The following is a 55,260-nucleotide window of genomic DNA, read 5'->3' as shown; positions in this document are numbered from 1 at the left end:
TTTGCCTTCAGCTTCCGCAACTTCTACGTTAGAAATGTAACCTTCTTGTTGAAGTAAGTTAGCAATTGCAACTTTCAACTTAGAATTAGGCATAGAAACAGTTTGTTTCTTCGCCATTTGTGCGTTACGAACACGTGTTAGCATGTCGGCAACGGTATCTTGCATACTCATTTATAGTGCTCCTTACCAGCTTGCCTTAACAACGCCAGGTACATCACCTTGCATTACTGTTTCACGTAATTTGTTACGGCTTAAGCCGAACTTACGGAAATAGCCATGCGGACGACCAGTTAAACCACAACGGTTACGTAGACGTACTGGAGATGCATTACGTGGTAATGCTTGCAATTTCATCATCGCTTCGAAACGTTCTTCGTCTGATGCATTTACGTTTGCAATAACAGCTTTTAATTCAGCACGTTTTGCAGCGTATTTAGCAACAGTAGCTTCGCGTTTCAATTCGCGATTAATCATACCTTTCTTAGCCATATCGACCTCTTATTTGAACGGGAAGCCGAATGCACGCATAAGCGCACGGCCTTCGTCATCGGTGCGAGCAGTCGTAGTAATGGTAATATCCATACCACGAATACGATCAATCTTGTCAAAATCGATTTCAGGGAACATGATCTGTTCCTTAAGACCCATTGAGTAGTTACCACGACCGTCGAATGATTTCGCAGAGAAACCACGGAAGTCACGGATACGAGGGATCGCAATCGAGATCAAACGGTCTAAGAATTCGTACATACGTTCGCCGCGTAAAGTAACTTTACAACCGATCGGCCAACCATCACGGATTTTAAAACCAGCGATTGATTTACGAGCTAACGTAAGTACTGGTTTTTGACCAGCGATAGCTTGCATATCTGAAAGAGCACCATCAAGGAGTTTTTTGTCAGCAGCAGCTGCGCCAACACCCATGTTGATCGTGATTTTAGTGATGCGAGGAATTTCCATCACATTTTTAACGCCTAAAGTCTCTAATAACTGAGCTTTAAGTTCGTCATTGTAACGTGTTTTAAGTCTGGCCATGGCCTATATCAACCTATTACTTCGCTACCGCCACTGATTCACCATTTGATTTGAATACGCGAGTTTTCACGCCATCAATCACTTGGTAACCAACACGGTCAGCCTTTTGGGTTGTAGCATTAAAAACTGCCACGTTTGAAATATGAAGCGAAGCTTCCTGAGTTACAACGCTACCTTCAGCGCCTGTAGCACGGTTCGGCTTTTGGTGCTTCTTCACCAAGTTAAGGCCTTCAACCTTAACACGGTCATTAGAAACAGACAGAACAGTACCCTGTTTGCCTTTTTCTTTACCTGCGATCACAATTACTTGATCGCCTTTTTTAATCTTAGCCATGATCGCCTCTTATAGAACTTCAGGAGCCAATGAAATAATTTTCATGAACTGTTCAGTACGAAGTTCACGAGTCACTGGTCCGAAAATACGAGTTGCAATCGGCGCTTTGTTGGTGTTCAAAATAACAGCAGCGTTATCGTCGAAACGAATCACTGAACCGTCTGCACGACGGATACCGAATTTTGTACGAACCACAACTGCATTCATCACGTCACCTTTTTTAACACGTGCGCGTGGAATTGCTTCTTTTACAGTAACTTTAATAATGTCGCCAACAGAAGCATAACGACGATGCGAGCCACCAAGTACTTTAATACATTGTACGCGGCGTGCACCACTGTTGTCTGCTACGTCGAGCATAGTTTCGGTCTGAATCATTGCCCTACTCCAAAACCGAGCAACACCGGTCGAAATTTCGAAAGGCTCAAAGAGTACTCGAAATTGACCGATGATGCAACAAGAACGTTAATTACTCAGCAGCTGCTTCAACAACTTCAACTAGAGTCCAAGACTTAGTTTTAGAAATTGGGCGGCTTTCTTTAATGGTTACAACATCACCAGCTTTCGCTGTGTTGTTCTCATCATGAGCATGTAATTTTGTTGAACGGCGGATTAATTTGCCATACAACGGGTGTTGAACTTGGCGTTCAATAAGAACAACGATAGATTTATCCATCTTGTCGCTTACAACTTTGCCAGTTAACGTGCGGACTGTTTTATCACTCATTGTCCGTTCCCCTGTTTTTCGGTAAGGAGGGTCTTAATACGAGCAATCGTCTGACGAGTAAGTGCAACTTCATGCGATTTACCCAATTGACCAGTTGCTTTCGCCATACGAAGACGGAATTGGTTAAGCTGTTGCTCATCAAGCAAAGCTGTCAACTCTTCTACCGACTTTTCACGTAGATCTTTAGTTTTCATTACATTACCGTCCGAGTCACGATAGCGGTTTTAAACGGAAGCTTAGCTGCTGCAAGCGTAAACGCTTCGCGAGCCAATTCTTCGTTAACACCATCAATTTCGTACAAGACTTTACCTGGTTTGATTTGGCAAACCCAATATTCCACAGAACCTTTACCTTTACCCATACGCACTTCAAGCGGCTTAGAAGTAATCGGTTTGTCCGGGAATACACGGATAAAGATCTTACCACCACGCTTAATACGACGGCTAATTGTACGACGCGCTGCTTCAATTTGACGCGCAGTCATTTGACCACGTTCAACTGATTTAAGTGCAATAGTACCGAAAGATACTGTGCTACCGCGGTGTGCTAGACCAGTGTTACGGCCTTTCTGCACTTTACGGAATTTAGTACGCTTAGGTTGCAACATGGATTATTCTCCTTTTTCAGCAGAACGATCATTGCGACGACCACGACGCTCTTGACCTTCACCACGACCACGACCGCGTTTAGCTGGACGTTCTTCTGCTGGAGCTGGGTTCATGACTTGTTTCATGCCGCCCAAGATCTCACCACGGAAGATCCAAACTTTAACACCAATCGTACCGTAAGTAGTCTCAGCACGCATAGTCGCATAGTCGATATCTGCACGAAGCGTATGTAGAGGTACACGACCTTCACGATACCACTCAGTACGAGCAATCTCAGCACCACCTAAACGGCCTGAAACTTCTACTTTGATACCTTTAGCACCAGCACGCATTGTGTTTTGTACCGCACGCTTCATAGCACGACGGAACATTACACGTTTTTCCAATTGAGAAGCGATTGCTTCAGCAACTAGACGCGCGTCTAAGTCTGGACGATCAATTTCATTGATACTTACTTGCGCAGGAACACCCATGATAGATGTTAATTCGCGTTGTAATTTCTCAATATCTTCGCCTTTTTTACCGATTACGATACCAGGACGAGCAGTGCTAATAGTTACTTTAGCAGCGCCTGTAGGACGTTCGATAAGAATGTTGCTGATCATCGCGTTTTTAAGTTTTTTGATTAAAAACTCACGAACTTGAAGATCTTTAAGCAAGTATTCAGCGTATTGTTTCGGATTCGCATACCAGTTAGCGTTATGACGTTTCACAACACCTAGGCGGATACCGATTGGATGAACCTTCTGACCCATATCAAACCCCTACCTTAACGGTGATGTGACAAGTACGCTTAGTAATACGATCTGCACGGCCTTTAGCACGTGGCATAATACGTTTCAGGCTCATGCCTTCATCAACGTAGATCGTAGAAACTTTAAGGTCGTCTACATCTAAACTGTTATTGTGTTCAGCGTTTGCAATCGCAGATTCCAACGCTTTCTTAACTAGAACTGCAGCTTTTTTGTTGCTGAAGTTAAGGATGTTAAGCGCGTGCGCAACAGATTTGCCGCGGATAAGATCTGCAACCAAACGAGCTTTTTGTGCCGAGATAGCGGCACCGCGTAATTTAGCAGTTACTTCCATCATAGCACCCATTAACGTTTAGATTTCTTGTCAACACCGTGACCGCGATAGGTACGAGTTGGTGCAAATTCACCAAGCTTGTGACCAACCATGTGTTCAGAAACGATCACAGGAACGTGGTTACGGCCATTGTGTACAGAAATTGTTAAACCAACAAAATCCGGTAGGATCATCGAACGACGCGACCAAGTTTTGATCGGCTTACGGTTATTAGCCGCGATAGCCGCTTCAACCTTAGCGAACAAGTGCGCATCGACGAATGGGCCTTTTTTCAGAGAACGAGGCATTGTCAGATTCCTTTACTTGTTACTTAACGCGACGGTCGCGAATGATCATCTTAGTCGTACGCTTATTGGTACGTGTCTTGTACCCTTTAGCTTTTTGACCCCATGGGCTTACAGGTTGAATACCTTTGTTACGCCCTTCACCACCACCGTGCGGATGGTCAACCGGGTTCATTGCCATACCACGAACGGTAGGACGAACACCACGCCAGCGCGATGCACCAGCTTTACCAAGCGAACGAAGGTTGCTTTCCGAGTTAGATACTTCACCTAACACAGCGCGACATTCAACGTGAATTTTACGCATCTCGCCTGAACGTAGACGAACGATAGCGTAAGAACCGTCACGACCCAACAGCTGAACTGAAGTACCAGCTGAACGAGCAATCTGCGCGCCTTTACCGATTTTAAGTTCGATGTTGTGAAGAGTAGAACCGATTGGCATGTTGCGAAGCGGCAAGCAGTTACCTGGACGAATTGGAGCATCGTTACCAGACTGTACTTTATCGCCAGCGCGAAGGCCTTTAGGAGCGATGATATAACGACGTTCACCATCAGCATACAATACAAGTGCAATGTGTGCAGTACGGTTAGGATCGTATTCGATACGCTCTACAGTTGCAGGAATACCATCTTTGTTACGTTTAAAGTCAACTAGACGGTAGTGCTGCTTATGACCGCCACCAACGTGACGAGTCGTGATGTGACCGTTGTTGTTACGGCCGCCAGTACGTTTTTTAGCTTCAACCAACGGAGAGTACGGTGCGCCTTTGTGAAGGTGATCATGAACCACTTTCTCTACAAAGCGACGTCCTGGAGACGTTGGCTTACATTTTTGAATAGGCATAATTCTCGTCCTTATTCCGCTGTGCTTTCAGCGGTATCGCCCAAGTCAGCCATTTCAACATCTTGGCCAGCTTTCAGGGTGACGTATGCTTTTTTAACATCAGAACGACGTCCTAATGTTTTACCAAAGCGTTTAGACTTACCTTTAGTGATAGTCGTGTTAACTTTAACAACTTCTACACCAAAGAGTTGTTCCACTGCTTTTTTGATTTCAAGCTTGTTTGCATTGATAGCAACTTTAAACACTTGAACACCAGCAGTTTCACCTAAAACTTGTGCTTTTTCTGAGAATACAGGTCCTTGCAGGACTTGATAGATACGTTCGTTGTTCATCCGAGTTCTACCTCAATTTTCTTAGCAGCAGCTACAGACATAACAACTTTGTCGAACGCAATCAAGCTAACAGGATCGATTGCAGCAGCATCAACCACATCTACGTGTGGAATATTGCGTGCAGCAAGATACAAGTTCTCATCAACAGCATCGGTAACGATCAATGCACGAGTTGCATTCAAGTTGTTAAGCTTTGCAAGCAATTCTTTAGTTTTTGGAGCTGCAACAGCAAACTCATCAACTAAAATTAGGCGATCTTGACGAACAAGTTCAGCCATGATGCATTGCATAGCACCGCGGTACATTTTACGGTTTACTTTTTGAGACCAGTCTTGTGGACGAGCAGCAAAAGTTTTACCACCGCCAACCCAGATTGGGCTACGAATAGAACCAGCACGAGCACGGCCAGTACCTTTTTGACGGAATGGCTTGCGGCCACCGCCAGAAACGTCTGCACGTGATTTCTGAGCTTTTGAACCTTGACGGCCACCAGCTAAATAAGCTGTAACCACTTGGTGAACAAGAGCTTCATTAAATTCACGACCGAACGCAACTTCTGATAATTCAACAGCAGAGCCGGAAACAGTATTTAAATTCACGTTATTTCCCCTCAGGCCTTGATCGTAGGACGAACGATTACGTCGCCACCAGTAGCACCAGGAACCGCGCCTTTAACAACAAGAACTGAACGTTCTGTGTCGATAGCAACGATCTCAAGACCCTGTGTAGTTACGCGTTCAGCACCTAAATGGCCAGCCATTTTTTTGCCTTTGAATACGCGACCAGGAGTCTGGTTTTGACCAGTAGAACCTAAAACACGGTGAGAAAGCGAGTTACCGTGAGTTGCATCTTGCGTACGGAAGTTCCAACGCTTAACACCACCTTGGAAACCTTTACCTTTAGATTGACCAGTTACGTCAACAACTTGACCAACCTGGAACAATTCAACGGTAAGCGTACCACCAACTTCACGACCTTCAAGATCAGCTTCTGTAGCGCGGAATTCTTGAACTAGACGACCAGCTGCAACACCTGCTTTCGCAAAGTGGCCTTTCTGAGCGTTAGTTACGCGAGATTCGCGACGTTCACCAGTAGTGATTTGAATCGCTTGATAACCATCAGTTTCAAGCGTTTTGATTTGAGTGATGCGGTTAGGATCAACCTCAATCACTGTAACAGGCACAGAAACACCAGCATCTGTAAAGATACGTGTCATACCGCACTTGCGACCGACTAAACCAATAGCCATGTGCATAAACCTCTAAAAAAGCGGCCTAATTAACTTAGAGTGTTAATTAACCCGAAAGCCTTAACCCAATGCGATCTGAACATCAACACCAGCTGCAAGATCTAACTTCATCAATGCATCTACAGTTTTGTCTGTAGGTTGAACGATGTCGATCAAACGCTTGTAAGTACGAATTTCGTACTGGTCACGCGCGTCTTTGTTTACGTGTGGAGATGTTAAAACGTTAAAACGTTCAATGCGTGTTGGCATTGGAATTGGACCACACACTTGTGCGCCAGTACGTTTTGCGGTTTCTACGATTTCTTGAGCAGATTGATCAATCAGGCGATGATCAAAAGACTTAAGACGGATACGAATTCTCTGGTTAGACATACCAGTAAACTCCAAGCCAAATATATAAAGAATCACTCCTGACGCATCTCACCCCACTTTAATACGGGTAAGTGTCAAGAGCAGTGAAATATCACTAAGGTCGTGATCGATGCCACGACTGTAACGATAGTTAACTACTTTATTCGCAGTTAACCCCCTTCCTATCGAAGGGTCGCTTATTATAGCCATTGTTTAATGCATAAGCAAATCCCTTTTATGGTTTTATCCAAGTTTTCAATTTACCCCCTAAAACAAGAGTTTATTTTCTGAATGCGGGGCAGTTTTCGCCAAGACATATTCTATAGCTCGATTTAATATCTGATTTCCTTCAACAAACTTATTTTTATGGCTCTTTTTTAATTCAGAGAGATCCTGAACATATTTTCCTGAAAATTGTGCAAGCTGCTCCTCATCTTCCAAAAATAAAGACAGGGTTTCTGGGGTACTCTCTGGATGAAACTGAAAACCGAGCACATTTTTGCCCAACTGGTACATCTGATTACGACAGGCTTGGTTTTCTGCCAGATGCACTGCCCCTTTGGGTATTTCAAAGCTTTCACTATGCCATTGCAGAATATTGAACTGTTCGGGCAAGCTAAAACATTCTTGCGGTAGATTGGCTACCTTGTGTACCGTGGCCCAGCCCAATTCCTGCTCAGGATTACGACTGACGCCCGCCCCCAATGCATTGGCAATCAATTGTCCACCCAGGCATAAACCGATTGCCGGTTTGCCATGTGACAGATAACGACGCAACCAGCGTTTCTCTATCTTTAACCAAGGGAAATTCGCCTCATCATTGACACTCATGGTTCCGCCCATGATGATCAGTAAATCGACGTCCTCAACCCTTGGCAAAGCCTCAATCTCTAAAGGACGATCCAACGGTAAAGCAAAAAACTCAGTCGCACTAATGTACGCCTGATACTGCTTTAAAAACTCATGACAACTACCATAGCCTTCACCAGCAATATGCTGAAAATAATGCACTTTTAAATGCGACTTCATGCTCCTCAACCTATTTTTTAGCTAGATAGTTTTAGGTTTTGCAAAAATGAAGCCAACTTTTTTCAAGGACCAATTTTTTTAACAATTCACAACCGAACTGGCAGTAAGTCACAGATTCTCTTAAGCTAAGGTAATATTTGATTACATTTAAGGGCATTCACGTGAAAAAAAACGCTCAAACCACCCTGATTCATGCACCACGAAAAGCCCCTCAATCCATTTCTACGGTTCAACCTCCCCTGTTTCGTGCATCGACCATTATTTTTGAGAATACTGATGCGCTATTTAATCGCCACTGGACCGATGCTTATGACTATAGCTACGGCACCCATGGCACACCCACGACATTTACCTTAGGCGATAACATCGCGCAAATTGAAGGCGGTGAATACTGCCTACTTGCGCCGAGCGGTTTATCCGCCATTAACCTGGTGAATTCTTGTTTCTTGAGCCAAGGTGATGAAGTCTGGGTTGCCGATAACATCTATGGCCCAAACATGGAACATCTGCGCAATCTGGAAACGCGTTATGGCATTGCGGTCAAAGTGTATAACCCGCTTGAGGTCGAAACCTTTACACCAAGTGAAAAAGCAAAACTGCTTTGGCTGGAAGCAGCCGGTTCAGTCACACTGGAGTTTCCAGATCTGGTCGGTTTAATCAAAAAAGCCCAGGCACATCATATTTTGACGGCGCTGGATAATACCTGGGGCGCAGGTCTGGCTTTTAATGCTTTTGATTTTGGCGAAGAGCATTTAAGTGTCGATATCACGGTTCATGCCCTGACCAAATATCCAAGCGGTGGTGGCGACATCTTGATGGGCTCAGTTGTTACACGAGATAAAACCCTGCATCACAAACTGTTCCGTACCCATGCCATTCAGGGCATTAGTGTTTCTGGTGATGATGTGGCGCAGGTACAACGCAGTCTGGCTTCGATGCAACTGCGTTATCAGCATCAGTCCGAAAGCGCACTGACTTTAATGAAGTGGCTCAAACAGCAAACTGAGCTTGTTCAAGTTTTACATCCAGCCGATCCAGATTGCGCTGGACATCAATACTGGAAAGATATTTGTAAGACAGGTCAAAGTGCCGGCCTGGTTAGCGTGATTTTTGATCATTCTTATAAGCTGCAAGATATTCGCAATTTCTGTGACAGCTTAAACCTGTTTAAGCTCGGCTTTAGCTGGGGTGGTCCTGTCAGCCTGGTCATGCTCTATAACTTAAAAGACATGCGTGTACTGGAACATTCACATTTAAAACATGGCTTTCTGGTTCGTTTCTGTATCGGACTGGAACATCCGCAAGATTTGATTCAAGATATCCAGTACGCCCTAGAACACATGAAAAAGCCTAAAAATGAATGATAAACAATAGGAAAAGTTAGGTGAACACTATTTGGTATTACTAAAAAACCACAAATACCATGCAAGACATTGTCTTATGCTCACAGCTTACCAGTCGGCATGGTCTGCTTGTCGGTTTAACTGAAACTAAAAAAACAGTCACTCTTATTTATGAACAGAGTGTCGATCGGAATAGTGCTTTTGAAATGCTGCAAAACCCAAGTGGCCGAACCTCAAAAAAATGCCAAACAAGCAGAATTTGCAAAACAGCAAGCCAAGGAACAGTGACCTCTAACCGGTGAGCAACAAAAGGAATTAGAACACGCGACTTAGGCAACCTAAAAAGTTCATAAAAGATACTGATCGATTTATCAAACTGCGCACGCAGGCTCGGAGATGATACCGGGGAGAATTGTCCGCGAGTTTCATGACTGCTTTTTCAGTGAAAATAGCACGATTTATTCCTATCAAGATTTTTAAAATTATGGGATATTCAGATATCCCATAATTTTTTTATGGTTTTATTAAAAGATGTATTTACAAGGCATGCTTTAAGATGTATTTTAAATACATCTTATAAATAAACAGCCATGAGAGATCAAACATGACTCCGCAGCAAATTGACCTTGTAAAAGCAACAGTGCCTGTACTCCGCGAAAATGGTGTGGCACTCACGGGCTATTTTTATAACCGCATGTTAGGCAACAACCCTGCCCTTAAAGAAACGTTTAATATGGGTCACCAACGCAGTGGTGCACAGGCGCAAGCTCTTGCCGGCGCTGTATTGGCCTATGCCGAAAATATTGAAGACCCATCTGTACTTTTACCTGTGGTTGAGCTGATCGCGCATAAACACGTGAGCTTAAACATTCAAGCGCCAGACTATAATATTGTGGGTGAAAACCTGCTGCATTCTATTAGTGAAGTATTAAGCATCCCGATGGAAGATCCATTAATTGATGCTTGGGCTACAGCTTATGGTCAATTGGCTGACTTGTTCATCAGCACTGAAAAAACGATCTATGAGCAGCATCAGCAAACCAAAGGTAGCTGGTTAGGCTGGCGCAATTTCAAAATTGCCCGAAAAGTAGTAGAAAGTGACGAGATTACTTCAATCTATCTACAACCGGTAGATGGTGGCGATTTACCGAAATATGAAGCGGGTCAATATATTTCAGTTCGTGTATTCGTAGAAGAACTCGGCTTAAAACAGCCGCGTCAATATACGCTTTCAACCAGCCCTCAAGCAGACTATTTGCGTATTTCAGTTAAACGTGAACCGGGCAATGGCGCAGATCAAGTTGCAGGTTGGGTGTCTAACACTCTACATGGTTTGCCGGAAGGTTCAGAAATTGAAGTATCTGCACCAACAGGTAACTTCTACCTGATCGATCCAGCTAAACGTAATGTGTTTATCAGTGGTGGTGTTGGCCTGACGCCAATGATCGCGATGCTGAACCAGCTGGTGACTCTGGATATGCCACAACCTGTGACCTTTATCCATGCTTGCCGTAGCAAACAGGTTCATGCGATGCACCAGCATATTCATGACCTGAAAGCAAAATATCCGCGCTTAAGCACCCTTACTGCTTATGAATTTCCACATCAAGCTGACAAACTGGGTGAGGATTATGATGTAGCAGGTCGTCTGGATCTGAGTACAGTTGATGCAGCGCTGTTACCAGTCAATGCCGATTACTACCTTTGCGGCCCAATGCCATTTATGGCAGAACAGCAAAAAGCACTCGTTGCCCGCGGTATTCCTGCTGAAAATATTCATAGTGAAGCATTTGGTACAGGTGGGGTTCACCACTAAGCCCTCGCTTCAAGCTGAATAGGTGGGGCTAGTCTGGTTATGCTAGACTAGCCCTTATCTATTTAATTCTTAAAGATATTAGTGCGATCATGCAATTAAACAAATTTACCGACTATGCTTTGCGTATTTTAATGTACATCTCCCAGCCGCGAGATACGCCGTATACGATTGCGGAAATTGCGCGAGATTTGTATGTGTCACAAAATCATTTAATGAAGATTGTGCATTTCATGTCGAAACAAGACTGGATTATTGCCACACGCGGTAAAGGCGGCGGCATCCGCTTAAATCCTACTACACTAAATCTAAAACTCGGTGAGATCGTGCTTAGCTTGCAGGGTGAAAATCATGTGATTGTCGAATGTAATACCCCACCCTGCGTACTGCGTAGCAATTGTGGTTTAAAAGGTATTCTCGACCATGCGCTGGAACAGTTTTACCAAAGCCTGAACCAATATACCCTGGCCGATGTGCTCACCCCATCTAACCAATCTCATTTTAGTACTGTTTCTCCAATCGGTTTAATTAACCTGATGGATTAAGTTGCAATAGCATTGCAAAGCAAAGTTCGCTTGCCTGTGCGACTTCCTTTATAATGTTTCTTTGTAGATCATTTATTGAAGTTGAGTTATGCACCACAGCAGAGGAAAATCCAAAAACAGTAAGACAGCCCATGCACCCAAGCAAAAGATCAGCTACGAGAAAAAAGTTGATTCTGCTATTACTGAATATTCTGTGCGCTCACTCAACTGGCTACGCAAAGCCGAATTTTTAATGAGTGCACCAAAACTCAGTCTTTGTGTAGAAGATACAGGCTATGAAATTGCTTTTGCCGGTCGCTCCAATGCCGGTAAATCCAGTGCGATTAATGCCCTGACCAACCAGAAACAGTTGGCACGTGCATCAAAAAGACCCGGCCGCACCCAGATGATTAACTTTTTTAGCTTGGGTAATCCAGATCAGCGTCTGGTCGATTTACCAGGCTATGGCTATGCTGCCGTACCAGAGGCGATGAAAATTGTTTGGCAAAAAGAACTGGAAAATTATCTGATTCATCGCAAAAGCTTACAGGGCTTGGTGCTGTTGATGGATATTCGTCATCCGCTACAACACTTTGATGTGATGATGCTGGAATGGGCTTATTCACGTCATTTGTTTGTGCATGTTCTTTTGACCAAATCAGATAAGCTGAATCGTGGCCCTGCCTCTAAAGCGCTTCAAGAAGTCAAAGCCGCATTAAAAAAAATGAAACTGGACTTCTCGATTCAATTGTTCTCCTCTATGAACAAAGAGGGACTTGAAGAACTGGCCAGCGTCATGGGCGGCCGTCTGAATTTCACTTTAGATCAATCAACTCAATTTGATTTGGACAGTATTCCGGAAGTATCGGCTCATGATCTAAATCAATTCGATGAACCAGTTGAACTCGACTCTGGGTCTGATGCAACTGCTATTGGTGAGGTTTCACCGCATGACTTAAATGAAGCTGAAGAACCGCTTGAATTACTTGAGCAGGATCAGTCAGAACTTAAAGCAGCAGATGAGCTGAACCAGAATAAACGCTCAGCTGAATAATCAAATGACAAAATATTTGATTGATTGATTTAAATTAAAAACCTCCGTTATGTCGCATAACGGAGGTTTTTTTCTAGGCTGATTTTCGCTATGCCAAGCTGGCCAAGTGATAGCAGCGCCGGATTGATCAGATTTACCTGTTTTTACATGAAGACTGCATTGTTTACTTAGTGATTAAATCCTGATTCATATTAGAATAAATCTTGATCAGCCTTAGATCAGGCACCCATTATGAAACCATCTATCTCTGTGATTACGCTGGCTGTTCAGGACATAGAACAGTCATTGCAATTTTATTGTGAGGGTTTAGGCTTTAAAAGCGACGGAATTATGGGGCAGGAATTTGAATATGGTGCGGTGGCGTTTATTCAACTGCAATCCGGTCTTAAGCTTGCCTTATGGCCGCAGCGCAGCCTTCAGCAAGATACCGGTCTTGAATTGAGTCCGATCTGCCCAACCCAAATGGCGCTGGGACATAATGTCTATAGTCCATTAGAGGTTGACCAGATCATGGTACTGGCTGAACGTGCGGGCGCTAAAATTATCAAAGCTGCACACACCACCTTTTATGGCGGATATGCTGGTTATTTTCAGGATCCCAATGGTCATCTCTGGGAAATTGTCTGGAATCCGGACTTAGATAAAGATTAAACCGGCGCTTCAGGTTCACGGGTATGCCGGTCTACCACCACACTGATCATCATATCGCCCTGCACATTCACCACGGTACGTACCGTATCCAGTAAACGGTCGATCGGCAATAAAATCGCAATCGCCTCGGCAGGCAATCCCACAGATTGCAACACCATAATCATGGTGACCATGCCAGCGCTTGGAATCCCAGGTGCGCCTAAGGATGCAATCATTGCCGTGGCACAGACCACCAGCTGTTGCCCTAAACTCAGATCCAGCCCCATTAAATTGGCAATAAACAAGGCGGCGGCTGCCTCATAAAGAGCTGTGCCATCCATATTCAGCTGTGTTCCCAGTGGAATCACAAAACCTGCCGTATGCGGACGTACGCCCAGATTTTCCTGCGCACATTTCATTGACAGTGGCATGGTGGCCGAACTGGAACTGGTGGCAAATGCGGTAATTAAAGCAGCGCGTGTGCCTTTAAAGAACGTGATCGGATCCATCTTGCCAAAAATCCACAGCAATAAAGGCAATACCACGATGCCATGGAAAATGGTGGTTCCAGTGACCACGGCCGCAAATTCAGCCAGACGACTGAGTACCGAAATATCCTCAGTCGCGATCAGCTTGGCCAATAAAGCAAAAATACCGAAAGGTGCCAGTTTCATCACCCAGCCAATCATCAACATCATGATTTCAAAAAACTGGTGACTCAACTTGCGCACGGTACGGAATTTATCTCCGCCTGCGACCAGTGCCACACCGACAAACAAGGCAAAGACCACCACCGCCAGGACATTGCCATCTGAAAATGCCTTAAACGGATTGATCAGGGTATTTTGGATAAAATTGGTAAAGAAAGAAGATGGCGTTAAGGTGTCCGGAGTCTGATGCTGCGCCATGGCATCCTGGAACATCAGTACATCGACACCCTTGCCGACATCAAACAGATGTGCACAGGCCAGACCTAAAATGAGTGCCAAAGTCGTTGTGGTCACACAGCACATCAGGGTGATTTTCCAGGTGCGATTCAGTTGTCCGCCTGCCTGCAGATTGGATACCCCGACCACAATCGACGTAAAAATTAGCGGAACCAACAGCATTTTTAATAAGCCGATAAAAACACTGCTGACGATGCCGATGCCGTATAAACTGACATCAAAAAATGAGGTCTGCGGAAATATCGTGAGTAAAAATCCAAACAGCACCCCCAATACGGCGGCAATTAAAATTTGCGTATTTAAGCTCATCTTTTCATGCATTTTAATATAGATCTTAAGCGGCACTATGCCATGCCGATTCTACAGAATCGAGTAATATTTTATAAACGCGTGCCTAGAACAAGATCTCAAATAATGATTGTTCTGCGAATTAAAAACAAAAAAACCGAATCTGGGATTCGGCTTTTTGAGCAAAAAATATAAAAATTATTGGGTTTCGATTTCACGTAAGCGGATCAGCCCTTCCTGCGTGGTACTACAGACCAGTTCGCCATTCTGCCACATCCGTCCAAAATTCAGACCGCGTGAGCTGGCGCTCTGGGTGGCATCCATGTCATATAGCATCCATTCATCGGCACGAAATGGCTTATGGAAGTACATGGCATGGTCAATACTGGCACATTGCAGGCTTGGCGAAATATAACTCAGACCATGTGGACGCAGTGCCGTGGTCATCAAGGTAAAGTCTGAATAGAAAGCGGCAATCGCCTGATGCAAAGAAATCTGATCCACTTCTACAGCAATTCGGTCATGGGTGCGGATATAGTGCGCATAAGACGGCGCTTCCGGCTGAGGCTGAAAGGGGTTTTGCGGATTGATCGGGCGGATCTCGACATGACGATCACGGGTGAAGGACGCACGGACATTTTCCGGAATAAACTCAATCATTTGTTTGATCAGTTCTGCTTCATTTTTCAGGCTTTCTGCTGGCGGATATTCCGGCTCTGAAATCTGGTAATTGAGACCTTCTTCCTGATGCGCAAAAGACACCATACACATAAAAATAGTGCGACCATGCTGAATCGCACGTACTTGACGGCTGACAAAGCTCTTGCCGTCACGGATACGATCCACTTCATAAATAATCGGTGCGTTGACATCTCCGCCAAACAGAAAATAGGCATGTAACGAGTGTGCCGGACGGTCTGTGGTATAAGACGCAGCGCGGAGTGCCTGCCCTAAAACCTGCCCACCAAACACGCGCTTGCCCACCAGATTACGGCTGATTCCCCGAAAAATGTTTTCTTCTAACTTTTCCAAGCTGAGCAGCTCGACCAGTTCCTGTGTTAAGGCATTCATAAGCAACCTACGTAATATTGGAGATATCCCAAAATGGAAAAACAGATCTAAATAATTAATCTGGAATATTCTGCCACAAAATCAGACCGAAACTCTAAAGATTGCATGACTGTTCTGTCATACTGATGTCATAAGTGACTAGGAAAAGCATCTGCTTTCACGCTAAAATTAGCGCACTTCTGTTGAAGTTGTTAAAAAAAGATATATGGTTTCGCTTTGGAAACCCGCAAAAATAAATCCCCTCAGAAGTCCTGTGGTTTTGGTCAGTAAAATTAGGAGCAGCTATGTCCAAGAATGGCTTTGGTCAAATGTATCGCAAGCTTTCAAGTAAGCTACTTGATCTTGTGGTTACCCCTCATGTTCTTGGGGAAGTACCAAGTGAAGTGACAGCACCTGAACCTGATCAGACTGCAACAGAATCGCGAAAGCTGGTCTGCTACGTTTTACAGAACCATTCGCGTAGTAATGCGCTGGTCGTCGATGCAGAAACCCGCCGTTTAAAGTTGCCAGCTGCGCTCGATCCAATGCAACTGGGCAATAGTAAGGAAAAAGCTTCGCTGCTGTTTTTACAGCATCATGATGAAAATAACCTGCTCAGCTCACCGCCGCATGCGTTTCCGCCGCGCCTGTTACGCCTGATTGAAATCCTGGAACAACATCCTGAACTAGATGTGGAATTGGTACCAGTCACGGTGCTTTGGGGACGTGAACCTGAAAAAGAAGATTCCTGGTTCAAACTGCTATTTACCGATACCTGGTCTACGCCAAGCCGGGTCAAGCAACTGGTCAATATCGGTCTGCATGGCCGTCAGTCTTATTTAGAGTTTCACGAACCCCAGTCTTTACGTGCCATGATTGAGCATGCCAAAAAAACGCATCCAAATTCAGCACCAGCGACTTATATTGTTAGCACTTTAAATGATTATCTGGATGGGCAGCGCGAAGTGATTCTCGGGCCGGATCTGTCCGATCGCCGTAATGTCATGCACGGTTTAATCAAATCGCCAGATGTACAGGCTGCGATTCGCAATGACAGTATTCGCAGTAAAATCTCGATGCTGGAATCTGAACGTCGTGCCATTGGTTATCTGAACGAAATCGTTTCCGATTATTCTCATTCGACTGTACGTTTTGCCGATAAAGCTCTGACCCGCTTATGGACGCAACTCTATGACGGCGTAGAAGTACATAATTTCAGTACCGTGCGTGAACTGGCCAAAGATTATGAGATTGTCTATACCCCATGTCACCGCAGTCACATCGACTATTTGTTATTGTCTTATGTGATCTATCGTCGTGGCTTGATGGTGCCGTATATCGCTGCGGGCGATAACCTGAACATGCCTTTTGTGGGTCAGATTTTACGTGGTGGCGGTGCCTTCTTTATCCGCCGTACTTTCCGTGGCAATGCGCTCTATACCACAGTCTTTAAAGAATATTTATATAGCGTTCTATCACGCAATACCCCACTGGAATACTTTATCGAAGGTGGTCGTTCACGTACTGGTCGTTTGCTACCACCTAAAACTGGGATGCTGGCGATGACCGTGCATGGTCATTTACGCGGCAAAGCCAAACCAATTGTCTTTGTACCGACCTATATCGGTTATGAACGCCTGATGGAAGGCGGCACTTATGTCGGTGAGATGAGCGGCAAGCCGAAAGAAGCCGAATCTATTTTTGGTATTGTCAAAACCCTGCGCAAAATTGAACGCATTTTCGGTAAAGTGCATCTGAATTTTGGTGAGCCGGTATTTCTGGATGACATCCTGAAACAGCATGGCGCAGAAAATATTAAAATTGAAAAGAACGATGATCCAATTCCACAAGCAGTTTCTGATGCAGTAAACAGCTCTGCGCAAGCGATTCTGGAAAATATCAACCGTGCAGTGGTGATCAATCCGGTATCGCTATTATCGTTGATCCTGTTGGCGACACCGAAACATACGCTGGATGAAGAAATCTGTATCAAGCAGCTGGATACTTATCGTACCCTGCTGGCGGCATTACCTTATGATGAACGGATGGAAGTTACACCGCTTTCAGGCAAAGAAATTATTGCCTATGCAATGAAGCTGAAACTGATCAAGCGGGTAAAACATGTGCTGGGCGATATCATTGCCATTGAAGATAATCAGGCAGTTTTGCTGACTTATTTCCGTAACAATATCGTGCATTCCTTTGTGCTTCCGTCATTGATTGCAGCACTGGCTGAACACAATGGAACGATTCGCCGTGATGATGTCGTCAACATCAGCAGCACCCTGTACCCATTCCTAAAAGCAGAGCTTTTTTTAAAATGGCGTGAAGATGAGATTCAGGATCAAGTCAATGCGCATATTGATAACTTGATTTCTGCCAAACTGATCACGCAAGATGGTGAAAATCTGCTTGCTCCGGCACCCAATACTGAAGTCCATCATCAGCTCGAAGTTCTGGCTGCACCAGTGACTCAAAGTCTGGAACGTTATTACATGACTTTGGCACTGATTACCCAACGTGGTTCAGGCAACATTTCGACCCGTCAGGTTGAAGAATTGAGCTATCTGGTTGGTCAGCGTTTATCAGTTCTATACGAATTCAACTCGCCAGAATTCTTCGACAAAGCCCTGTTCCAGAGCTTTATTAAAGTCTTAACCCAAAAAGGTTATCTGTGTACCAATGACGACAATGCCATTGTTTTTGATGAGCAGCTGACCAACGTAGCGCAATATGCAGATCTGGTACTGGATGAAGTGAAATTACAGATGCTGCATCACATCACCGCCTTTACCGATGAAGAACTCAAAGAAGCACTTGATGCAGTTGCGGCTGAACAAGCCAAGAAACGTGCCAAGCGCAAAAAGAAGTAAAGCTTTTATTCTCTCTCCTTTCAGGAGATGGGAAGCACTGCTTCATAAGGGGGATGAGGGGGAATTTAATCCTCCCCTAACCCCTCCTTTTCCAAAGGAGGGGAATTTTCTTTAATTTAAAAAAGGATGAAGATAGCTCTTCTGTAAGGGAGAAGTTCCAAATTTATTCAAATTTATTCATCAACCCCAAATAATCCTCAAAACAATCTGTATGCTTTAATTCAAATCCTGTTTTTTGCATCCGAGTTGCATAGAGCTTTTTACCGGTGACCTGCTTGTTCTCAACTTCGAGTAAAGGCAGCCCCATCTGCTGCTGAAACCATTGCAAGACTTTATGTAAAAGCTGTGGCTGGTTATTGCTCACAATATAAGAAGACTCAGGATGTTCCACGTGAATCATCTGTGACAAGAAACGTGATAAATCTTCGATATGAATCCGGTTTGACCAGTGCAGATTTGGATAGCTGGTCATAGATACTGCCATTTTTTGTAAGCGCTCTACCGATGTTCCATAAATTCCACTTGGGCGAATAATTGTACATTGCTCAGGATAAGCCGCTAAATAGGCCTGCTCCATCTGATACAGGATTTCTCCTTGTGCATCATTGGGCTGTAGAGGCGTTTCATCATTGACGTTTTCTCCAGCATTTTGCCCATAGACCCGTGTCGATGACACCACCACAATCCGTTGCACTGGATGCTGTTTCAAGGCAGTCACAATCGGCTGCACAGAATCCAGATAGGTCTGTTGATAACCATCGACAGCACTTTGTTTTGGACTAAGCAATACATAGACCCAATCAATCGGTGTGACTGTCGTTAAATTCAGTTTATGCAAATCTTGAATCAGATGAGTTGCAAAGGAATCTGTTTTGGGACTTGAGCTAATTGTGCTAATTTGATGACCTTGCTCAAATAGTTGTTTAGCAACACGCCGGGATGTTTTACCATAACCGATAAATAGAATATGCATTGAGCACCGAATCACGAATCTGGTTGAGGGGACATGGCTGCAGTCCATCAGTTACAAGGCGTTGGCAATGCCGCCGCTGCATTACTTGAAAAATTAAATATCTTCAATACTGATGATTTGCTTTTTCATCTACCACGTGACTATGAAGACCGTAGCACGATCATTCCCATGAATCAATTGAGCGTGGGGCGTAGCTATTTGCTCGAAGGTATCGTCAAAGGCGTGGATTTCCCGCCGGGTAAACGCAAGTCCATGGCTGTATTACTGGATGATGACTGCGGTAAAGTCACTTTGCGTTTTTATCATATTTATAAAGGCATCACCGATCGCTGCAAGCTCGGTCACCGTTTAAGAATTTTTGGTGAAGTCCGGGTCGGTGCGCGCGGTCTGGAAATGTATCATCCCGAGCTGCAAGTCATTACTGAAGATACCCCGCTACCGCAAACCCAACTTACCGCGATTTATCCTGCCACTGAAGGTCTGACCCAGCCAAAAATACGCGATTATATTCAACAGGCTTTGGCTCAGTATAGCGATCATCTGCCTGAACTGCTGCCAGCAAAATTTAGCAATGGTTATGCGTTAAAACAAGCACTGGAATATATCCATCATCCGCCAGTCAATGCCAATATGTTACAACTGGCACAAGGCTCGCATCCCGCACAGCAACGCCTGATCTTTGAAGAACTAGTGGCGCATCAGATCAGTTTATTGACCCGGCGTGCCTTTATTCAGCAGGTTGAAGCTCCTTCATTTGCACCGAGTAAAACCTATGCCAAACAGCTTCTGGCCAGTCTGGCTTTTGAAATGACCGGTGCACAAAAACGTGTATCCAAAGAAATCGCACAAGATTTAAAAGCCAATAAACCGATGTTACGTCTGGTACAAGGCGATGTCGGTGCCGGCAAAACATTGGTGGCCGGTGTCGCAGCCTGTCATGCCCTGGAAGAAAGCTGGCAAGTGGCGTTGATGGCACCTACCGAAATTCTGGCCGAGCAGCATTATCTCAACTTTAAACGCTGGTTTGAGCCACTAGGTCTTAATATCGCTTGGCTGTCCGGCAAGCAAAAAGGCAAAGCCCGCGCCGCAGCGGAACAGGTCATTCGGGACGGGAGCGCCCATCTGGTGATTGGCACCCACGCCCTGTTTCAGGAGAATGTCGAGTTTGCCAAACTCGGTCTGGTGATTATTGATGAGCAACACCGCTTTGGAGTCGATCAACGTCTTGCACTCAGAAATAAAGGCCTGGATGGCATGTCCCCGCATCAGCTGGTGATGACCGCAACCCCGATTCCCCGCACCTTGGCCATGTCGGCTTATGGTGATCTGGATACCTCGGTGATTGACGAGCTGCCACCGGGTCGTACCCCGATTCAAACGGTGACCATTCCACTGGATCGGCGTGAACAAGTTCTGCAACGTATTGCGACGAATTGCGCTGAAGGCAAACAGGCCTATTGGGTCTGTACCTTGGTGGAGCAATCCGAAACTTTAGATGCTCAGGCCGCGGAAGCCACTTTTGCCGAAATTCGGGAACGCTTTCCTGCGCTGAATATCGGTCTGGTACATGGCAAAATGAAAGCCGATGAAAAACAGGCGGTGATGCAGCAATTCAAAAACAATGAATTACAGCTACTCATTGCCACTACCGTAATTGAGGTCGGGGTCGATGTACCCAACGCTTCCATTATGGTGATTGAAAATGCCGAACGTTTAGGCCTGTCACAGCTACATCAGCTACGTGGTCGGGTTGGCCGTGGTGCCAAAGCCAGTTTCTGCGCCCTGCTATACAAGCATCCGCTGTCGCAAAACGGTCAGGAACGCTTAAGAATCATGCGTGAAACCAATGATGGTTTTATGATTGCCGAGAAAGATCTGGAATTGCGTGGGCCAGGTGAATTACTGGGGACTAAACAAACCGGCGATATGAATTTCCGCGTGGCCAAACTTGAACGCGATGATCACCTGCTCAATCAGGCACATTATGTGGCGCAGCAAATTTTAAAAGATTATCCAGATCAGGCTGAGGCGTTATTACAACGCTGGCTACCGGAAGCACCGCGTTATGCCTATGTTTAAATTACTGGCACAGGGAATCTCCAAGCTGAATACGCTTCAGCCCTGCCAGTTGTGTCAGACTGATTATCAGAGCATTTATTCAGTCTGTCAGGATTGCTGGCAGCAGTTGCCGTGGATACATCAAACCATTCAGCGTCAAGAAATGCAGTTTCAGATTGCCTGCGATTATGCCTACCCAATGGATCGGTTGATTCAGCTGTTTAAATATGAACAGAAGCTGCATTTGCAAAATTTACTGGCCGGTACGCTGTTGAGTTTAGAATTACCCAAAGTCAGTGCAATAGTCCCGATGCCGATCTCGACTGAACGCCTGGCCGAACGCGGTTATAATCAATCTCTGGTACTGGCCAAGCATGTGGCGAAAAAATTGAATGTTCCCATCTGGCAACCTGTTAGCCGGCTGAAACAGCATTCACAAAAAGGCTTAAGCCGTCTGGAAAGAATCGAAGATATCCAGTCGCAGTTTCAGATCAGTACACCGTCTAATATTCGTTACCGACGCGTGCTAATCATTGATGATGTAGTGACGACTGGCAGTTCGATTCTAGCGCTCACTCGAAAACTTGAAGAGCTAGGCTGTCAGAAAATTTATGCAGCCTGTCTGGCAGGTGCACAAATCTAAAATTTAAGCTTGGGCGAGTAAATGTGACTTCACCCAAGGAATCACAATTTCAGTGGTCAAGGGTGCCAGTAGCACCTCGTTTTCATCCAGATCAACCCATTTCATTTCAGCGATTTCTGCTTCAATTTTAGGTGCTTGATCGAGACTTACCCAATAGACATAACTCACCAGTTGATGATCAGGTTCATTGGCAGTCTGGGTTTCAAAACGGCCAATGAATTGCTGAATCTGGGCTTGCGTGCCAATTTCTTCCTGAATTTCACGCAACATGGTGGCTTCTGGGGTTTCATTTGGCTCCAGCTTGCCACCGACCTGCATAAAGCAGCATGTTCCTTGCTTGCGAACCACCAGCAGTTGCTGCGCTTCATTTAAAATAATGGCTGCAGCCACCGTAATCACTTTCATTTATTTTCTACAATTGCGTATTCTGGATAACTTATTTTACAAGGTCAGTCTGATCAACCATACCCCATTTGGCTTCAGGCGGCTGATAACTTTCGAATTGGCGCAAAATATCGTCCAGATCATCACTGATAATCAAAGCCTCAGTGAAACGTGATTTAGTAAAACCCTTCTCCGTGGTCATACGGATGAATTTAATCAGGTCATCATAAAAACCATCGGTATTGAGAAAAGCACAAGGCTTCTGATGAATCCCCAATTGTGCCCAAGTCCATTGTTCAGAAATCTCTTCCAGTGTTCCTGCACCACCGGGAATGGCAATAAATCCCTGAGCCAGTTCCGACATCCGGGTTTTACGCTCATGCATATTATCCACCACATACAGCTCGGTAATATGTGGATGTGCCAGCTCACGATTGACCAGCTGTCTTGGAATTACGCCAATCACCTTACCGCCCGCCGCCAAGGCACTATCAGCCACAATACCCATTAAGCCAGAACGACCTCCTCCATAAACCAGCGTTTGCTGTCGTGTCGCCAGAGTCTGACCGACTTTTTCGGCAACCTGCGTATAAAGAGGATCCGAGCCAAGCGCTGAACCACAAAAAATTGCGATAGAATTCATCATTTCATCCTCTAATTGACGCCATATTGTACGAAATCGCGGCAAGCACGCTTTTTACCAAAATAACTGCTTAATATCAGTGTTTTTATTCAATTCCTTGTCTAAAATACACCCATTCCAATTCACATACTGCGCCCGGGAGAAAAGACAGCATGCTTGAAGCCTTTTACGCCACAGAGCGCGGTAGCTTAGAAGATATCACGATTAATGGTGATTTCGACCTGCATCCAGATTTAGTCTGGCTTGATCTGATTGCGCCTTCACAGGAAGAGCAGCAATGGATTTTAGATGCCTACGAGCAAAATTTACCGACCTTAAAATCGCTGGAAGATATTTCCTCGAGTGCCCGATTTTACCGTGATGATGACGGTATTTTGCATATCAGCACCTATTTTTTAACCAAGAATAAAAACTATCAGGTCGAAAACGAACACGAAGATGAATCCAGTATGTTGGCAACAGTACAAACCGTTGCATTCATTCTGCACAAGGATCGTCTGTTTACTTTGCGTGGTGAAAAACTGGTGGCTTTTCGCGCCTTTCGTGCCCGCGCGCGCCGCAATGATTATGAAATCGATTATAAAGATCCGACCTGGATTTTATTGGGCTTACTCGAAGCCAAGCTGGATGAGCTGGCCGATATTCTGGAAGATGTGCATAAAGATTTAGAGAAATATTCAACTGAAGTGTTGAATAACCGCCATCGTGAACAGATTCTGGATCTGGATGACATGATTACCCGCTTGGCGCAACTTGAAGATATGTTGGGTAAAGCGCAACTGTGTTTAATCGATTTACGCCGCGTCCTGACCTTCCTGTCGCGTCCACGCGCCTTGGGCAGTCATATTTATGATGCGGATATTCGAGAACTGAGTGAAGATGTGCGCTCGCTGGTCGAGCATGATGCTTTCTTGTTCCAGAAAGTACGTTTCCTGCTCGATACCACGTCCGGATTCATTAACACTGAGCAGAACGATACCATTCGTCGATTCTCGATTCTGCCGAGTATGCTTGCGCCACCAATGCTGATTGCCAGTATTTACGGTATGAACACCGAAGTGCTGCCCTTTGCACAAGGCACCATGAGTTTCATCATGGTCAGTATTATTTTAATTGGCTTCCTGATTGGCCCATTAATTTACTTTAGATGGAAGAAGTGGATCTAGAATCCCTCCTAACCTCTCTTTTGAAAAGGGAGAGATGTTTCCTGTCAGGGAGAGGTTTTTTATTAGATATCCCTTTCTAAGTCTCACTTGCTCTTTAGATTTAAAGTGAAGCGCAAGAAATGCCTGTATTTAATTCATATTTATTTAATCCCTCTTCAACTTCTCTTTAAAAAGTGAAGAAAATGGTTAGGGAGGATTTTTACACCCCTCTCTCTAACTCTCTCCCTGAGGCAGAGAGGACGTGCAATCCATATTTAGATCTATTTGATTTGAATGATTTCTTAAAATTTGATCACAATAAAAAAGCACCTTTCGGTGCTTTTCTTTTACTGAACGATGTTTAAATCATCCTGCAAATGGCTGGCCTGAATGATATTCATCATTTTAGCAGGAACAGCTTTAAACTGTAGCCCTTGAGCCTGATGAGTCTGGCGCAGCCAGCGCACCAAAACTGCCAAAGCCAAAGTACTGCCACTTTCAAGCTCAGCCAGATTAACCACAAGTGGAAACTTGCTTTGTGACTGGATCACACGCAGACCATTTAAGTAATAGTCCTGTGCATTGTCATAGTCAATCTTGCCTGAAACCTGTAGTTCCTGATCATTGAATGTAATCACGGCTCACCTGTTTGATTATTTCTTGTCGATTGCAGCTTCTGCATCCGGTTTAAAGTTGGCAATTGCTTTATCAATATTACCGCCATTACGTTTTACCGTCGCAGCAAACTGGTTACGGAACTGCAAACCTAGGTCAATACCCGATACGTTGATGTTGCGGATTTTCCATTGTGAACCCTTGTCCACCAGCTGGAATGCTACTGGAATTTTCTCGCCCTTGTTATTAAAGTCGATGGTCACGACAGGGTTTTTGCTGTTGCTGGCCTTGTAAGGACGCACGCTATAAGTCTGATTACTGAACTTGGCAAAGGCAGAACCATAGTTTTCAATTAAGGTTTCACGGAAATTCTTTTCAAACTGCGCACGCTGTGCCGCCGTACTATATTGGTTCGTGGCATATGTGCCCATCACAATACGTGTGAAAGATTGAGAATCAATATACGGATCCAGATTCTGGCGCACAATGCTTTTGACCAAAGCTGGATTTGATTGCAGTTTTGCATTGTCAGCTTTGAGGCGCTCAATTAAACCATCTGCTACTTTTTTAATAAAAGCAGGTGGTGCTTCAGACGGTGCAGCAAACACTGTACCAGCAACCATTGTTGAAAGAATGCTTACTGCAAGCGTTTGTTTTACTAAAGTCTTCACTGAATTCTCCTCAATCTATTATTCAACAAATGCAGGTTCTGCATCTGTTGTTTCTGAAACTGTCGTCTGTTCCGATGTAGTTTCTTGACTATCTGACGATTTGCCAGCACCACCGGTAATAAATTTCGTCACCAAATCTTCAATTTCCATAGTGCCTTGGGTATTGGCAATCTGATCGCCGCGTTGCAAATAGCTCAGACCACCACCTGGAATAATTTTCAGGTACTTTTCACCCAATAAGCCATTGGTCGCTACCATAATATAAGCATCTTCATCAATATTGGTGATGGATTTCATGTTAGCTAACAGTTGTTTTTCCATGTCTTTTTGTTGCGCAGGTGTCGCTGCTTCATAGTCCGAGCTGTAGCGTAACTCGTCCAGAGCTTCCTCTTGAACTTGCTTTAATTGTTCAGCATTAAACGAGGTCAATGAGCCATCTAGGGTCATATGTACGGTTGCCAGACGCGTTACAGGATCCAGGGTAATCTCATCGACCTGTCCCACTTTCACCCCGCTTAAAGCGACTTTGGCACGTGGCTTGATGCCATTCACATTTTCAAAAGTTGCCGTCATTTTATAGCTGTCGGAAATATTGCTGCCGACCAGACCACTGACACGCATCGCTAAAAAGAATAAGGCAATACCAAATAAAATAACAAAAATACCAACGGCCAGCTCACTAGTACGTGATTTCATTAAACACCTCCGAACATGACCGCAGTCAACACAAAATCAAAGCCTAAAACGCACAGTGAAGAATAGACGACTGTACGCGTTGTAGAAGTTGCAATACCTTCCGATGTTGGTACACAGGCATAGCCTTGATATACCGCAATCCAGGTACACATTAATGCGAATACAAAACTTTTAATAATAGTGCCATTCAAGACATCTTTATAGAATTGCACGCTGCTTTCCATGCCGCTCCAATAAGCGCCTTCATCAGCCCCCAAAAAGTCTACACCGACCATTTTGCCGCCCATAATTCCGACTGCGGCAAAGATCACCGAAAGCATAGGCAAGCTGAAAATCCCCGCCCAGAGACGTGGCGAAATCACCCGTTTTAAGGGATCCACCCCGATCATTTCCATACTGGACAATTGTTCAGTGGCTTTCATCAGACCAATTTCTGCGGTCAAAGCCGAACCGGCACGTCCTGCAAACAGCAAAGCCGCGACTACAGGTGCTAATTCACGCAGCAAGGTCAACGCCACCGCTGTACCAAGCATGGATTCACTGCCAAAGGTCGACAGAATACTGAACATCTGCAAGCCAAGCACGGCACCAATAAACAGACCAGAAACCACAATAATCAGCAGGGACAATACCCCGACCCGATACATCTGATAAACAAATAGTCTTAGCCCAAGCCAGGTCGGCATGGAAAATAAGATCTGCAACAGCATCAGGGTTGCGACCCCAATCCCCTGTACACGTTCAATAACGCGTCTACCTAATGCGGCAATTGCATTCATGAACGTACCTCATCACTTAAATAAGCCCGGTGACTAAACTGATAATCGACTGGACCTTCCACCGAACCCGTCAGGAATTGCTGCACAAAAGTTGAAGGATGCACTTTTAGCTCTGCCGGTGTGCCCTCGCCCTGGATCTTGCCTTCTGCCACGATATAAATGTAATCAGCAATGGATAAGGTTTCTGTCACATCATGCGAGACAATAATCGTGGTCAGATCCAGTGCTTCACGCAGAGAGCGGATTAAACGAGTCAACACCCCCATCACAATCGGATCTTGTCCGGCAAAGGGTTCATCGTACATGATCAGTTCAGGGTCCAGCGCAATCGCCCGGGCTAAAGCCACACGTCGGTTCATACCACCAGACAGTTCCGATGGCATCATTTGCTCTGCACCGCGCAAGCCGACGGATTCCAGTTTCAATGCCACGATTTCCTTAATTAGATGTTCTGGCAGTTTGGTATGGGCCCGAATTGGAAACGCGACATTTTCATACACGCTCATATCGGTAAACAAAGCACCACTCTGAAATAGCATACCCATCCGTGCACGTGCTGAAAAAAGTTCGGAACGTGACATCGAGGCAATATCTTTGCCATCCAATAAGACCTGCCCATGCTCAGGCGTCAGCTGCCCACCGATCAATCTTAATAAGGTAGTTTTACCAGTTCCGGATGGCCCCATAATGGCGGTAATCTGCCCACGACGAATATTTAAACTCACGTCGTCATAAATCACGCGCTCGCCTCGTTTGAAGCTCAAATTCTTGACTTCAATCAAAGACTGAGTATCTCGCGCTGTTTGATTTTTCATAGCTGAGTTTATTCCTACATTTTTTCAGCATGCATACTATAAAGGAACGAAGTTCAAAATGTTAGCAGTTGAAAAAGGTGGGTGAATATCATAAAAAGATGACAATAATTGATTATTTCGTGTTTTTTATAATAAAAATATGTACTTAGGCTTAAAATGACTAGATTGATTAATTAAAAATACTGTATAAATAATAGATAATATTACATAAAATCAAAGTCAATGCGATATATGGCATATGCACCTCTATCAATTGAGATCGAGCAGCTAAACTTTTCATATTAATAATTATCATAACCCTGACAAAATATGAATTAGTAGACATTTTACGTTAAAAAGCAAAAAACTCAATGCATAAAAAAACCGGTATTTCTACCGGTTTTTTTATCTTCATCTAGCGACTCTATTAGTCGTTAAATTTACGACGTGGACGATCTTCACCACCGAACGAACGTTCACCACGTGGTTTGTCATCAAAGTTGCGACGTACTGGACGATCACCGAAATCACGTTTTGGACGGTCATCACCGAATGAACGCGCTGGACGATCACCGAAACCACCTTCACGACGTGGAGCAGGACGATCACCAAAATCACGTTTTGGACGATCACCATAACCGCCTTCACGAGCTGGCTTGTAATCTACACGGTTGCCACGGTTGTCATCATTAGAGCGAGGACGGTCACCAAAACCACCTTCACGACGCGGAGCTGCACGATCACCGAAGTCACGCTTTGGACGGTCATCAAACGAACGTTGTGGACGGTCGCCAAAACCACCTTCACGACGCGGAGCTGGACGATCACCGAAGTCACGCTTTGGACGGTCATCAAACGAACGTTGTGGACGGTCGCCAAAACCACCTTCACGACGTGGCGCTGGACGATCACCGAAGTCACGACGTGGACGATCTTCGCCAAATGCCGGACGTTCGCCACGTGGTTTGTCATCGAAGCTACGACGTGGACGATCATCACCGCCTTCACGACGTTTGAAGTTGCTTTCGCCTTCAAAACGACGACCACCGCCAAAACCACCACGACCGCCATCACGACGACCGCCGCCATCACGACCACGACCACGGCCAGCGCCATCACGGCTACCACGTGCAGGAGGTGGAGATGGCTCAAGACCTTCGATTTCAGATACGTTTAGACGCGCATCAAGGAAGTCTTCCAAAGCACGGATCTTGCCACGCTCACGGTAAGTTGCAAGTGTAATGGCTTTACCAGTACGACCGGCACGACCTGTACGACCAATACGGTGTACATAGTCTTCGTTCTTCATTGGAAGACCGAAGTTAATTACGTGTGAAATGGTTGGTACGTCAAGACCACGAGCAGCAACGTCAGTTGCAACTAAGATCTTCGCACGACCTTCACGGATGCTGCGTAAACGGCGGTTACGTACAGTTTGTGGCATAGCACCGTGTAGCGCTACAACTGATAGGCCTGCTTCAGCAAGTTCTTCAGCCAGCATATCTGTGTCTTCTTGAGTTGACGCAAATACAACTGCTTGATCAACGTCTTCTTCGTTCAACCAGTGAGTAAGAAGTTTTTTCTTGTGCTCGAAACCGTCAGTCCAATGCAAAGTCTGAGTAATATCAGTATTTGTAGAGTGACCAGTTTCAATCGAAATACGCAGTGGATCATTCATCATGCGTTCTGCAAGTGTAATGATACGTGGTGCAAACGTCGCAGAGAACATTAGAGTTTGTTTACGGTTTGCAGCCAACTCACCAATTGCTTCTAAGTCTTCAGAGAAACCGAGGTCAAGCATACGGTCAGCTTCATCGACGATTAACGCATCAACTTTATCAAGTTTGATTTGACGGCGATTCACCAAGTCAAGTAGACGGCCTGGAGTTGCAACAACAACTTGCGCGCCTTTTAACTGTTGAATTTGCTTACCGAAAGGCATACCGCCCATGATTGCAGCAATACGAACACCTTTCATGTGACGTACAAATGCAATTGCGTCTTGACATACCTGTTGTGCCAATTCACGAGTCGGTGAAATCACCAGAATATTCGGTTGAGTAACCGCTTTCATACGGTCTTTAAATGGTACTAATGTATCTTGGCTTGCCAACGCATTTAAGGTAGGAAGCAAGAAAGCAGCAGTTTTACCAGAACCTGTTTGGCTTGACACAAGAAGGTCTTTACCTTCAAGTGCAGCTGGAATCGCTTGTTCTTGTACAGGAGTTGGAGTAGTAAAGCCTAAAGCATCGAGAGCCTGGGTTAGAGATTCGTCGAGGGAAAAATCAGCAAAAGTTTTGCTCATAGAGAGTATTCACCCTGAAGTGGGTGCTCCATTTAATAAATAACAATTATGGACATCGGCAAAAAGCGGCACAGCAAATAATGCTGAAAATATTAGGATTCAGCAGCGATCCGAGTAACGACGATGTGGATATAACGCACGCATGATTACGGCCGCAAACCTGAAGGAATCGCTTAAGCGATTGGGGCGCGAAGGATATGTCCTCTCTATGGACAGCACGCGCATACAATGATTAGAAGATAGTGTTCAGGTAAAGAACAGAAATTAAGTGCGTGGCGAAATTATAGCAGAATAATCAACAATGTCATTAAGTTTTAAAACTAATTTGCTCTGTTTATAATTTATATATTAATTTCATACACTTAAATATGAATAAAAAAATGTAACAACCGGTATAAAAAGGCAGTTTTCGCCAATTCACTTGATATTTCCAATATTCATATCATGTGAGAAATATACTCTACCTCCCTTCTTAACTATTTTACTGCTCTAAAAAAGGCATCCCGAAGGATGCCTTTTCTGAAAATTAGATATATTTCATCTAAACCCGATTATTTTGCTGCTTCACCCCAAGCAGGAACAACTGCTTGCATTAAAGGTTTAAGCATTTTCATTGAACAAGCCAAAACTTGACCATTTTCCATAGAGTCGCTACCACCACGTGCATCAACTACAGTACCGCCTGCTTCTTTCACGATCAATTCGCCCGCTGCGATATCCCAAGGTTTTAAACCAAGTTCGAAGTAAGCATCAAAACGGCCTGCAGCAACATAGGCTAAATCCAATGCCGCAGAACCTGAACGACGATATTGCGCGCCAGCTTCAGTCACGTTTAACAAACTTTGAAAATGGTTCTTGGCATAAGATACAACTTCGCCATTACGTTTAGCACGGTAAGCGTGACCAACAGCCATAAAGGTATTTTCCAGGCTGTCTTTGACATTCACACGAATACGACGCTGGTTCATCATGGCACCACGACCACGACTGGCAGAGAATAGCTCATCTTTCACCGGGTCATAAATCACCCCGTGTTGAGTAATGCCTTTGTGCTGAACTGCGATAGAGATACAGAAATGCGGGAAACCGTTAATGAAGTTTAAAGTACCATCCAGTGGATCGATCACCCAACACCAATCGGCATCGTGACCATTACCTTCCTGATAGCCAAACTCTTCACCAAGGAAACTGTGATTTTTATAGCTTTTACGTAGGGTATCGATGGTCAACTGCTCCAAATAACGATCTACACGCGTTACTGGACCATCAATTCCTTTTTCTTCGACTTGTAGATCGAGTTTATGACGATTCTGATGCGCTTTTAAAAGCTCTTGACCAACTAACTGAGCCGCACGCGCAGCCATCACCACCATAGGTTCCATTGAACACCCACTACAAATTTAAAGAAACTGATAAAGAATAATGCATAAAAGCCCCGATATCTTAGCAAATATCAGGGCTTTTTTGGAGAAAATGTGTCTAAAATTTTTAAGAACTTATGACAAAACGCTTTGCCTCAAGGCTGACCAGGCTTGATTCATTGATTTTTCAATACCTTGCGCATCCAATCCGGCCTGATGCAACATTTGTGCATGCGTGGCCTGAGCCATGAACGTGTCGTCTAAACCAAGATTCAGCAGCGGTTTCACAATCTGTGCTTCTGCCAGATATTCATTGACAGCACTACCCGCACCGCCCATCACGGCATGTTCTTCTACTGTCACAAACAGACTGGTGCTTGATGCCAGATCATCCAGCATTTGCGTATCAAGAGGTTTGATAAAACGCATGTTCACAACACGCACACCAATCTCATGTTTCACTGCAAAGGCTTCAGCGGCGTCGACTGCGGCCTGTACCCGGCTACCAAAAGCCAGAATAGAAATATATTCGTCACACTGCACATTAAAGCTGGCGACAATTTCCGCCTGACCGATTGGAATTTCAAGCATCTTTTGCTGGATATCCACCCCTAAGCCATTGCCACGTGGATAACGCACAGCTGCCGGCCCAGGATATAAATACGCAGTATGCAGCATTTGACGACATTCATTTTCGTCTTTTGGTGCCATGATCACGATATTCGGGATCGTCCGCATATAGGCATAGTCATAGGCACCGGCATGGGTCGGGCCATCTTCACCGACCAGACCAGCACGATCAATACCGAAGGTCACATCCAGATTTTGTAAGGCCACATCGTGTACCAGCTGGTCATAACCACGTTGCAGGAAGGTCGAATAAATTGCCACGACCGGCTTTAAGCCTTCACAGGCCATGCCCGCAGCCAGCGTCACGGCATGCTGCTCTGCAATCGCGACATCGAAAAAACGTTCCGGATATTCTTTGGCAAACTGCACCATACCTGAGCCTTCGCACATGGCCGGTGTAATCGCGAGCAAGCGCGAGTCCTGTGCTGCTTCATCGCAGAGCCACTGTCCAAATACATCCGAATATTTCGGTGCAGTCTTGGCAGCGGTAATGGCATTAAGCTTGCTAATCGCGTGATATTTGATTTGATCCGATTCGGCCGGCGCAAAGCCCTTGCCCTTTTTAGTATAGATATGAATCAGACGTGGGCCTGTACGCTTTTTCAGCGCTTTAAATACATGCACCAGTTGTTTGACATCATGACCGTCATAAGGGCCGAAATAGTCAAAGCCGATGGCTTTAAACAGGTTATCTGCGGCATCAGTCGCGGCACAGTGCAAGCGTGAGTTATACAGCCACTCCGGATGCGGCTGTACGTAAGCTTCACCTTCCTCGGTAATATTAACGAATTCACCGCGCTCCCAGATCGCCGCCAGATGCTTGGCAAAACCGCCAGTACTGCAAGAAATCGACATGTCATTGTCGTTCAGCACCACCATCAGATCGGCATTGTGCGCAACGGCATCGTTCAAGGCTTCAAAGGCCATACCCGCCGTCATGGCGCCATCGCCAATAATCGATACCACTTCACATGGCTTGTTCTGGTAGCGACGTGCCAAGGCCATGCCCAGACCAGCAGAAATTGCCGTCGAAGAATGCCCTACCCCAAAGGTATCAAATTCAGATTCTTCACGTGCTGGAAAGGCTGCCAGACCATCTTTGGCTCGGATAGTAGTGAGCTGTTCACGACGGCCGGTCAATGCCTTATGCGGATAGGCCTGATGCCCCACATCCCAGATCAGACGGTCATGTGGAGTATTGAAGCAATAGTGCAGAGCCACCGTAAGTTCAATAACACCGAGGTTGGCACCAAAATGTCCACCACTTTGCCCGGCAGCATACAAAATGAATTGACGTAACTCATCTGCCACTTGCGCTAGCTGGCTTTGCTCGAGTAAACGTAGTTGCTCAGGATGATTGATCGTATCCAGCAACGGTGTTACAGGGCGTTGAGTAGGGATTTCTGTATACAGCATATTATGGCAAAGCCTTCTAAAGCCTGGCAAATCTAAAGCTAGGTCAATGGGGAGTACCCGATCATATAGCTGAATTGTAGCAGCTTCAATTCAGCTACGCTTCTAGCGATGCAATATTAAACAATGATCTCATCGGGGTGAAAAAATCGCAGGCTACGATTATCCTGAATAATCTTACTATTTATCAACTATTATCGTCTGCTTTCTACAAAAAAGAAAATCTAATACAGAATTTCGACTTTGCAATTCTACCAATGTTCAATCATTACGCTATACTTTAGCCACTTTCAGGATTTAACGGGTTCAGCTGTGCCAATCGAATTTGTCGCAACGTCAAGATTACCTACCGCTCACGGTGAATTTAAAATTACTGTATTTCAAGACCCTAAGACTGGCGAAGAACATGTCGCGCTGTCTAAAGGACTTGAAGAAGTTTCTGACGAGCCAGTCGTGGTTCGTGTACATTCTGAATGTTTAACCGGTGATGCCTTTGCTTCACTGAAATGTGACTGTGGCCCGCAATTGCAGGCGACTTTAAAGCTGATCAATGAGTTAGGTCGCGGGGCGATTCTGTATTTGCGTCAGGAAGGACGCGGTATTGGCCTGACCAACAAGATTCGTGCCTATGCCCTGCAAGATCAGGGACATGATACGGTCGATGCCAATTTAATGCTTAATCTGCCGGCTGATGCACGTCAATATGACATGTGCAGCATTATGCTGGATCATTTGCAGGTCAAAGCGGTACGTCTGGTGACCAACAATCCTTTAAAAATTGAAGCTTTAAAAGCCCAAGGGATTAATGTGGTCGATCGGGTGCCCCTCACCGTCGGCTTAAATCCGTTTAATGAGCAATATCTCAAAACCAAACATGAGCGTATGGCACATCTTTATCAGAAGGATGATTTTTAAATCCTCCCCTTAATAAATCCCTCCAAACCTCCCTTTCTTGCGCTTCGACTTAAAGCAATGCTTAAGTCTTGCTCAGGGAGGCTTTTCCTTCTTTCAAAAAGAGGAGAAAACTCCCTCCTTTCTTAAAGGAGGGCTGGGGTGGATTAAGTATTAAATCGTCATCGAAAAAATCCGGTTCTCGGGCATGCGTCGCTTTAAACGTAAATCAAAAGCCATACAAATATTACGTACAAATGGTTTCCCTTTCTCCAAAATCGTGACTGATGAGTCTATCATTTGAATCAAACCATCCTGTGCCATTTCTTTAAGCTGTTCCACCACCTGATCGATTTCAGGGAAAAACAGCTCGGGTTTTTCCCATGAGGTACTAAAGCTGCACATCAAATTCAGAATATGCTGACGAATAATCAAATCTTCCTGATTTAATAGATGCCCTTTAAATACCGGAATTTCATTGCGAGCTAAACAGGCATAATATTCTTCAATGGTTTTCACATTCTGGGCAAAGCTGTACCAGCTATCACTGATCGAAGAAATTCCTAAACCGATCATCACTTGAGTTTTAGAGGCGGTGTATCCCATAAAATTGCGGTGTAATGTTCCAGCTTGAAAGGACTGGTACATGCCATCTGTATCTAAAGCAAAATGATCCATGCCAATTTCATGATAACCATGCGCCAGCAGTTTCTTTTTAGCCGCTTCATAACATTCACGTTTGATCGCATCTTTGGGTACATCGGCATCTTTAAAACCGCGCTGGCCATTGCCTTTAATCCAGGGCACATGTGCATAGCTATATAAAGCCAAACGATCCGGCAGAAGTGAATTGGTTTGCTCAATGGTGTTTAAGACATCGTCCAGATGCTGAAAAGGCAAGCCAAACACCAAATCATGCGAAATCGACTCATAGCCAATTTCACGCGCCCATTCGGTTACCTGTTTAACATGTTCATAGGGCTGAATCCGGTGAATGGCTTTTTGCACGGTTTCATTATAATCCTGCACCCCATAACTGACCCGGCGAAAGCCCAGATCATACAAGCCTTGCAAATGCTCACGCGTGGTATTGTTCGGATGCCCTTCAAAACTGAATTCATGCACAGGCGCTATGTCTGCTTTGGCCAAAATACCTTGAATCAGTTGAGTCAAATGCTCAACAGAAAAGAAAGTCGGTGTTCCCCCGCCTAAATGAATTTCTTTAATGACCGGCTTATCTTTCAGCAACTCACAATACAAATCCCATTCTTTCAGCACTGCCTGAATATAGGGCTGTTCCATTTCATGTTTTTTCGTGACTCGCTTATGACACCCGCAAAAAGTGCACAGGCTTTCGCAAAATGGCAGATGGATATACAGGCTGATGCCTTCACTTTGATTGGATTCAGTAAAGGATTTTTTCAGCGTTTGCTTCCATTGTTCCAGTGAGAAATTCTGCTCTTCCCAATATGGAACGGTCGGATAACTGGTATAGCGGGGACCAGGAACATTATATTTTTGAATCAGGGAATTGACCTGTACCGACATGACACCCACCTACTACCATCGAGAAATGCCCAAACCCATGAGCGCTTGCAAGTTATTGTGCTGAGCTTGAAAAAAGAATTCAACCTAGCCATTTGGTCGGATTTAATGCCCCATTCTGTCCATCAACACTCAAATTTAAAGCCTGGTTCAATCCACTACATTGCTAAATAGACCTTAATCTTTGACTGATTTTATGCTTTGATGTAGCTAGTTTTTTATTTCCCTACGAGGCTCTGATGCAGCATCCTACATCTGCGGATATTCAACGCGTTCGTGAATTTCTCCTCGACTTGCAGGCACGGATTTGTGCAGCACTGGAACAACAGGAGCGTGCTGGCGGCGGTACGGCCGAATTTATCATTGATGACTGGGAACGTCCGGAAGGTGGTGGTGGCCGTTCGCGTGTTTTGCAAAATGGTACCGTGATTGAGAAAGGTGGGGTGATGTTCTCCCATATCAATATTTCCAAACTGCCCGCTTCAGCCACTGAACGCCATCCCAATATTGCCGGTGCCAAGGCGCAAGCGATGGGTGTATCGCTGGTCATCCATCCGAAAAATCCGAATGTACCGACCTCACATGCCAACGTGCGTTTATTTGTTGCAGAAAAAGAAGGGCAAGATCCAATCTGGTGGTTTGGTGGCGGTTTCGACCTGACCCCGTTCTATCCAAATGATGAAGATGTCCTTTCGTGGCATCAGACGGCGCATGATCTGTGTGCGCCATTTGGTGAAGAGATTTATCCTGAACATAAACAATGGTGTGATGACTATTTCTATTTAAAACATCGTGATGAACAGCGTGGTGTCGGCGGGTTATTCTTTGATGATCTGAATCAGTGGGATTTTGATACCTGTTTCCAGTATATACAGGCCGTAGGCAATGGTTACCTAGAGGCGATTCTGCCAATTTTCCAGCGTAATCAGGATAAGCCTTATACCCAAGCGCAACGCGAGTTCCAGTTGTATCGTCGTGGCCGTTATGTCGAATACAATCTGGTTTATGACCGTGGCACCCTGTTTGGTTTGCAGACCGGCGGCCGAATTGAATCGATTCTGGTGAGCTTGCCTCCGCTGACCGGCTGGTCCTATCGTCCTGAATGGGATGAAGGCTCGCCGGAAAAACGTTTGATCGAATACTATCTGAAACCCCATGACTGGCTCACAGAATTAAAATCAACTGCAATGAAATGATACAAACAGCCCTCAAATAGAGGGCTGTTTTAATCCATTATTCCTCTATACTGCTGCAGAGTAATCCCTGATTTGGTCGCGGCATCCTATCGCTACATCGATCACAATCTATTAGATGTTTAGTGAGAATAACAATGCATCATCTTCAATTGAATCTTCCTGTTTTTGCCTTTTGGCTTTTTCTGGCTCTCGCCATCAGTGCGATGAGTACCGCCGTTTTGAGTCATAATCTGCTTCTGGATGGCGCGGCTATTCTGGTGAGTATCCTGACTGTGGTCGGAGCTGTGCTTAGTATGGCGCTGGTATTTGCAGAACATATTATGGACATCTGCAGTTCCTAAACCGCACTTCCAGCCCCCTTATTTAAAACAGCGCAGGCTTTAGTCCCTGCGCTTTTTCACGTATATTGATGCTCATTTCAGCACATGGACATTGTGAAATGAGCAAACAATTTGCCGTGATTGGTAATCCGATTGAACAGTCACGCTCTCCAGAATTGCATCATGCTTTTGCAGCAAAAACCGGAATTGATCTAAATTACAGCAAACGTCTGGCTCCACTGGATGGCTTTGAGGCCAATATTCAGGAGTTTTTTGCCCATGGCGGAATCGGGATGAATGTCACCGTGCCGTTTAAAGAGCAGGCTTTTGCCCAGTGTCAGGTGCTCAGTGAGCGAGCCAAAATTGCCAAGGCAGTGAATACCCTGTGGATGAAAAATGGTATTTTGCATGGCGATAATACTGATGGTCAAGGTCTGGTCGATGCGATTCGTGCACTCAACTGGCCGCTGGAAAATACCAACATCCTGATTATCGGTGCAGGCGGCGCAACCCGTGGCGTGATCTATCCTCTCGCCCAGGCAGGCGCAAAAAAAATTGTGATTGCCAATCGCACCTTGGCACGTGCTGAACAACTGGTTGCGGATCTGCAGGATGCTGTAGCGCAGCTCGAATTACAGGCTATTTCACTAGAACATCTTGCAGGTGAGTTTGATCTGGTGATCAATGCCACTTCAGCCAGTCTCAGCGGTGATGCTTTGCTGCTTCCAGAAGCCTTACAGTTTAACTATGCCTATGAAATGGCCTATGGCAAGCCTTCCTCCTTCCTTGATCAGGCCAAAGCACGTGCTGTGCCAACATCTGAAGGCTTTGGCATGCTGGTCGGTCAGGCACTGGAATCTTTTTCTATCTGGAATGGCATCAAACCAGATTTAAAAGATTTTCTATAAATATCCAGTTATTTTGACCAGAGAATTCGGGTTGTAACAACAATCCGAATTGATCTTAACTCCATTATTAAAGACTAAAAATTCAGCTACTGGATTTAATGACATTTTTAACTTGAATTTTTTATTGATAACAATTGAGTACAATTCATACAAAAGTAGCACTAGACAATCTGGTGTTCAATTCATTAAAGTCCAATCAGATAAGAAGTTTTCAACCTTTCTGTACGCTGACAGCCAGAAGATGAAATCATCCGATTTTATTGGTTGGCTCTAAGACTCGATTCGCTTTTCTGACATTTTTATTTGCTTGCCTTATCAATGTTTTTTTATCTCAAATATGAATAATCAAAGAATCGATACAGATAATCCAAAACTATTTTAATCAGGATTAAACGCATGCCAGCATATAAAGCCCCTTTACACGACATTCGCTTCCTTATGAATGAAGTGCTCGATTACCCTGCGCACTACCAGAATTTGTCGAATGGTGAATATGCCGATACCGACACGGTAGACATGATCTTGGAAGGTGCAGCAGATTTCTGTGAAAATGTACTTTCACCTCTGAATGAAAGCGGTGATGCTGAAGGCTGTCATTTTGAAAATGGCGAAGTGAAAACGCCTAAGGGCTTTAAAGACGCTTATGATCAGTTCGTCCAAGGTGGCTGGCAAGGTCTGTCTTATCCTGAAGAGTTTGGTGGTCAAAACCTGCCAATGTCTTTAAACCTGATCAAATCGGAAATGATGGGAACTGCAAACTGGTCATTCCAGATGTATCCGGGTTTAAGCGTGGGCTGTATCAATACCATTATCCAGTACGGCACCGATGAGCAGAAGAATACCTATCTGCCGCATCTGGTTGCGGGTACTTGGGCTGGCACCATGTGTCTGACTGAGCCGCAATGTGGTACTGACTTGGGTCAGGTTAAAACCAAAGCCGAGCCGCAAGAAGATGGCACGTATGCCATTTCAGGAACCAAAATCTTTATTTCCGCAGGCGAGCACGATCTCACTGAAAATATCGTACATATCGTGCTGGCGCGCCTTCCGGATGCACCGCAAGGTACTAAAGGCATTTCACTGTTTATCGTACCGAAATTTATTGCTGCTGCCGATGGTGGCATCGGTGAGCGCAATCCAGTCAATTGCGGTTCGATTGAACATAAAATGGGGATTCGCGCCTCAGCAACAGCCGTGCTGAATTTCGACAAGGCCACGGGTTACTTGATTGGTGAACCGAATAAAGGCTTGCATGCCATGTTCACCTTCATGAACACTGCGCGTATTGGCACTGCGATTCAAGGCATCTGTCATGCGGAGTTATCCTTCCAAGGTGCTCTGCCGTATGCCAAAGAACGTATGTCGATGCGTGCCCTGTCTGGCAAAAAAGATCCGGAAAAAGTGGCGGATGCCATCATTCATCATGCCGATGTACGCCGTATGCTGTTGACGCAAAAAGCCATTGCCGAAGGTGGCCGTGCCATGATTTATCATGCTGCGCAAATTGCCGACAACATGAATGATGCTTTATTGCGTGGCGATACCGCTGCCTTTGAACAGCATGATGATCACTTAGGTTTCTATACCCCGATTCTAAAAGGCTTCCTGACTGAAATGGGCTATGAAGCATCGAATCACGGTATGCAAGTCTTTGGTGGTCATGGCTATATCAAAGAATGGGGCATGGAACAGATCGTGCGTGACTCACGTATTTCTACCCTTTACGAAGGAACGACAGGTGTACAGGCACTCGATCTGATCGGTCGTAAAGTACTGTTAACCTCGAAAGGCAAAGTGATTCGTGATTATACCGCTGAAATCCTGAAATTCTGTGGTCAGCATGCGCGTAATAAATATATGCGCCGCTTTGCTTGGGATCTCACCAAGCTATGTGCCCAGTGGAATGCATTAACTGTTCGAATCATGCTGGCAGCCCGTAAAGACCGCGACATCGTCTCTTCTGCTTCAGTCGATTTCCTGATGTTCTCGGGCTATGTGATGATGGCATACTTCTGGGCGCAGCAAGCCGCAGTTGCCTCAGCCAAACTGGCTTCTGGCGATGGCGCAGAAGTACCTGAGTTCTATAAAGCAAAAATCAAAACCGCTGATTTCTATTTCGAACGTATTCTGCCTCGTACCCAAGGTCATGCTGAAGCGATGGTGAATCCATCCAAAACTATGACCGCACTGGCACCAGAGCACTTTAGTTTTGATTACTAAGCTGTAAATTGAATTACAAAGAGCGCTTCGGCGCTCTTTTTATTGAGAGCTACCCTTTTAAACCCTAAAAACACTGGCCTGAATACAAAATATACAGGTTTAATTTTATATTTTTCAATAGCCTAATAAATTAGATAAATAAAACGCTTGTATATCTCAAAATAAGCGGTATGATAATCCCAACTAGAAAAATTCTTGTTTTGGTTAGTTTCTTTTAAGTATCGCAGTTTTAGTCATAAACCTTCGTATTACAGATCAAAAAGCTCCATCCTTTTTATTTTTCAAAGTTACAGTTAGTCATCTGAAATTTTGGCTATAAATTCATACGATTCAATAGGTTACATTATGTCTAATACAGTTAACGGTACAGTAAAATGGTTCAACGAAACTAAAGGTTTCGGTTTCATTCAACAAGAATCAGGTCCAGACGTTTTTGCTCATTTCAGCGAAATCACTGGTTCAGGTTTCAAAACTTTAGTTGAAGGCCAAAAGGTTTCTTTCAGCGTAGCTCAAGGTCAAAAAGGCCCTACAGCTGTAAATATCGTTGCTCTATAATTTAGAAGCAAGATATTGAAAAAAAGCACTCTTAGAGTGCTTTTTTTGTGCTTGTAATTTCTCTTATTCAGCTCTAGCTTTTAAAGCTTATTTGTTTGATTTAAAAACCGGTGTGCTCTATGCCAAGCTAAAAACTCCTGATCTGGTAAAATCTGCACAATAAAAAACCCTCATATAGATTTATGAAGGTCTTTGAAAAATGTTCAGAAAATAAAAATCAGTTAAAGAAATTCTTCCAGTACCGAATTTAAGAAGATATGCCCCTGCTCGGTACATGCAAGCCGGTTTTGGTCATCGATCATTAATTTTCTTTTACGTAAAGAGCTTAATAAATCTTGTAAAGTATCCAAACTTTGACCAGTACGCTCGATATAAAATTTAGCCTCTACGCCCTGATTTAAGCGTAGCGCATTCATCATAAACTCAAATGGCATCTCTTCAGCTTCAATACGCTTAAACTGCAAATGTTCAGCAGGTACTTTGGCTAAGTAATCCTTAGGTAAGCGGGTTTTCTGGAAACGATATACGCCATCAGGTTGAGTCACTTTGCCATGTGCACCCGCACCAATCGCCAGATAATCGCCGAATTGCCAATAATTCAGGTTATGCGCTGAAGGTAGTTCTTTACGCCAGGCAGAAACTTCATAATTGATAAAGCCTTGAGCTTTGAGATAAATTTCGCCCTGCTCCTGAATCTCTTCAAGTACATCATCTACCGGTAGAATAGGTTGGGTACGGAAAAATACCGTATTCGGTTCAATCGTCAGCTGATACCAGGAAATATGTGTCGCGCCATTTTCTACCGCAAGTTTTAAATCATGCAAGGCCTGATCTAAAGTCTGCTCAGGCAAGCCATGCATTAAATCGACATTAATTCGTTGAAAGCCTGCTTCACGCGCCAATCCAATCGCAGAAATCGCATCTTCATTGCTGTGAATCCGACCCAAGCGTTTAAGATGGTCAGTATTAAAACTCTGTACCCCAATTGACAAACGGTTAATGCCGGCCTGCAAATAACCTGCAAATGGGTCATGCTCTACCGTACCGGGATTTGCTTCCAGCGTAATTTCACAGCCTTCTGCAAAGGGAATAATGGCTTGCAACTGATCAAATAGCCATTGATAGCCTTGAGCAGAAATCAGCGACGGCGTACCGCCACCAATAAACACACTATGAATCTGGCGGCCTTGGGCAAAATCGACCTGCGTTTTAAAATCCTCAACCAAGGCATGTAAATATTCCTGTTCTAGTTCCAGTGATAATTCACCATCAGGAACAGCATGCGAATTAAAGTCACAATACGGACATTTGCGCACGCACCATGGCATATGAATATATAAAGACAATGGGATAACAGCAGGATTCAATTCAGCCAAAGAACTACTCAAAAACGACTACAAGATATAGCTGAATTTTAACATGACTCGGCAGCAACACTGCTAAAATTAAAATGATCACCGGGTTATATCTAAAAACTCAAATAGAATTAGACAGTTAAAATTATGAAAATATCTTCTCAATTGATTATTTTACTTCCTTTAGTCTTTGCAATTGGTGTTTTGCTGACGCTTCAAACCGCAATTAACACACAACTGAAAGAATATTTATATTCTCCTATGCAAGCTGCATTTTTTTCCTTTTTGATTGGTACAATAGTGCTCGCTGTGATTGTACTTTTTCAGTCCAACCCCAAACCCGGTGTACAGGAATTAATGAATGTTCCCTGGTATTTATGGCTTGGGGGCATCGTGGGTGTCTACGCGATTAGCATGAGCATTTATGCAGCCCCCAAACTTGGCTTTCTGGTGCTTAGCGGCCTGATTATTTTTGGTCAGATGGCCATGTCGATGCTGGTCGATCATCTGGGTTTATTGGGCAACGAAAAAATGCCGATTAACTGGCAACGTCTTTTAGGCGGCGGAGTAATTTTTATTGGTGTGCTTCTCACTTTACAACGCTAAACCCCTCTATTTAAGCACATGATCACGATGAGTAATTTTTGTGTCGAATGTTACACCGGTTACGACCTTTGGTTTTGAATTAAAAAAACTGTTTCATCTGATGTTACCTATTCTGGTAACCCAATTTTCCCAAGCAGGTTTGGGCCTGATTGATACCATTATGGCAGGTCATCTGTCTGCGACCGATCTTGCAGCAATTGCAGTCGGGGTGGGTCTATGGATTCCGGTGATGCTGCTGTTTAGCGGTATCATGATTGCCACGACACCCTTGGTGGCTGAAGCGAATGGCGCACGTACCCCTGAAAAAATTGCCACCATTGCCCGTCAGTCACTTTGGGTTGCCCTGATTCTGGGGATTATTGCTGGCCTGATTTTGCAGCTGTTGCCAGCGACTTTACCAATCTTAGGTGTACCGGAAAGCTTGCAGCCTAAAGCTGGTTTATTCCTGCATGCAATTGGTTTTGGTATGCCGGCAGTGACTATGTATGCCGCCTTGCGTGGCTATTCAGAAGCGATTGGTCATCCACGCCCGGTGACCGTCATCAGCCTATTGGCACTGGTATTGCTGGTTCCACTGAACTATGTATTTATGTATGGAATTGGCCCTGTTCCAGCCTTGGGTAGTGCCGGCTGTGGTTTTGCTACGGCAATTTTACAGTGGTTAATGGTCATTACTCTGGCACTGTATATTTTTAAGAATAAAGCCTATCAACGCACCCAGCCGTTTACTCATTGGGAAAAAATCAACCCGGAATGGATGAAACGCATCTTGCAGCTTGGTCTGCCGATCGGACTGGCGATTTTCTTTGAGGTCAGTATTTTTAGTACTGCGGCGATCGTGCTCAGCCCTTTGGGAGAAACCATTGTTGCTGCGCATCAGATTGCCATTTCAGTGACCTCACAGCTGTTTATGATTCCAATGTCACTGGCGATTGCCCTGACCATTCGGGTCGGCACCTATTATGGCGAGCAGAACTGGCAGGCGATGCGTAAAGTGCAATATCTCGGCCTGATCACTGCTACTATTCTGGCAATCCTGACCATGATTTTGCTTTGGGCGTTCCGTAATGAAATCGTGGCGCTCTACACCTCGGATATGATCGTGACCCAAATCGCGGTCTATCTGATTCTGTTTGCGATTGCTTATCAACTGATGGATGGCTGGCAGATCAGTGCAGCAGGTTGTCTGCGTGGGATGCAGGACACCAAAGGCCCTATGTGGATCACCATGCTGGCTTACTGGGTGATTGCCTTCCCGGTCGGGGTGTATCTGTCCCGCTTTACCGACATGGGCGCAGCCGGTGTCTGGGTTGGCCTGATTGTGGGTCTGAGTGTGGCCTGTGTACTTTTATTAGCTCGTTTATATGGCAACAATAAACGTTTAAGTTTCGACCACTCAATGCGTTCAGCCGATTAATTCAAGCTGGAAAATGCGCTGCGATTCAGGATCCAGCGCATTTTTTAATGCTTTGGAAATCTCCGATTCGTCTATCACATCTTTGATCAGCAGCGGCTCTACAATCACCTCCGTGCCATTAAAGCGCATAGTGGGTGAATCATCTAGCTTAGATTATGTATTTAAGGTTTAAGTGATACGCCCACAAAAATGCACATCATCTTGAGCAATAAAATATGGATAGACTTTCATTGAATTTTCTTCATTACTGCGAGTTGTTTTATTTATACTTTTGGGACTAAAACAACCTTTAGTATGATTATGCAGCCTGACCTAAAACAATGATGTATTCAGGAATCTTGTTTTGGTTTAAGTACAGGAGATGAAGAAAAATCTTCTGATAAATCAAAGATCATGCACCAAAGATGGAGAAGTTAAAGAAAATCACAACACAACCTCTACAATTAAATCTAGGCAATTGAATCTTTGTCACCTATGATCAAATACATCAAATAATTGTTGGTTTCAAGGAATCTCGCATGGCAAAAACGGCTAGCACACCCGGTCGTCGCTTTATGAAACTTGCCGGAATGACCGCAAGTATTGCAGGTAAAACCCTATCCAATTCAATTAAAAATTTAACTGCCGACGAAGAGCAGAAAAATACTGCGCGCAGCAAATTATTTCAGGATATTGGTATACAAATCGCGGATACCTTGGGAGAAATGAAAGGCGCGGTCATGAAAGTTGGTCAGATCGCCTCGCAATATAAAGATATTTTTCCACCCGAAGTTGCCAAAGCCATTGCCAAATTGCAACGTCAGGCACCGCCCATGCCATTTAAGGACATTCAGGCGCAAATTGAAAAGGAACTCGGTAAACCTTTACAGCAATTATTTCAACAGTTTGATGAACAGCCTTTTGCCGCAGCATCGATTGGTCAGGTACATAAAGCCACTTTACCCAATGGCCAGCAAGTGGTGGTCAAGGTACAGTATCCGGGGGTCGATGAAGCCTGTGAAAGTGACCTGAAACAGGTACGTCTGGCGCTACGCATGATGGGCGTTTTAAAGATTGACCGTAAACTTCAGGATCAGTTATTTAAAGAAATCCAGCATAGTCTGGACAATGAGCTCAACTATGAAATTGAAGCTCAGAACCTAGAAGTTGCCCGCGCCTTCCATGAATCCCTGGATCATAAAATTGTGATTCCACAGGTTTTTCATGAATATTCTTCACGGCATATTCTAACCTTGAGTCAGGAAATGGGAGAAAGTATTGAAACCGCCAGCACCTGGCCACAGGAAACCCGCAATGCCTTAGGGCGCCGTCTGCTGCGTGCGATTGGTCAGGAAATTTTTTATCTGAAACGCTTTCACTGTGACCCGCATCCGGGCAACTTTGCCTTTCGTGAAGATGGCTCTGTGATTGTTTATGATTATGGTGGCGTTAAGACTCTTTCGACTGAAGTGATTGGGCATTTCCGGGAACTTATTCATGCCGCACGCGAGAAGAATATTCCCGTGATCGAGCAACAGTTAGATGCGCTGCATTCCTTGACTGAAACCGGAAAATTCCCGACTGAATTGTATGAACAATGGCTGGAAGTTCTGATGCGTCCACTGGTCACCCATTATGATTTTGCTGAAAACTCGGCCCATCATGATGGCATGGAGTTGCTTAAACCTTCTCTAAAATATTGGGATGTGTTTAAGCCATCTCCAGATACGCTCATGGTGAACCGGACAATTTCAGGACAATACTGGAACCTGATTCATTTAAAAGTTCATGATGATCTGAGTGATGTATTTGAAGAACTGGTGCCGAGTCGAGGTTAATTTTGACCCCAAAGGCTTACACGCTGTAACTCTAAATGACTTGAAATACCAAATGTTATATTATAACATTTCATTAAGAATCATAAGGGAATTATATATGCGTCCAGATATTCATCCAGCGTATCGTGAAGTGTTATTCCATGACACCAATGCCAATACTTATTTTGTGATTGGCAGCACAATGAACTCTAGCCAGACTAAAGAATATGAAGGTAAAACATATCCTTATGTCACGCTTGATATTTCAAGTGCTTCTCATCCCTTCTATACTGGCGAGCAGCGTCAAACCAGCAATGAAGGTCGCGTGGCAAGCTTTAATAAACGTTTTGGCCGCTTTAAACGTGGCTAAAACTAAAAACCGTCGATTATCTTGATCTTCAAATCGTGGTTTATGTCAGGAAATAACCTCCAGTTTCCTGACTTTTTTATGTCTGTTTCAGCTTTGAGCCAAAGCCAGTGAAGTCAAGTAAAAACCCAGCGCCAGAACGATAATTCCAACAATTACACTCGACAGCGCATACAATAGAGCTAAACCTACGGCGCCATGTTTCAAAAGCTGAAAGCTTTCCAGACCAAAACTGGAAAATGTGGTAAATCCGCCCAGTATCCCCACCATTAAAAACAGACGTGCTTCCTGTTGCAGCATTGGATATTTTTGGCTACAGGCAAAAAAGATCCCTGCACATAAGCAGCCCAGAATATTGACCCACCACGTCGGCCAAGGAAATTGCATCTGTGGTTTTAGCAACCAGAGCCCTGCTGCATACCGTAAACTGGCACCCACTGCCCCGCCGATTGCCACCCAAAGCCAGCCCATATACGTTCCTATTCTATTTATTGATCCAGTTGATTTGATCCGAAATTTCAAATTAATTATGAATCATTTTCATGATTATCTTGAACTGAAAACCTATTAAATACCATGGAACTTCGCAAGAAAATTGCTATATTCATCGCATCGAATTTTTATTGATTGCAAAGGGAAAACAGTATGGCACAAGATTTATTGGCACAATTGGCCGCAGGTGAGGCAAAATTTGCAGATGTGATTGCCTATATCGAAACGCGTTATACCCATACCCCGACTGCATTTAAAAATGGCCAGCAGAGCAATGCAACCACTGAAAACCAAGGCAGCGCCAAAGTTTTTGCCTTTGCACGACTCAATGGGCTGGATCAGGCCCAAACCTTAAGCCTGTTTGCCGAGCACTATGCAGCTGTACAAGCGACGCCTCAAGCCAGCGATCATCAGAATATCCGCCAGTTTATGCAAAATGGCTGGGATGGCATTGCATTTGAAGGTCAGGCTTTAACTGCTAAATAAGCAGTTTATCAGTATAAAAAACCGCTCATAAGAGCGGTTTTTTATAGGCATCTAAATAGCAAATTTTAATTTAGCTTTTCCCAACCTGTTCAATCCACTGAATTGAACTGACACGGAATACCTCACAGGCGCCATCACCGGTATCCGTCGGGGTCAATGAAGAAGTCCAGACCAGATCTTTATCACGCACTTCAACCAGCTCACCCTGCATACGCACCAGATCGCCACGTTTTACCTTTTTAATGGCCTTGGCAATTTCAGGATTGGCCGGAATGATATGCATATTGGACACCATCTGCTTGGCTTGTTCTACCGGCACAGGCACCCGATCCATTTTCCAGTTCAGATAACGGTCATATTGATTGACACTAATATGTCGGGCAATTTCAGGTTCAGCAAACAGGCCCCAACTCACCGCATAATCAATCGGAGAGAATTTGGCCTGCGGATCAGCGCTATAGACTTTGGAACCCAAAATACGGAAATCACCTTTAAAAGGCTGCAAGACGGAAATCGACTGTCCTTTGACCACAGGTGGCAAACCTTTGGCAATATTGTGATCGACCGAGCTATAGCTGGAAATAGGCAGCAACAAACCGGCCAACAAAGCATAATGTTTAAAGTGTTTGAACATCATTTTTAATCTAATCCTAATCGAGTTGATCAAACGTTTTAAGGATATCTTCCTTGATCTTACGTATTTTTTAATGAATAAACAGTTGAACTTGGTAACAAACTGGGTGTATTTAGTCAGCTTGGGCATTCCCGAATATTGTATTTTTCAGTTAAGCTAAAATACATTCAGATTAAATTAAAACAACCCAAATGCTGTATCAACTTTATCAACAACACATCTTTCCGCACCTTTTAAATCAGGTGATGCAAACGCCGTCCTTGATGGATTTACGCCGTGAATTGCTTTTGAACATTTCTGGTGAAGTACTGGAAATTGGTTTTGGTACAGGGCTGAATCTGCCTTTCTATCAAGAAGTAGATCTGGTCTATGCCGTAGAACCCAATCCGGCCATTTTCAAGCTGGCCGAAGCGCGCATCCAGCAGGCTGCTTTTCAGGTTGAACATATTCAGGCCAGCGCAGAAGCATTGCCTTTTGCAGAACATAGTCTAGAACATGTGATCTCGACCTGGACGCTGTGTAGTATTGCTGACCTCGGCCAAAGTCTGCGTGAGATTTATCGTGTGCTACAACCGGGCGGTCACTTGCATGTGGTCGAACATGTGCTGAATCGACAAAATTTAAATATCCAGCGCCTGCAGCATTTACTCACCCCGATTCAGAAGAAAGTCGCAGATGGCTGTCATTTAAACCGAGATATTGAAACTGCCTTACTGGAAACTGGTTTTGAAATTGAAGAATTGAATTATATCAATGCCACAGGGATTCCGAAGATTGGCCAGCGTATGCTGCTGGCTCGACTGCGTAAACCGCAAGGCTAATTTATTTTCGTTTTGCCGTTAATGTTGCTGCAACTGAGTCACACGCAGCAACTGACAATGGGCATGATATTCCGAGCCTGTACCCACCTGAAATTCCTGTCCCGTGCTTCCTGAATGTACTGTGACCAGATCACCGCTGAGTGTAATCTTCTGCCCTGATTTTAGCCTGCGAATCTGATTGGCAATTTTCTCGTTGGCAGCGATCAGACTAAAATGCCGGATATGCGTGCTGAGAAATTCAGCTTCAGCCTGGCTGATTTGTTCCTCGATTTGATAACAGCGTTTTGCTTGATCAAATGCTAATGTTGCCTGCATGGCTGGCAGTGACTGGCTGAGCAACAGCACATCGATATTACTGACATAGGCCAGATCATTAAAATGTCCAACCATAGGGCTGGCCTGATGCAAGACACGACGATTCGGTTTAACAAAACGTTTATCATGCACAGTAAATGTAGCTGAAATGGGCTGAATCGGCTCTACCGAAAAGTTTTTCAAGACACCTCGTTCTTCCAGATGTGGGATCGCACGAAAAAACTCATTCCAAACCCACAGTCCAAGCATAAACAGCAGCGCAGTGATCAGTAATTTCTGCATAATTTTTTATTCTTTTCCTTGGTTGTGCTCAATCATCGAAATCAATCCGGATGGTTTCAAAACGCACCCGCCCTTCCTGAACTGCACGGGCAATGGCTTGCTGGCCTTTGGTCAGCCGCGCTCCGCCACTTTTGATATCAATCAATACCACTTCAATATCCTCTGCTTCGCCTTCGCCGTCTCTGAAATCGCTGTAGCCATCAAAGACCACATAATCGACAGGATCGCCCAGAAACTTGGCATCACTGGGCAGATATTGAAATTCCGGCATGATCGGTGCGAGCTGTTCCGCCATTTTGCCTTTCAGGACTGCCCTGCTGGTATTGACACTGCGTTTTTGCGCGGCGATCAATGCCTGCTGATGTTCTAGTTCCAGCTCGGCAATATACTGCTCATATTCAGCCTTGATGCGTCCATTGCGTGTCTGACTTAAAATAATGGTGGTCAGCACCACCCCGATACATGTGCCAATCAGCATGGCCATCCATATGGACATTCAATCTTCCTAATTTACTTTATTTTTTTCAGCACAACATTCGACTGAAGTTGAAAACATCAGCCATTGGTACGCTTGAAAAGAATGATATGCTAGGCAGGAACAGAATAAAATCACCTTGAGTCATGAAAACAATTTTAGTTGCGAATCAGAAAGGCGGTTGTGGCAAAACCATGACAGCGATTAGTCTAGCCTCAGCACTCGCACAAAAAGGTTATAAGGTGGCGCTGGCCGATGCCGATAACCAGAAATCGGCATTGCAATGGCTCAAGCAACGTCCGGAACAGGCCATGCCGATTCAAAGTCTGGACTGGCGCAATCACAAATCCATTGGTGATGCACCGAAGCAGATTGAGTATCTGATCATTGATGCACCGGGAGCGTTGACTGAAGATCATGCCGAGCAGCTGATCAGTGAAGCGCATGCGATTATTATTCCGATTCAGCCTTCATTTTTTGATATTGATTCGACCCGCCGTTTTCTCAAGCATTTGCAGGACATTAAGCGGATTCGTAAAGGCAAGGTTGAAATTTTACTGTTGGCCAACCGTACCAAACCGAATGCAGCCAGTAATCAGGACATACAGCAGTTTTTTGACAAGATCGACCAGCAGCCGGTGGCCTGGATTTCAGAACGTGCACCTTATAGCCGTCTGGCTATGGAAGGTCTGTCAGTCTTTGATAAACCTCAAAAAATCTATCGGGAATTACAGGATCAATGGCAACCGGTGCTGAATGCCATTATCGATGATCCCAGTCAGTGGTTTTAAGCCAGTCCGCTGAATCCTAACACTGCTTTGGGAAAATAATCACGCTACTTACCAAGCCGTCATTTTCGATCGCTTTTTTTTCAGTTAATATGCCTGAACACGACCTAAAAAATGAGCCATTAAATTCAGTGCAACAGTACGCGCCTACATTACAAAAAGTCTTATTATTTGGATTGTTCTTTATCCTGATTTTTTTGAGTTTTCATATACTCAAATATTTCATCATCCCTGTAGTTTGGGCAGCGATTATCGCCTATATGACTTGGCCCTTGTATCAGTCGGTGTTACGCATGTGCGGCAATCGGCCAACGCTGAGTGCAACCGTGATGATTCTGGCCGTGATTCTGGTGTTTGGTCTGCCATTTATCTTCGCCATTTTTATGTTGCAGCATGAAGGTCGTAATCTGTATTTTGAATTGCAGCGACAGGTCTTTTCCGGTCATCTGGATGTACCGGATTTTATTCGTGGCCTTCCGATTGTCGGCAAGGAAATTAGCCGAACTTTAAATGAAATCAATACCGATCCAAACAGTATCGCGCTATCGATCTCGAGCTGGATTCAAGGTCATCTGAATTACGGCAAAGTGGTATTGAATGAAGTCAGTAAAAATATCTTTAAATTGTGTTTTGCGATACTTTCGCTGTTCTTTTTCTACCGTGATGGTCAGACCATTTTAAATCAGGTGCGTAAAGCTTTTGAGATGGTGGTCGGGCCACGTGTGCATCATTATTTTTCTACCATTTCTGCCACTACACGTGCGGTGGTCTATGGCGTTGGTTTGACTGCAATTGCCCAGTCTTTATTGGCAGGTCTGAGTTATTTTGTCGCGGGTGTACCGAATCCGATGGTCTTGACCATTGTGACCTTTATTTTCGCCCTGATTCCTTTCGGCCCACCGGTGGCTTATAGTGCAGTATCACTGTGGCTCTTTTCACAGGGACAGACGATTGAGGCGATTGGGGTGATGGCTTGGGGTGTCTGTATTGTCAGCACGGCCGACAACGTAATTCGTCCACTGGTGATTTCTGGCGCAACACAAATTCCATTCCTGTTGATTATGTTTGGTGTTTTGGGCGGTATTGCCAGTTTTGGTCTGGTCGGCGTCTTCATTGGTCCAGTGATTCTTGCAGTCTTGCTGGCAATTTGGCGTGAATGGTTACATGAAAGTAATTTGAATGAACCCTTAATGATGCCTAAAGCCACCATGGCACATGACATCGATCCACAGACCGAAGACACACCGCCCAAAGCACCTTAAAGCACAGATTGAATCGACTTAAACAAAACAAAACATTTAAGTACTGATTCTATATAGAGCTTCTGATCTTGCTCTGTTTCAATAGATTTACAAAACAGAATAAAGATCAGGATGCCAATACCATGTCTTCATTGTTTAAAATTACGACACTTTGTGCGCTCAGTGCTGCACTTTTCACAGGTTGCGCCTCGACTTCTCCATCGAATGAACTGGTCAGAGCCGTGACTGTAAATGCAGTAACCGCTGAGGGGATAGGTCAAGAGATTGGCACCGTATTACTCAGTGACAGTCCAGCCGGTCTGGTGATACGTACCAACCTGAAACAGCTCCCTGCCGGTGAGCGAGGTTTCCATATTCACGAAAATGGTTCATGTGCACCCGCCATGAAAGATGGCAAGATGGGTGCAGCACTGGCTGCCGGTAGTCATTACAATCCGAACCAGTCCCCCAATCATGGTACGCCGGTGACCGGTCACCTCGGTGATTTGCCCGCATTAAAAGTCAATACTGACGGTACTGCCCGTGTCACCCTGCTTGCACCACGTTTGAAACTGGCGGATCTTCAGGGTCGTGCCATTATGGTTCATGCCGGCGGCGACAACTATTCTGACAACCCCTTACCATTAGGTGGTGGTGGTGACCGCATTGCATGTGGTGTGATCTAAACAGATTAGTGTAGATATAAAAAGAAAAAGACGGGCTATCTGCTCGTCTTTTTTCATGAAATTTTCTTTAGAGTTGGCATCTAAATAACTTTTTTGCTCTTGAAATAGATCAGTTTATTGTCGGAAAACTTAAAGTTTTTTTGCAGTTATGCCATCAATAATAGTATCGTGAAACTCAATAACCAACCGCTTTACTCGGTTATAACTCATTATAAATATTGAATATATTTTTATTTTTAAGATTTAATCTTCAATTTATATTGGGTACACTCAGGGTTAATTTAATTAAATCAGTATGTCTTATGAACATCAAAACTTTACGTCTGGTCGGTTTGTTTGAAGGGATTTCATTTCTGCTACTTTTATTTATCGCGATGCCCGTGAAATACATGATGGATAATCCGATTTTAGTGAAATATGTTGGTATGGGGCATGGCGTACTATTTGTACTGTTTTTAGTGGTGTTATTTGCGGTCTGTGAAAAGCAAAAATGGTCGCTCAGCATGTTTTTGATGGGCCTGATCGCTTCAATTTTGCCATTTGGGCCATTTTTGTTTGATCTGAAATTAAAGAAACTAGAGCAGCCCGTCGCTGAGCTTCAATAGATATTAAAATCCTCTCCCCTCTGGGAGAGAGTTAGAGAGAGGGTATAGCCTTCCTTTATAAAAGGAGGAGCTTTAAAACTCCCCTCTCACCTTCCGCTCAGAAATAATCTGCTTTAAGCTCAGACGCGGCAAAGTAAACCACAATGCAATCAAAATGAAAGAGGCGATGCAATAGGCCCAAATATCATAGGCTTCATAAGCCATTCGAACTGCTTCAATCACCACGAAAAAGCTCAGCATCAGGATAATCGAAACCATAGCAGCCACCGTACCTTTGGACACTTCAGAAGACATCAGTGCAAAACGGTACAGCACCGAGAAACTTACGCCTTCACCAAGGCTGATACAGGTGGTGCCGATAATCAGGCAATGCACAAAATAATCTGGAATAAACAGACCGAGTATTAATAAGCCTGTACCAAACAGCATCAATGGCACACCCAAGAGTACAGTTTTCCCTAGCGGCATTTTGTCGATGATTTTTAGCAAAACCAGATTACCGATAATCAAGCCGCCCAAAACCGGAAACTGTGCCAGACCATATTGCACGCTGCTGAATCCAAACTGCTCGACCAGAATCACGGGTGACAAGGCAATCCATAACATCAACGGCAGGCTGACCAAAGGTAGTGCCGCGGTCATAATCACAAAGCGTTTATTTTTTAAAACCTGTTTAAAGTCATCCAGAATATAGCTAAACGGCTGCTTCGGAACACTGACTTTCAGGTTTGGCATTTTGGCTTTCAGGCCAAACCAGCTTAAAAATGACAGAAATGCAATGCCGATAAAGCCCCAATGCCAGGAGATATGATCAATCATAAAGGCACCCAGTACCGGCCCGAGCAATGGCGCCAGTAAAGAAACATTGGCCATGAGTGCCATGACTTTGATGGCATCGCGCTCTTCGAAGCTTTCCTGAATGGCGGCATAACCTACGGCGGTAATAAAGGACAGTCCAAAGCCTTGTAAGAAACGCAGGAATAAAAAGCTTTCGATATTGGGTGTTAGTAAAATTGCCAGACAGCTAATTGTGAAAAATGCCACGCCGCCCAAGAGTACGGTTTTACGTCCAAGACGATCGGACAATGGCCCCAAAATCGCTGCAACAAATGCCCCACCCAACAGGAAAAAGGACATGGAGGATGGCGCCCATGAACTGCTTACCCCAAAATCACGGGTAATCGATAGCATGGCTGGTTGGATCAGGTCATTACAGATATAGACGGAAAATTCAAACAGAACCAGTGCCAGCGGGAACATGAGTGTGGCACGGGTCAGTTTTTGGGTTTGGATGTTTTGCATGGGAGTTTTTATTGTCACCCTGCTCGTTTAAGCAGGCTAAACTTTGTCTAAAATAGAAAGAGGAAATTTTAGCAGAGTCCTGTTTTTAAGTCCGTTCTCTTTTTTAATGGCCTACTCAAAACAAATCAATGGAGGATACATTATTCATCTATATTCTAATAATTTATAAAAATCAAATAGACTCTACTGAGTTCCACTCTTGAAACCATTTTTCTTTTCTAGGATTTTCAAAATGAAGAATTTGTTCTACTAAGTCTATAATTAGTTGATCAATATCTTTTGCTATCGAAGATCCTAACTTTATTTTTGAAATACTGTAAGCGTCCGCTGAACCCCATGCCTATTTTTTAATTTGAGTTGGATTTCCAGCGGTGTGGCAGTAATTCTTCTATTTGGGTCACTTTATGTGTCGGCAACCTTTTCAGAACATCACTTAAATAGGC

General features: G+C 44.5%; 64 protein-coding genes and 1 pseudogene (1 of these 65 only partly in view). 26 read left to right on the top strand and 39 right to left on the bottom strand.

Annotation, left to right across the window (positions count from 1 at the left end):
- The 17 genes from rpsH to FTU42_RS11650 all read right to left on the bottom strand — a co-directional run.
- Positions 1-171 carry the beginning of a 30S ribosomal protein S8 gene (gene rpsH, locus FTU42_RS11730; RefSeq protein WP_005094144.1) on the bottom strand. It extends 225 nt beyond the left edge of the window, so 171 of the gene's 396 nt are visible here — the first part of the coding sequence; the start codon lies at positions 169-171; the stop codon falls past the left edge of the window.
- A gap of 12 nt (positions 172-183) precedes the next feature.
- Positions 184-489 (bottom strand): 30S ribosomal protein S14, encoded by a 306-nt coding sequence (rpsN, locus tag FTU42_RS11725; RefSeq protein ID WP_004732275.1) that lies wholly within the window; start codon positions 487-489, stop codon positions 184-186.
- Positions 490-498: 9 nt separating this feature from the next.
- Positions 499-1,035, bottom strand: a complete 537-nt coding sequence (gene rplE / locus FTU42_RS11720; RefSeq protein ID WP_005094146.1) for a 50S ribosomal protein L5 — start codon at positions 1,033-1,035, stop codon at positions 499-501.
- A gap of 16 nt (positions 1,036-1,051) precedes the next feature.
- Entirely contained in the window at positions 1,052-1,369 is a 318-nt protein-coding gene (rplX, locus tag FTU42_RS11715; protein WP_004281502.1) for a 50S ribosomal protein L24, read from the bottom strand.
- Between the two features lie 9 nt (positions 1,370-1,378).
- Positions 1,379-1,747: a 50S ribosomal protein L14 gene (gene rplN, locus FTU42_RS11710; protein ID WP_005094147.1), complete on the bottom strand. Its 369-nt coding sequence runs from the start codon at positions 1,745-1,747 to the stop codon at positions 1,379-1,381.
- Positions 1,748-1,838: 91 nt separating this feature from the next.
- Complete coding sequence (rpsQ, locus tag FTU42_RS11705; RefSeq protein ID WP_004281504.1) at positions 1,839-2,096, bottom strand: 30S ribosomal protein S17; 258 nt, start codon at positions 2,094-2,096, stop codon at positions 1,839-1,841.
- Positions 2,093-2,290: a 50S ribosomal protein L29 gene (gene rpmC, locus FTU42_RS11700; protein WP_004281505.1), complete on the bottom strand. Its 198-nt coding sequence runs from the start codon at positions 2,288-2,290 to the stop codon at positions 2,093-2,095. Before rpmC ends, rpsQ begins: the two co-directional genes overlap by 4 nt.
- Positions 2,290-2,703: a 50S ribosomal protein L16 gene (gene rplP, locus FTU42_RS11695; RefSeq protein WP_004281506.1), complete on the bottom strand. Its 414-nt coding sequence runs from the start codon at positions 2,701-2,703 to the stop codon at positions 2,290-2,292. Before rplP ends, rpmC begins: the two co-directional genes overlap by 1 nt.
- A 3-nt stretch (positions 2,704-2,706) precedes the next feature.
- Positions 2,707-3,459, bottom strand: a complete 753-nt coding sequence (gene rpsC, locus FTU42_RS11690) for a 30S ribosomal protein S3 (RefSeq protein ID WP_004281507.1) — start codon at positions 3,457-3,459, stop codon at positions 2,707-2,709.
- Between the two features lies 1 nt (position 3,460).
- Complete coding sequence (gene rplV, locus FTU42_RS11685; RefSeq protein WP_001982638.1) at positions 3,461-3,790, bottom strand: 50S ribosomal protein L22; 330 nt, start codon at positions 3,788-3,790, stop codon at positions 3,461-3,463.
- Positions 3,791-3,801: 11 nt separating this feature from the next.
- Positions 3,802-4,077, bottom strand: a complete 276-nt coding sequence (gene rpsS, locus FTU42_RS11680; protein ID WP_004281508.1) for a 30S ribosomal protein S19 — start codon at positions 4,075-4,077, stop codon at positions 3,802-3,804.
- A 19-nt stretch (positions 4,078-4,096) separates the two neighbouring features.
- Positions 4,097-4,921: a 50S ribosomal protein L2 gene (rplB, locus tag FTU42_RS11675; protein ID WP_005094148.1), complete on the bottom strand. Its 825-nt coding sequence runs from the start codon at positions 4,919-4,921 to the stop codon at positions 4,097-4,099.
- An 11-nt stretch (positions 4,922-4,932) separates the two neighbouring features.
- Positions 4,933-5,253 carry a 50S ribosomal protein L23 gene (gene rplW / locus FTU42_RS11670; RefSeq protein WP_005094149.1) on the bottom strand — a complete coding sequence of 107 codons (321 nt, stop codon included), beginning with the start codon at positions 5,251-5,253 and terminating at the stop codon, positions 4,933-4,935.
- A complete protein-coding gene (gene rplD, locus FTU42_RS11665; protein WP_180083430.1) occupies positions 5,250-5,852 on the bottom strand; it encodes a 50S ribosomal protein L4 in 603 nt (200 codons plus the stop codon). Before rplD ends, rplW begins: the two co-directional genes overlap by 4 nt.
- An 11-nt stretch (positions 5,853-5,863) precedes the next feature.
- Positions 5,864-6,502, bottom strand: coding sequence for a 50S ribosomal protein L3 (gene rplC, locus FTU42_RS11660; protein ID WP_005094152.1), 639 nt, complete (start codon positions 6,500-6,502; stop codon positions 5,864-5,866).
- A 60-nt stretch (positions 6,503-6,562) separates the two neighbouring features.
- Positions 6,563-6,874 (bottom strand): 30S ribosomal protein S10, encoded by a 312-nt coding sequence (rpsJ, locus tag FTU42_RS11655; RefSeq protein WP_000070912.1) that lies wholly within the window; start codon positions 6,872-6,874, stop codon positions 6,563-6,565.
- 246 nt (positions 6,875-7,120) lie between these two features.
- Positions 7,121-7,882, bottom strand: a complete 762-nt coding sequence (locus FTU42_RS11650) for a type 1 glutamine amidotransferase (protein ID WP_180083429.1) — start codon at positions 7,880-7,882, stop codon at positions 7,121-7,123.
- Positions 7,883-8,043: 161 nt separating this feature from the next.
- Here FTU42_RS11650 and FTU42_RS11645 point away from each other — a divergent pair, with 161 nt between their 5' ends.
- The 6 genes and pseudogenes from FTU42_RS11645 (at position 8,044) to FTU42_RS11625 (ending at position 13,267) form a co-directional block, all read left to right on the top strand.
- Positions 8,044-9,246 (top strand): PLP-dependent transferase, encoded by a 1,203-nt coding sequence (locus tag FTU42_RS11645; protein WP_005094155.1) that lies wholly within the window; start codon positions 8,044-8,046, stop codon positions 9,244-9,246.
- A gap of 59 nt (positions 9,247-9,305) precedes the next feature.
- A pseudogene (locus FTU42_RS15040) lies at positions 9,306-9,393 on the top strand (hypothetical protein); the annotation flags it as partial.
- Positions 9,394-9,829: 436 nt separating this feature from the next.
- Entirely contained in the window at positions 9,830-11,041 is a 1,212-nt protein-coding gene (gene hmpA / locus FTU42_RS11640) for an NO-inducible flavohemoprotein (protein WP_005094157.1), read from the top strand.
- 89 nt (positions 11,042-11,130) lie between these two features.
- Positions 11,131-11,583 (top strand): Rrf2 family transcriptional regulator, encoded by a 453-nt coding sequence (locus FTU42_RS11635; protein WP_005094159.1) that lies wholly within the window; start codon positions 11,131-11,133, stop codon positions 11,581-11,583.
- An 88-nt stretch (positions 11,584-11,671) separates the two neighbouring features.
- Positions 11,672-12,616 (top strand): ribosome biogenesis GTP-binding protein YihA/YsxC, encoded by a 945-nt coding sequence (gene yihA, locus FTU42_RS11630; protein WP_005168732.1) that lies wholly within the window; start codon positions 11,672-11,674, stop codon positions 12,614-12,616.
- 231 nt (positions 12,617-12,847) lie between these two features.
- On the top strand, positions 12,848-13,267 hold the full coding sequence (locus tag FTU42_RS11625; protein WP_005168733.1) for a VOC family protein: 420 nt from the start codon (positions 12,848-12,850) through the stop codon (positions 13,265-13,267).
- On the opposite strand, the gene FTU42_RS11620 is transcribed toward FTU42_RS11625, so the two are convergent.
- Positions 13,264-14,502, bottom strand: a complete 1,239-nt coding sequence (locus FTU42_RS11620) for a dicarboxylate/amino acid:cation symporter (protein WP_034608350.1) — start codon at positions 14,500-14,502, stop codon at positions 13,264-13,266. The two genes, FTU42_RS11625 and FTU42_RS11620, sit on opposite strands and share 4 nt — an antisense overlap.
- Before the next feature lie 177 nt (positions 14,503-14,679).
- Positions 14,680-15,552, bottom strand: coding sequence for an acyl-CoA thioesterase II (locus FTU42_RS11615; protein ID WP_180076353.1), 873 nt, complete (start codon positions 15,550-15,552; stop codon positions 14,680-14,682).
- A 284-nt stretch (positions 15,553-15,836) separates the two neighbouring features.
- Here FTU42_RS11615 and plsB point away from each other — a divergent pair, with 284 nt between their 5' ends.
- On the top strand, positions 15,837-18,404 hold the full coding sequence (gene plsB / locus FTU42_RS11610; RefSeq protein ID WP_005168738.1) for a glycerol-3-phosphate 1-O-acyltransferase PlsB: 2,568 nt from the start codon (positions 15,837-15,839) through the stop codon (positions 18,402-18,404).
- A 163-nt stretch (positions 18,405-18,567) separates the two neighbouring features.
- On the opposite strand, the gene FTU42_RS11605 is transcribed toward plsB, so the two are convergent.
- Complete coding sequence (locus FTU42_RS11605) at positions 18,568-19,377, bottom strand: NAD-dependent epimerase/dehydratase family protein (protein ID WP_100357823.1); 810 nt, start codon at positions 19,375-19,377, stop codon at positions 18,568-18,570.
- A 33-nt stretch (positions 19,378-19,410) separates the two neighbouring features.
- Here FTU42_RS11605 and recG point away from each other — a divergent pair, with 33 nt between their 5' ends.
- Positions 19,411-21,456: an ATP-dependent DNA helicase RecG gene (recG, locus tag FTU42_RS11600; RefSeq protein WP_100357824.1), complete on the top strand. Its 2,046-nt coding sequence runs from the start codon at positions 19,411-19,413 to the stop codon at positions 21,454-21,456.
- Positions 21,443-22,078, top strand: coding sequence for a ComF family protein (locus FTU42_RS11595; protein ID WP_074383589.1), 636 nt, complete (start codon positions 21,443-21,445; stop codon positions 22,076-22,078). The genes recG and FTU42_RS11595 overlap by 14 nt, the downstream gene beginning before the upstream one ends.
- Positions 22,079-22,081: 3 nt before the next feature.
- Here the strand turns inward: FTU42_RS11595 and FTU42_RS11590 are convergent, their stop codons facing one another.
- Together FTU42_RS11590 and FTU42_RS11585 are read right to left on the bottom strand one after the other, a co-directional pair.
- Positions 22,082-22,483, bottom strand: coding sequence for an NUDIX domain-containing protein (locus FTU42_RS11590; protein ID WP_180083428.1), 402 nt, complete (start codon positions 22,481-22,483; stop codon positions 22,082-22,084).
- Positions 22,484-22,514: 31 nt separating this feature from the next.
- On the bottom strand, positions 22,515-23,105 hold the full coding sequence (locus FTU42_RS11585) for a TIGR00730 family Rossman fold protein (RefSeq protein ID WP_180083427.1): 591 nt from the start codon (positions 23,103-23,105) through the stop codon (positions 22,515-22,517).
- A gap of 152 nt (positions 23,106-23,257) precedes the next feature.
- Here FTU42_RS11585 and FTU42_RS11580 point away from each other — a divergent pair, with 152 nt between their 5' ends.
- A complete protein-coding gene (locus FTU42_RS11580; RefSeq protein WP_005168743.1) occupies positions 23,258-24,271 on the top strand; it encodes a CorA family divalent cation transporter in 1,014 nt (337 codons plus the stop codon).
- Positions 24,272-24,597: 326 nt separating this feature from the next.
- Here the strand turns inward: FTU42_RS11580 and FTU42_RS11575 are convergent, their stop codons facing one another.
- The 8 genes from FTU42_RS11575 to dxs form a co-directional block, all read right to left on the bottom strand.
- Positions 24,598-24,888: an STAS domain-containing protein gene (locus FTU42_RS11575; RefSeq protein WP_180083426.1), complete on the bottom strand. Its 291-nt coding sequence runs from the start codon at positions 24,886-24,888 to the stop codon at positions 24,598-24,600.
- A gap of 15 nt (positions 24,889-24,903) precedes the next feature.
- A complete protein-coding gene (locus tag FTU42_RS11570; RefSeq protein WP_005094187.1) occupies positions 24,904-25,536 on the bottom strand; it encodes a phospholipid-binding protein MlaC in 633 nt (210 codons plus the stop codon).
- Between the two features lie 18 nt (positions 25,537-25,554).
- A complete protein-coding gene (locus FTU42_RS11565) occupies positions 25,555-26,232 on the bottom strand; it encodes an outer membrane lipid asymmetry maintenance protein MlaD (protein WP_100329362.1) in 678 nt (225 codons plus the stop codon).
- Complete coding sequence (gene mlaE, locus FTU42_RS11560) at positions 26,232-27,011, bottom strand: lipid asymmetry maintenance ABC transporter permease subunit MlaE (RefSeq protein WP_074383590.1); 780 nt, start codon at positions 27,009-27,011, stop codon at positions 26,232-26,234. The genes FTU42_RS11565 and mlaE overlap by 1 nt, the downstream gene beginning before the upstream one ends.
- Complete coding sequence (locus FTU42_RS11555; protein WP_005094190.1) at positions 27,008-27,826, bottom strand: ABC transporter ATP-binding protein; 819 nt, start codon at positions 27,824-27,826, stop codon at positions 27,008-27,010. The genes mlaE and FTU42_RS11555 overlap by 4 nt, the downstream gene beginning before the upstream one ends.
- 406 nt (positions 27,827-28,232) lie before the next feature.
- Entirely contained in the window at positions 28,233-30,110 is a 1,878-nt protein-coding gene (locus FTU42_RS11550) for a DEAD/DEAH box helicase (protein ID WP_180083425.1), read from the bottom strand.
- Between the two features lie 551 nt (positions 30,111-30,661).
- Positions 30,662-31,492: an inositol monophosphatase family protein gene (locus tag FTU42_RS11545; RefSeq protein ID WP_034608351.1), complete on the bottom strand. Its 831-nt coding sequence runs from the start codon at positions 31,490-31,492 to the stop codon at positions 30,662-30,664.
- A 114-nt stretch (positions 31,493-31,606) separates the two neighbouring features.
- Complete coding sequence (dxs, locus tag FTU42_RS11540) at positions 31,607-33,517, bottom strand: 1-deoxy-D-xylulose-5-phosphate synthase (protein ID WP_180083424.1); 1,911 nt, start codon at positions 33,515-33,517, stop codon at positions 31,607-31,609.
- A gap of 309 nt (positions 33,518-33,826) precedes the next feature.
- Here dxs and ribA point away from each other — a divergent pair, with 309 nt between their 5' ends.
- A complete protein-coding gene (gene ribA, locus FTU42_RS11535; RefSeq protein ID WP_005094196.1) occupies positions 33,827-34,429 on the top strand; it encodes a GTP cyclohydrolase II in 603 nt (200 codons plus the stop codon).
- Between the two features lie 150 nt (positions 34,430-34,579).
- On the opposite strand, the gene hemN is transcribed toward ribA, so the two are convergent.
- Positions 34,580-35,953 carry an oxygen-independent coproporphyrinogen III oxidase gene (hemN, locus tag FTU42_RS11530; protein ID WP_100357828.1) on the bottom strand — a complete coding sequence of 458 codons (1,374 nt, stop codon included), beginning with the start codon at positions 35,951-35,953 and terminating at the stop codon, positions 34,580-34,582.
- A 236-nt stretch (positions 35,954-36,189) separates the two neighbouring features.
- On the opposite strand from hemN, the gene hemF reads away from it, so the two are divergent.
- The 5 genes from hemF to FTU42_RS11505 all read left to right on the top strand — a co-directional run bounded on the left by hemF (position 36,190) and on the right by FTU42_RS11505 (position 41,149).
- Complete coding sequence (hemF, locus tag FTU42_RS11525) at positions 36,190-37,146, top strand: oxygen-dependent coproporphyrinogen oxidase (RefSeq protein ID WP_180083423.1); 957 nt, start codon at positions 36,190-36,192, stop codon at positions 37,144-37,146.
- A gap of 134 nt (positions 37,147-37,280) precedes the next feature.
- On the top strand, positions 37,281-37,487 hold the full coding sequence (locus tag FTU42_RS11520) for a hypothetical protein (protein ID WP_005094202.1): 207 nt from the start codon (positions 37,281-37,283) through the stop codon (positions 37,485-37,487).
- A gap of 98 nt (positions 37,488-37,585) precedes the next feature.
- A complete protein-coding gene (aroE, locus tag FTU42_RS11515) occupies positions 37,586-38,374 on the top strand; it encodes a shikimate dehydrogenase (RefSeq protein WP_005094203.1) in 789 nt (262 codons plus the stop codon).
- Positions 38,375-38,770: 396 nt separating this feature from the next.
- On the top strand, positions 38,771-40,594 hold the full coding sequence (locus tag FTU42_RS11510) for an acyl-CoA dehydrogenase C-terminal domain-containing protein (RefSeq protein ID WP_005168756.1): 1,824 nt from the start codon (positions 38,771-38,773) through the stop codon (positions 40,592-40,594).
- A gap of 345 nt (positions 40,595-40,939) precedes the next feature.
- The gene (locus tag FTU42_RS11505) at positions 40,940-41,149 is read left to right on the top strand and encodes a cold-shock protein (RefSeq protein WP_004281542.1); all 210 of its coding nucleotides are present in this window, start codon (positions 40,940-40,942) and stop codon (positions 41,147-41,149) included.
- 221 nt (positions 41,150-41,370) lie between these two features.
- Here FTU42_RS11505 and hemW read toward each other — a convergent pair whose 3' ends face one another.
- Positions 41,371-42,525, bottom strand: coding sequence for a radical SAM family heme chaperone HemW (gene hemW, locus FTU42_RS11500; protein ID WP_180083422.1), 1,155 nt, complete (start codon positions 42,523-42,525; stop codon positions 41,371-41,373).
- Between the two features lie 126 nt (positions 42,526-42,651).
- Here hemW and FTU42_RS11495 point away from each other — a divergent pair, with 126 nt between their 5' ends.
- Together FTU42_RS11495 and FTU42_RS11490 are read left to right on the top strand one after the other, a co-directional pair.
- Entirely contained in the window at positions 42,652-43,110 is a 459-nt protein-coding gene (locus tag FTU42_RS11495; RefSeq protein ID WP_005094208.1) for a DMT family transporter, read from the top strand.
- Positions 43,111-43,150: 40 nt separating this feature from the next.
- Positions 43,151-44,527, top strand: coding sequence for an MATE family efflux transporter (locus FTU42_RS11490; RefSeq protein ID WP_373686588.1), 1,377 nt, complete (start codon positions 43,151-43,153; stop codon positions 44,525-44,527).
- On the opposite strand, the gene FTU42_RS15035 is transcribed toward FTU42_RS11490, so the two are convergent.
- On the bottom strand, positions 44,516-44,656 hold the full coding sequence (locus FTU42_RS15035; RefSeq protein ID WP_180083421.1) for a hypothetical protein: 141 nt from the start codon (positions 44,654-44,656) through the stop codon (positions 44,516-44,518). The two genes, FTU42_RS11490 and FTU42_RS15035, sit on opposite strands and share 12 nt — an antisense overlap.
- A 389-nt stretch (positions 44,657-45,045) precedes the next feature.
- Between FTU42_RS15035 and FTU42_RS11480 the strand changes: the two genes are divergently transcribed.
- A complete protein-coding gene (locus tag FTU42_RS11480) occupies positions 45,046-46,344 on the top strand; it encodes an AarF/ABC1/UbiB kinase family protein (RefSeq protein ID WP_005094220.1) in 1,299 nt (432 codons plus the stop codon).
- 97 nt (positions 46,345-46,441) lie between these two features.
- Positions 46,442-46,693, top strand: a complete 252-nt coding sequence (locus FTU42_RS11475; protein ID WP_100329368.1) for a type B 50S ribosomal protein L31 — start codon at positions 46,442-46,444, stop codon at positions 46,691-46,693.
- Positions 46,694-46,780: 87 nt separating this feature from the next.
- Here the strand turns inward: FTU42_RS11475 and crcB are convergent, their stop codons facing one another.
- Positions 46,781-47,161 carry a fluoride efflux transporter CrcB gene (gene crcB, locus FTU42_RS11470; RefSeq protein ID WP_004281556.1) on the bottom strand — a complete coding sequence of 127 codons (381 nt, stop codon included), beginning with the start codon at positions 47,159-47,161 and terminating at the stop codon, positions 46,781-46,783.
- 174 nt (positions 47,162-47,335) lie between these two features.
- Between crcB and FTU42_RS11465 the strand changes: the two genes are divergently transcribed.
- Positions 47,336-47,668 carry a HopJ type III effector protein gene (locus tag FTU42_RS11465; RefSeq protein WP_180075512.1) on the top strand — a complete coding sequence of 111 codons (333 nt, stop codon included), beginning with the start codon at positions 47,336-47,338 and terminating at the stop codon, positions 47,666-47,668.
- Between the two features lie 70 nt (positions 47,669-47,738).
- Here FTU42_RS11465 and FTU42_RS11460 read toward each other — a convergent pair whose 3' ends face one another.
- Complete coding sequence (locus FTU42_RS11460) at positions 47,739-48,302, bottom strand: hypothetical protein (protein WP_034608360.1); 564 nt, start codon at positions 48,300-48,302, stop codon at positions 47,739-47,741.
- A gap of 191 nt (positions 48,303-48,493) precedes the next feature.
- Between FTU42_RS11460 and FTU42_RS11455 the strand changes: the two genes are divergently transcribed.
- The gene (locus FTU42_RS11455) at positions 48,494-49,123 is read left to right on the top strand and encodes a class I SAM-dependent methyltransferase (RefSeq protein WP_180083420.1); all 630 of its coding nucleotides are present in this window, start codon (positions 48,494-48,496) and stop codon (positions 49,121-49,123) included.
- 18 nt (positions 49,124-49,141) lie between these two features.
- Here FTU42_RS11455 and FTU42_RS11450 read toward each other — a convergent pair whose 3' ends face one another.
- Both FTU42_RS11450 and FTU42_RS11445 read right to left on the bottom strand, forming a co-directional pair.
- Positions 49,142-49,720: a hypothetical protein gene (locus tag FTU42_RS11450; RefSeq protein ID WP_100357833.1), complete on the bottom strand. Its 579-nt coding sequence runs from the start codon at positions 49,718-49,720 to the stop codon at positions 49,142-49,144.
- Positions 49,721-49,748: 28 nt separating this feature from the next.
- A complete protein-coding gene (locus FTU42_RS11445) occupies positions 49,749-50,216 on the bottom strand; it encodes a Holliday junction resolvase-like protein (RefSeq protein ID WP_180076120.1) in 468 nt (155 codons plus the stop codon).
- Positions 50,217-50,341: 125 nt separating this feature from the next.
- On the opposite strand from FTU42_RS11445, the gene FTU42_RS11440 reads away from it, so the two are divergent.
- From FTU42_RS11440 to FTU42_RS11425, 4 genes are all read left to right on the top strand, one after another.
- Complete coding sequence (locus tag FTU42_RS11440; RefSeq protein ID WP_005094230.1) at positions 50,342-50,986, top strand: ParA family protein; 645 nt, start codon at positions 50,342-50,344, stop codon at positions 50,984-50,986.
- Between the two features lie 128 nt (positions 50,987-51,114).
- Positions 51,115-52,245, top strand: coding sequence for an AI-2E family transporter (locus FTU42_RS11435; RefSeq protein WP_370982120.1), 1,131 nt, complete (start codon positions 51,115-51,117; stop codon positions 52,243-52,245).
- 122 nt (positions 52,246-52,367) lie between these two features.
- A complete protein-coding gene (gene sodC, locus FTU42_RS11430) occupies positions 52,368-52,910 on the top strand; it encodes a superoxide dismutase family protein (protein WP_005168781.1) in 543 nt (180 codons plus the stop codon).
- Positions 52,911-53,212: 302 nt separating this feature from the next.
- Complete coding sequence (locus FTU42_RS11425) at positions 53,213-53,515, top strand: DUF3817 domain-containing protein (protein ID WP_005094233.1); 303 nt, start codon at positions 53,213-53,215, stop codon at positions 53,513-53,515.
- 72 nt (positions 53,516-53,587) lie between these two features.
- Here the strand turns inward: FTU42_RS11425 and FTU42_RS11420 are convergent, their stop codons facing one another.
- Both FTU42_RS11420 and FTU42_RS11415 read right to left on the bottom strand, forming a co-directional pair.
- Positions 53,588-54,817 (bottom strand): MFS transporter, encoded by a 1,230-nt coding sequence (locus FTU42_RS11420; protein ID WP_180083419.1) that lies wholly within the window; start codon positions 54,815-54,817, stop codon positions 53,588-53,590.
- Between the two features lie 347 nt (positions 54,818-55,164).
- Positions 55,165-55,260 (bottom strand): transposase domain-containing protein (locus FTU42_RS11415; RefSeq protein WP_141192730.1); only part of this gene is annotated, 96 nt, incomplete at its 5' end.

Origin of the sequence: Acinetobacter sp. YH12102, from assembly GCF_013419125.1 — a bacterium.
In the GTDB taxonomy this organism is placed as follows: Bacteria; Pseudomonadota; Gammaproteobacteria; order Pseudomonadales; family Moraxellaceae; genus Acinetobacter; species Acinetobacter pseudolwoffii.
The sequence above is the reverse complement of the archived record's forward strand: the minus strand, read 5'-3'. Positions and strand labels throughout refer to the sequence as shown.

Bases quoted from the DNA above. Each gene is read 5' to 3' on its own strand.
- FTU42_RS15035 (WP_180083421.1), bottom strand. From the start codon at position 44,656: ATGCGCTTTAATGGCACGGAGGTGATTGTAGAGCCGCTGCTGATCAAA.
- FTU42_RS11550 (WP_180083425.1), bottom strand. From the start codon at position 30,110: ATGAGCAAAACTTTTGCTGATTTTTCCCTCGACGAATCTCTAACCCAG.
- aroE (WP_005094203.1), top strand. From the start codon at position 37,586: ATGAGCAAACAATTTGCCGTGATTGGTAATCCGATTGAACAGTCACGC.
- rpsC (WP_004281507.1), bottom strand. From the start codon at position 3,459: ATGGGTCAGAAGGTTCATCCAATCGGTATCCGCCTAGGTGTTGTGAAA.
- recG (WP_100357824.1), top strand. From the start codon at position 19,411: ATGGCTGCAGTCCATCAGTTACAAGGCGTTGGCAATGCCGCCGCTGCA.
- FTU42_RS11475 (WP_100329368.1), top strand. From the start codon at position 46,442: ATGCGTCCAGATATTCATCCAGCGTATCGTGAAGTGTTATTCCATGAC.
- FTU42_RS11625 (WP_005168733.1), top strand. From the start codon at position 12,848: ATGAAACCATCTATCTCTGTGATTACGCTGGCTGTTCAGGACATAGAA.
- rpsS (WP_004281508.1), bottom strand. From the start codon at position 4,077: ATGCCTCGTTCTCTGAAAAAAGGCCCATTCGTCGATGCGCACTTGTTC.
- FTU42_RS11545 (WP_034608351.1), bottom strand. From the start codon at position 31,492: ATGGAACCTATGGTGGTGATGGCTGCGCGTGCGGCTCAGTTAGTTGGT.
- rplC (WP_005094152.1), bottom strand. From the start codon at position 6,502: ATGGCTATTGGTTTAGTCGGTCGCAAGTGCGGTATGACACGTATCTTT.
- FTU42_RS11465 (WP_180075512.1), top strand. From the start codon at position 47,336: ATGGCACAAGATTTATTGGCACAATTGGCCGCAGGTGAGGCAAAATTT.
- FTU42_RS11565 (WP_100329362.1), bottom strand. From the start codon at position 26,232: ATGAAATCACGTACTAGTGAGCTGGCCGTTGGTATTTTTGTTATTTTA.
- plsB (WP_005168738.1), top strand. From the start codon at position 15,837: ATGTCCAAGAATGGCTTTGGTCAAATGTATCGCAAGCTTTCAAGTAAG.
- FTU42_RS11420 (WP_180083419.1), bottom strand. From the start codon at position 54,817: ATGCAAAACATCCAAACCCAAAAACTGACCCGTGCCACACTCATGTTC.
- rplN (WP_005094147.1), bottom strand. From the start codon at position 1,747: ATGATTCAGACCGAAACTATGCTCGACGTAGCAGACAACAGTGGTGCA.
- FTU42_RS11635 (WP_005094159.1), top strand. From the start codon at position 11,131: ATGCAATTAAACAAATTTACCGACTATGCTTTGCGTATTTTAATGTAC.
- rpsN (WP_004732275.1), bottom strand. From the start codon at position 489: ATGGCTAAGAAAGGTATGATTAATCGCGAATTGAAACGCGAAGCTACT.
- rpsJ (WP_000070912.1), bottom strand. From the start codon at position 6,874: ATGTCTAACCAGAGAATTCGTATCCGTCTTAAGTCTTTTGATCATCGC.
- FTU42_RS11505 (WP_004281542.1), top strand. From the start codon at position 40,940: ATGTCTAATACAGTTAACGGTACAGTAAAATGGTTCAACGAAACTAAA.
- rplB (WP_005094148.1), bottom strand. From the start codon at position 4,921: ATGCCTATTCAAAAATGTAAGCCAACGTCTCCAGGACGTCGCTTTGTA.
- FTU42_RS11445 (WP_180076120.1), bottom strand. From the start codon at position 50,216: ATGTCCATATGGATGGCCATGCTGATTGGCACATGTATCGGGGTGGTG.
- yihA (WP_005168732.1), top strand. From the start codon at position 11,672: ATGCACCACAGCAGAGGAAAATCCAAAAACAGTAAGACAGCCCATGCA.
- FTU42_RS11585 (WP_180083427.1), bottom strand. From the start codon at position 23,105: ATGAATTCTATCGCAATTTTTTGTGGTTCAGCGCTTGGCTCGGATCCT.
- FTU42_RS11580 (WP_005168743.1), top strand. From the start codon at position 23,258: ATGCTTGAAGCCTTTTACGCCACAGAGCGCGGTAGCTTAGAAGATATC.
- FTU42_RS11510 (WP_005168756.1), top strand. From the start codon at position 38,771: ATGCCAGCATATAAAGCCCCTTTACACGACATTCGCTTCCTTATGAAT.
- hemF (WP_180083423.1), top strand. From the start codon at position 36,190: ATGCAGCATCCTACATCTGCGGATATTCAACGCGTTCGTGAATTTCTC.
- FTU42_RS11620 (WP_034608350.1), bottom strand. From the start codon at position 14,502: ATGAGCTTAAATACGCAAATTTTAATTGCCGCCGTATTGGGGGTGCTG.
- sodC (WP_005168781.1), top strand. From the start codon at position 52,368: ATGTCTTCATTGTTTAAAATTACGACACTTTGTGCGCTCAGTGCTGCA.
- rplV (WP_001982638.1), bottom strand. From the start codon at position 3,790: ATGGAAGTAACTGCTAAATTACGCGGTGCCGCTATCTCGGCACAAAAA.
- FTU42_RS11480 (WP_005094220.1), top strand. From the start codon at position 45,046: ATGGCAAAAACGGCTAGCACACCCGGTCGTCGCTTTATGAAACTTGCC.
- FTU42_RS11650 (WP_180083429.1), bottom strand. From the start codon at position 7,882: ATGAAGTCGCATTTAAAAGTGCATTATTTTCAGCATATTGCTGGTGAA.
- FTU42_RS11450 (WP_100357833.1), bottom strand. From the start codon at position 49,720: ATGCAGAAATTACTGATCACTGCGCTGCTGTTTATGCTTGGACTGTGG.
- hemN (WP_100357828.1), bottom strand. From the start codon at position 35,953: ATGTCGGTACAGGTCAATTCCCTGATTCAAAAATATAATGTTCCTGGT.
- crcB (WP_004281556.1), bottom strand. From the start codon at position 47,161: ATGGGCTGGCTTTGGGTGGCAATCGGCGGGGCAGTGGGTGCCAGTTTA.
- FTU42_RS11605 (WP_100357823.1), bottom strand. From the start codon at position 19,377: ATGCATATTCTATTTATCGGTTATGGTAAAACATCCCGGCGTGTTGCT.
- FTU42_RS11555 (WP_005094190.1), bottom strand. From the start codon at position 27,826: ATGAAAAATCAAACAGCGCGAGATACTCAGTCTTTGATTGAAGTCAAG.
- FTU42_RS11440 (WP_005094230.1), top strand. From the start codon at position 50,342: ATGAAAACAATTTTAGTTGCGAATCAGAAAGGCGGTTGTGGCAAAACC.
- FTU42_RS11520 (WP_005094202.1), top strand. From the start codon at position 37,281: ATGCATCATCTTCAATTGAATCTTCCTGTTTTTGCCTTTTGGCTTTTT.
- mlaE (WP_074383590.1), bottom strand. From the start codon at position 27,011: ATGAATGCAATTGCCGCATTAGGTAGACGCGTTATTGAACGTGTACAG.
- FTU42_RS11460 (WP_034608360.1), bottom strand. From the start codon at position 48,302: ATGTTCAAACACTTTAAACATTATGCTTTGTTGGCCGGTTTGTTGCTG.
- FTU42_RS11425 (WP_005094233.1), top strand. From the start codon at position 53,213: ATGAACATCAAAACTTTACGTCTGGTCGGTTTGTTTGAAGGGATTTCA.
- FTU42_RS11590 (WP_180083428.1), bottom strand. From the start codon at position 22,483: ATGAAAGTGATTACGGTGGCTGCAGCCATTATTTTAAATGAAGCGCAG.
- dxs (WP_180083424.1), bottom strand. From the start codon at position 33,517: ATGCTGTATACAGAAATCCCTACTCAACGCCCTGTAACACCGTTGCTG.
- rplW (WP_005094149.1), bottom strand. From the start codon at position 5,253: ATGAACAACGAACGTATCTATCAAGTCCTGCAAGGACCTGTATTCTCA.
- FTU42_RS11615 (WP_180076353.1), bottom strand. From the start codon at position 15,552: ATGAATGCCTTAACACAGGAACTGGTCGAGCTGCTCAGCTTGGAAAAG.
- FTU42_RS11455 (WP_180083420.1), top strand. From the start codon at position 48,494: ATGCTGTATCAACTTTATCAACAACACATCTTTCCGCACCTTTTAAAT.
- FTU42_RS11495 (WP_005094208.1), top strand. From the start codon at position 42,652: ATGAAAATATCTTCTCAATTGATTATTTTACTTCCTTTAGTCTTTGCA.
- FTU42_RS11595 (WP_074383589.1), top strand. From the start codon at position 21,443: ATGCCTATGTTTAAATTACTGGCACAGGGAATCTCCAAGCTGAATACG.
- rpsQ (WP_004281504.1), bottom strand. From the start codon at position 2,096: ATGAGTGATAAAACAGTCCGCACGTTAACTGGCAAAGTTGTAAGCGAC.
- rpmC (WP_004281505.1), bottom strand. From the start codon at position 2,290: ATGAAAACTAAAGATCTACGTGAAAAGTCGGTAGAAGAGTTGACAGCT.
- hmpA (WP_005094157.1), top strand. From the start codon at position 9,830: ATGACTCCGCAGCAAATTGACCTTGTAAAAGCAACAGTGCCTGTACTC.
- rplX (WP_004281502.1), bottom strand. From the start codon at position 1,369: ATGGCTAAGATTAAAAAAGGCGATCAAGTAATTGTGATCGCAGGTAAA.
- rplP (WP_004281506.1), bottom strand. From the start codon at position 2,703: ATGTTGCAACCTAAGCGTACTAAATTCCGTAAAGTGCAGAAAGGCCGT.
- rplE (WP_005094146.1), bottom strand. From the start codon at position 1,035: ATGGCCAGACTTAAAACACGTTACAATGACGAACTTAAAGCTCAGTTA.